Raw genomic sequence first — 55,673 nt, 5'->3', positions numbered from 1 at the left:
GAGCAGCAGCGCCTCGGTCTCCGTGGTGGTGGAGACGATCTCGACCGTCACGGTGGCTGCGATCATGCGCAGGATGCGCGCCGGCAGCGGCGCGTTGGCACGCGCATAGGACGACAGGCGCTTTTTGACGTTCTTGGCCTTGCCGACATAGAGCACGTCGTGCGCCGCGTTGAGCATGCGGTAGACGCCCGGCGAGGTCGGCGCCAGCCGCACCGCGTTCTCGATCGCCGCGTGGCCGATCGCAAGCGGACCTTCGCCGACCGCCTCCAGGCTCTCCTCGGCCAGCTCCGGCAGCCGGCCGTCATCGTCCTCGTCCGCAGCCGATGCGGCGGGATCGAGGTCGGGCGTGTCGATGGTCTCGGGCGGCAGGTCGGCCGCGCCACGCCGGCTCGGGGGCGTCGGCGCCTTGGGTGGATCGGAGCTGTGGGTGGTCATGTCCGCAAACTAAGCGCTGCCGCGCCGTCTCGCCAGCTTGCGATGGCGCCATGCACAGGGCAGGGCGGTAACGCTTCGTTAAGCACGTTAATGGCCGGGTAACCCGGCTTAACAACGGCTTAACCTAAAACTCTCGATAAATGCTCACGAAAGAAGCGAGAGTTCCGTAACCACGCCGGCCCGCGCACCACAGTCGCGCACCACAGTCGCGCGGCGCAGGCTCCGGCGGGTGACGGCGAGTGGCGTGGAGTGAGCGATGAACAGGTTCTTGGTCGGTGCTGCCGCCGCGGCGGGCTTGGGCGCGGCGGCTCTCGGATCGGTCTCGGCGCAGGCGGCGGATCTCGGCTACGGGCGCGGCGCGCCCTATACCGTGAACCAGCCCCTCAACGCCTACAGCTGGGCCGGGCCCTATCTCGGCGGCACGCTGGGCTATGAATGGGGCACCGTGGGCAACAACCCGACCAAGCCGTCCGGTCTCACCGGCGGCCTGACCGCGGGTTACAATTGGCAGAACGGCCCGTGGGTGTTCGGCGCCGAGGGCGACATCAACCTGACCGGCGCCAATGACACCTTCGCCCCGTGGAAGTTCTCGAACCCGTGGTTCGGCACATTGCGCGGCCGCGCCGGCTACGCCTTCAACAACATCCTGTTCTACGGCACCGGCGGCCTCGCCTTTGGCGGCCTGCGCGCCGAGACCTTCGGTCTTTCGGAATCGCACACCACGGTGGGCTGGACGCTCGGTGCCGGCACCGAGTTCGGCCTGGCACAGAACTGGACCGCCAAGATCGAGTATCTCTACGTCGATCTCGACAGCAGCAATTTCGTGATCACGGGGGCGAAGAACGACTATCGGTTTGGAATTGTGCGCGCAGGCATCAACTTCCACTTCTGATGGCAACGAGGAAATAGGAAGAAGAAACGTCCAACGACAACCTCCCGGCCGCTCGCGTGGCCGGGATTTTTTTGTCGGAGCGCTCTGTGCAATCTGGAGACGTGCATCATTGCGCGCGGCCTGCACGTACGAGCCGGCAATGCTGTGCACGCGAGCAGGCGCTGCCGACAGCTTCCAAACCAGCGAAGAGGTGGCGTCGAGGCGCGCCCGGCTGCAATCATGCCGGCGCGTGAACCACCGCCAGGCGGGCTCGCCCTAAGACGACAGCACCAGGTTCACCGCTTTCGGGCCCTTGCCCTTCTTGTCCGGCTCGACCTCGAAGCTGATCCGCTGTCCTTCGGTCAGGTCCTTCAGGCCCGCGCGCTCCACCGCCGTGATGTGCACGAACACGTCGCGTCCACCGTCGTCCGGCTTGATGAAGCCGTAGCCGCGTTCGCCGTTGAAGAACTTGACCGTCCCAGTCATGGCCATCGGGAAACTCCTCCCCCGCAATGCTTCCTCCACTGCGCGCCCTGCGCAGCGTCCGACCGGACATCACTTTGATCGGAAAGCGTTGGCCACCTTAACGCCCAGCGCTCGCCGCGCCGGATCGCCGGATCTTGTTAGGCCTTGATCACCCCGCCGCAACCATTCGCGGAAGCGGAACGTAAAGCCAGTCTTACAATCGGACACAATAATACGGTTCCGCGCCGATTGACTACGGCTTTTCGACCAGTCGCCGTTTCAAGCTTTGGGGAATTCGAGTCGGAAGCGCGCCGCGCCGCCTTGGCCGAGGGGCTTCTGCAGTTCCTGCAGGATGAGCTTCAGCTCGTCATGTAATGTCCAGGGCGGGTTGACGATCAGCAGCCCGGTCGAGGTGAGCGCCTCGCCTTCGATCTGCGGCGCAACACTGAACTCGATCCGCAGCACCTTGCCCGGCGGCTTGGCCGCGGCTGCGAGCGCCGCGACACGATCGCTCAGCTCTTCCGTCGCACGCCGGCTCTTGGCGGGATACCACAGCACGTAGATACCGGTGGTCCACTTCGCGAAGGCCGCGGCGAAGCGATCGGCGAGCCGCTCGAACTCATCCTTCGCCTCGAACGCCGGATCGATCAGCACCACGCCCCGGCGCTCGTTTGGCGGCACGAAGGCGGGCAGGGCGACCCAGCCGTCGAGATCGACGACACGGGCCTGGGTGTCGCGGCGCAACTGATCGATCAACTGCTTGCGGGGGATCGGCGCGAGCTCGCACAGGGTCATGCGGTCCTGCGGCCGCAGCAGCGCGCGCGCGATCAGCGGCGAGCCGGGATAGGCGACCAGTTCGGCCTTGGGATTGAACGATCGGACGATATCCAGATAGGGCTGGACCAGCGCATAGGCCTGATCCGACAGCCGCGCCTGCAGCACGCGGGCGATGCCGGTGAGGTACTCGCCGCTGCGCGTCGCCTCGTCGCCGGTGAGGTCATACAGGCCGGCGCCGGCATGGGTGTCGATCACCCGGAACGCGGCGGGCTTCTCCTGGAGGTAGACCAGGATGCGCGTCAGCACGATGTGCTTGATGACGTCGGCGAAGCCGCCGGCGTGGAAGGCGTGTCGGTAGTTCATGCCATCCGGGTTACGCCGTTCCGCGTCAAAAGGGTACCCCGTCGATGCGCCGGATGCCCTCCGGAGAGCCGCGGATGAGCGCCGCCGCAGGAGGCGCCGCAGGCCGACGCGCTGCGTCGCCCCGATTCGCAGCCGCTAGCCGCCGCGGACCGGCGGCATGTTGACCTCGTCGCGCCGGCAGGCCTGCCGGTCGATCTCGTCGCAGTTGCGAAACTCCAGATCCTTCGACAGACAGATCCGGACCTCGCTCAGCCTGGTGCGATTGCAGGTGACGGCAATGCCCGATGTCGTGAGCTTGGGGTTGGCCTTGATGAAGGCCTCCTCGATCGCCGCCGGCGCCACCGTCTTGGCCTCCGCGAGATCGAGGAATTCCGGGGGGATCTTGATGGCGGCGCGGGCCTTGCGGATGGCTTCGAAATAGGCCTTCGCCGACACGCCGGCGCAGGTGCCGTGCTTGTCCCACTCGTTGTAGATCAGGCCCGGCGCCGGCATCAGGTCGAGCATCGAGGTCATGATGTTGCGGGGCAGGCGCGGCGCCGGCTGCTCGCAATATTCGGGGTAGCCGTTCTCGTATTGCGGCCACAGCCCGTGCACGACGAACGAGTACGGTCGGCCGCTGCATTGCTGGGACCGGCTGCCGCGACCGCCGCGCTCCTCGGCTTCGGCGCAGTACGAGGGCGACCACGACAACGAGAGAACGTAGAAGTCGAACGCGCCCGGCGCATTCTGGCGGCGGTCCTGCGCCTCGGCGGCGCCAGCCGTGAGCACACCGAGCAAGAGGGCAAAGCAGGCGATCGTTCTGGACAACAGGACGGCAGGTCGGCACAGGCAATCGAACATGGCGTACTCCCCGGACAATGCCAGGAGCCTACCAGCGCGCTGGAACATTTCAAGAACAAAAATGGCTGCCCCGAGGCAGCCATTCGTCAGCCGGCCGCCCGCGCGAGCGGCCGATACGCCGGGAAAGGCAAATCAGGGCTTGGCGGCGCGGCAGGCCGGATTGAAGGCCCAGTTGCGATCGAGGCCGACGACGCAGAACTCGACGCCCTGGTCATAGCCGGCGAAGCCGCCATCCTCGATGATCGAGAAGTTGACGGTGCGCGCCTTGCCGTCGCTGATCATCACGCTGCCGGTGCAGAAGCGACGCGGAATGTTGTCGGACTGCCAGGGCCGGAAGGCGATCTCATGGACATTGGCGACGCCGGTGATCGTCAGCGAGGAATTCCAGAAGGTGCTCTCCTTGTCCTGGAATCGCGAGACGATGGTCGGAATGGCCGCCTCGCAAGGCGCGACCCGGCCTTCATATTTCGGACCGGACAGCCAGAAGTTCATCTCAAGCGGGTTGGCGGCCTGAGCCGGGGCGGTGGCGACGATGGCGGCAAGCAGCGCGCCACAGGCGGCGCCGAACATCTTGAAAGGTGAGCTGAAGTCGCGCATGGGCCGTCCGCAAGGCTGATCCGGGAGCGTGGACCGTGCCGCGGCGGCCACAGGAGGTCAAGTGCAACGCGGCAACACTCCACGATTAGTCCTGTTAACGCGAGGCCGGTGTTCTTTTCTTGACCGGACAGGACCTTTAGAATGGCGGGCCAGATCGAGGAGAATGCAATGCGGACGCTGATGGCCGGATTCGTGAAGACTGCAGGCCTCGTGGCCGCTGGGATGGTGCTGGTTGCGGCATCCGCCCAGGCCGACGTGGTGCCGCCCTTCAAGGGCAACGACACCGGCGGCATCATCGCCTTCCAGCTGGCCCAGACCACGGATGCGCGCCAGCTCGCGGTCGATCATTGCGCCTCCTACGGCAAGGTCGCGAAGTTCCGCGCCGTCGATGCGCGCTACGGTGGCTACGTTTCGTTCGCCTGCCGCTGGGTACCCTATGGCTCGGCGCAGCGGCCGCTGCGGACGCTGTACTGACCTTCCATCAACTGCCGTTCTCCCAATTGCCATTTTTCTGCGGCATTCGCTCCGGCATCGATCAACGAGCCGGAACGGGGCATATGACCTGCACACGCATCGCAATTGGGCTGTTGGCCTGCTGCCTCCTGGGCGTGACCGCGAGCCATGAGGCACGGGCCGTCGACCTGCCGGTGCGCAAGGCCGGCCTGTGGGAGCTGAAGATGATCAGATCCGGCGGTCAGCTGCCGGAGGCGACGATGCAGCACTGCACCGACGCGGCCACCGACAAGGAGATGAACAACTTCGCCTCGCCGATGGCGCAGCAGGTCTGCTCCAAGCAGGACATCCAGAAGACCGCGACCGGCTACGTCTCCGATTCGGTCTGCAATTTCGGCGGCATCAATACGACGTCGCATGCCGACATCACCGGCGACTTCAACTCGGCCTATACGGTGAAGACGATGTCGCGCGTCACGGGCGGCGCCGCCGGCACCGGGGTGAAGGACACCGCGATGACGATCGAGGCCAGATGGCTCGGCGCCTGCAAGCCCGACCAGAAGCCCGGCGACATCGTGATGCCCGGCGGCATGAAGATGAACGTCAAGGACATGGCCAAGCTGAAGGCCCTGATCCCGGGCGTGAAGCAGTAGGCGGGCGCTCGTTGCGTGTGGCGGGTGCAGAGACGTGGGTTGGCGTTCATCCGCGGACGCGAAGCACGATCTTTCCGATGTGCCGGCTCGTCTCCATGCGGGCGTGCGCATCGGCTGCGTCGGACAGGCGATAGGTGCTGTCGATGTGCGGCCGAATGGCCGTTCCGAGCAGGGGCGAGATGCGTTGCCGCAGGTCGGCTGCGATCCGCCGCTTGAGATCGAGCGACGTCGACCGCAGGAACGCGCCGGTGATGCTGGCCCGGCGCGCCATCAGGCTGCGCAGCGGTACTCCGAGGTCCTTCCCGCCTCCGGCCGAGAGCAGGGCGATCCGTCCGCCCATCGCGAGCGCCGCAAGGTCCTGCGCGATGTGAGCGCCGGCGGAGGTGTCGAGGATGCAGTCGACGCCGCGCTTCCCCGTCGCCGCGCGGATCTGCTCGGCGAGATCGGGATCGGCATAGTCGAACACGGCGCTGCAGCCGAGCCCGAGTGCCAGGGCGCGCTTCTCTGTGGTGCCGGCGGTGGCCATGACGGGATGACCCAGCGCGCGCAGGAGCTGGATCGCGATCGTGCCGACGCCGCTGCTTCCGCCATGAATCAGGGCGGTCTCGCCGGGCATCATGCGCATCAGCTCGAAGAAATTGAACCAGGTCGTGAACAGCGCTTCGGGCAGGCCGGCGCCTTGGATCCAGTCGAGGCCGCTCGGCAAGTCCAGTGCAAGATGCTGGTCGGTGGCGACGTATTGCGCGTATGAACCGCCGTCGGTCAGTGCGATCACCGCTCTACCCAGCCGTTCCGGGGAAACGTTGGCGCCGCAGGCCACGATGCGCCCCGAGGCTTCCAATCCCGGTATGGGATTGGGCTCCCGCGACGGCCCGGCAGCGCGCTGGTTGCAGTCATGACGGTTGATGCCGGCGGCTGCGACCTCGATCAGCACATCGTCTGGTCCGAGGCGCGGGACCGGCCAGTCCTGTCGCTCCGACAGGACCTCCGGGCCGCCCGCGGCGGTGATGATGACGGCGCGCTGATCGTCCGGAATCATGCTTGGTCGCTCATGTGCTCACTTGCTGACCAGGCTGCACTTGCTGCGGTCGAGCGGGCGAAACGCCTGATCGGGGGCGATCTTCGTCACCAGCTTGACGAAGTCCCAGGGGCGCTTCGATTCGGCGGGGGTCTTGACCTGGACCAGATACAGGTCGTGCACCATGCGCTGGTCGTCGCGGATCTGGCCGTGGTCCGCATAGGCATCCGAGACCGGCGTAGCTTTCATTCGGGCCATCACAGTTGCGCCGTCGTCGCTGTCGGCATCCTTCACCGCCTGCAGATAGTGCCGCACGGCCGAATAGACCCCGGCCTGGATCTGTGACGGCATCGCCTTCCGGCGCGCGTAGAACGCGTCGGAGAAGCGGCGCGCGGCGGGAGAGGCATCCTCGAAGAAGCTGGTGACGATGAGATCGCCCTGCGTCGCCTTGAGGCCGATGGCCTCGATGTCGACGTTCTGGAACGACATCGGCACGATCTTCATGCCCTGGGCCGCAAGCCCGAATTCCTCGGCCTGCTTGATGGCCGTGGCATTGTCGCCGGCGACGTTGAGCGCCAGGATCTTGGCGCCGGAGGCCTGGGCCTGCAGCAGGAACGAGCCGTAATCCGGCGTGCCGAGCTGCGCCTTGACGCTGCCGGCGACCGTGCCGCCGAGCTCGGCGATGCGGGCGCGCGCGGTTGCCTCGACCGAATGGCCGAATGCGTAGTCGCCGGTGATGAAGAACCACGGCTCCTTGCTGGTCTGCATGATGCCCGACACGACGGCTGTCGCGGTCGAATAGGCGTCGTGCGTCCATTGCACCGAGGTCGGGGCGCAGGCCTCGTCGGTGAGCTGATTGGCGCCGGCCCCGGAGATGAGAAAGATCTTGCCGTTGCTGCGCACCAGCTCCTGGACGCCAAGGGCCGCGCCGGAGCTGCCGCCGTCGGCGATCGCCTGCACACCGTCCTGCTCGAACCAGCGCCGGGCGATCGCGACCGCGATATCCGGCTTGTTCTGATGATCGGCCTGAAGGATTTCGATCGGCCTGCCGTTGATCTTGCCACCGAACTCCTCAGCGGCCATCCGGGCCGCTTCCACGGAGCCGGGCCCCATCGCGGTCGCGAAGATGCCGGTCATGTCGGTGAGCACACCGATACGGATGGCACCCGCCTTGATTTCGGCCTGCGCGGATGAGCCTGCAAGCAGCAGCAGGCCAGCGATGCTGGATCTGAGACAGCGCGACATGATGATCCTCCCCGGATTTGAAGATTTGGTTTTTTGTCGTGTTTGATTGGTGCGCCTCGCGGTTCTCCGCGAGGCGGAAACGTCAGGCTTCCAGTTCGGCAGTCACGGGATTGCGCAGCGCGCCGATGCCCGAGATTTCGACCTCGACCGTATCGCCGGGCTTCATGAACAGAGGCGGGGTGCGCTTGAAGCCGACGCCTCCCGGCGTGCCGGTGACGATCACGTCCCCGGGCAGCAAGGTCATGATCGTCGAGCAATAGACGATCAGATCGGGCACGTCGGTGATGAGGAGATCCGTGGTGGTCCGCTGCACGGTCTCGCCATTGAGGCGGGTCTGCAGCGTCAGCTTGGACGGGTCGGGAATTTCGTCGGCGGTGACCAGCCAGGGGCCGAATGCGCCGGACCGGTCGAAGCTCTTGCCCGACAGGAATTGCGACGTGTGGCGTTGCCAGTCGCGGATGCTGCCTTCATTGTAGCAGGAATAGCCGGCGATGTGCGTGAGCGCGTCCTCGCGCCGGACATGCCGGCCGGCTTTCCCGATCACGAGCGCGAGTTCGCCCTCATAGTCGAAATGATCGGAGACACCAGGGCGAATGACCGGTTGCAGATGTCCGACCTGGCTGGTCGGAAAGCGCGCGAACAGCGCGGGCTTCTCGGTGACCGTTCGTCCGGTCTCGGCGACGTGGTCGCGATAGTTCAGGCCGACGCAGATGATCTTGCCGGGATCGGGGATGACGGGCGCGAAGGTGATCGCATCGAGCGGATAGTCGGGCTGTTCGGAGGTGAGCAGCGCGGCGGCGTCGCGAAGCGCATCCGCCTCGAGCAGCGCGCGCAGGCTCTTCGCCGGCAGCCGCCGGCCGAGGTCGACGACACCGTCTCCCTTCACGGCGCCGTATCCGGGACGCCCGTCGATCACAAAGGAAACCAGCTTCATACGTGAACCCTCTCAAAAAGAACGGAAACGCTCAGGCCGCGCTCGGCGGCGGTGCGAGGAAGGCGAGGCCTGACAACAGCGCCGCGGGATCTTCGCCCGTGCGGACAGCACCCAGGATGTAGCGGTCGGGGCGCATCAGCACGGCGTCGAAGCCGTGCTGATCGAGCCAGCCGTCGAGGCCGCCAGCTTCCTCGCCGCAAATGACGGCGACGTCAGCGACCGTCAGGCGGGCATGATGCTGCTCGATCATTGCGGTCCCGAGACCGGACCGGCATAGCAGCGCGAAGCGATAGCCGACGCGGTCGTCGCTGCGGCCGTGATCACGGCTGCGGAATTGCGGCGCCAGCTTTCCCGTCATGCTGCGTTCGCCGCAGGCAAGGCCCGGGCCGAGCACTGGCTTCTGCACGTCGAGCTTGAGCTGGCCGTCGCCCTGTGCCGTGCCGGTCGCAAGCGCCGCCTCGACCGCCTTGGTGTTGATCAGCCCACCCAGCCGGATCGCGAGCTCGATGAATTCGCGCACATGCGGCGCGCGCTCGCTCTGATAGGTGTCGAGAAGATCAGGCGTCGCCTTCCCGGCAATCACAAGCGCCAGCTTCCATGCGAGGTTGGCTGCGTCGCGAATGCCGGCACACATGCCCTGACCGAGGAAAGGCGGGGTCTGATGCGCGGAATCGCCTGCGAGCAGGAACCGTCCGGCACGCCATTGCTGGGCGACCGCGGAGTGGAATGTGTAGACGGCGGCGCGTTCGATCTCGGCCTCTGCGGGCCGGAGCCAGGGCGAGAGCAGCTCCCACACGCGAGCCGGTTGGGTGATCTCGACCCCGTCCTCGTCAGGACGAACCGTGATCTCCCACCGGCGCCGGTTGCCGGTGCCGCGAATATAGGTTGCGGGACGCTGCGGGTTGCAGTGCTGGACGCTGAAATCGCCGAGATCGGGCCGCTCCTCCCTCAGCAGCACGTCGCAGACGAGCCAGCGCTCGTGAAAGCCGAGATCGTCCAGCGCCGAGCCGATGAAGCGGCGCACCAGCGAACGTGCACCGTCGCAGCCGATGACATAGGCGCAGGAGATGTCGACGAGCCGGCCGGTGCCGAGGTCCTCATAGCGAACGCGCGCCCCCTCGCGGTCCTGCTCGAGCGCGAACACATCACAGCGCGTGCGCAGCTCGACATGAGGCCAGCGCTCGAGTCCCTTGTTGAGCACGTTTTCGAGATCGGGCTGGTGGAATCGGTAGCTCAGATTCCAGCCCATCGCGGTCGGCTCGCTGGGGCGCGGCCAGTCGAGCAGCAATCGTCCCCCCGCATCGACGAAGCGCATGCCGGGACTCAATGTAAGGTGGGGCAGGATGGCGTCGGCAAGGCCGATGGTCTGGAACACGCGCATGCATTCGTCGTCGAAATGCACCGCGCGCGGCAAATGATAGGCCTTGGCTTCGCGCTCCAGGATCAGCGTGCGGATGCCGCACAGGCCGAGCAGGTTGGCGAGCGTCGAGCCCACGGGCCCGCGACCGACGATGACGACGTCGAAGCTTCCGGAATGTGCGGCCATGTTGCTCATGGCCGCATCTGTTCCGCAACCGCCTCGCACCTTCAAGGCGCGGTCACGAACTGTCCGCGCAGCGGACGCTCAGGCCTGGACGGGGATCGCGGCCGCGGCGTCGCGCAATGGGGCCGCGTACTGAGCGACAGCCTCCTCGAGGGTCATGGCGGAGCGGATCCAGATGATCGAAATGCAGCCGAACACGACGTCGCCCCGCACGATCGGCACCGCGATCGACGACGTCTTCGGATTGAATTCGCCCTCGTTGCGGATCGCATAGCCGCGCTGAGACGTTTCCGTTATCATGCGCTGCAGCCGCTCGGGCGCCAGGAAGAAGAGGTCCTCGGCATCCTCGATGCGTCGCAGATGGTTGATGATGAGGTCCCGCTCTGCGGGCGGGCAGGCGGCCAGATAGGCCCGGCCGGCCGAGGTGTGCAGCATCGGCAGGCGCTTGCCGATCATGCTGCGGTCGATCGAGAGCGGGCTGCGCGCATGCGTAGTCTCCTGGATGACCATCGCGCCGTTCTCATAAGTCGACAGATCGACCGGCCAGATCAGGCTGCGGCTGAGCTCGGCGAGATAGGGCGCTGCGACCTGGCAGATGAAGATGCCGGGATCATAGCCGTCGCCGAGGCTCAATGCGTGGCGCGTCACCCGGAAGCGGTCGTCGCTGGCGCTGCGCGCGACATAGCCGAGTTCCTCGAGTGTTTCGAGCAACCGATAGACCGTGGGCCGCGGCAGATCGAGCTGGCGCGCCACGTCGCCGGCGCGAATGCCCCCGGACCGATTGACCGCGCGCAGCACGTCGAGCCCCCGCTTGAAGGCGCGGACACCCTCCGCAGGACGGGCTTGCGGAGATCGCGTCCGTTGCTTGGACACTTGGAAAATCCTCCCTGTTCTTCGTTTCCGTCCGCCGATACCGTCTTGAGAACGCGAGCCGGATGCAGGGGCGGCAGTCTACTGCAGGACCGCGCGGAGCTGATACGAAATTCCGCCCGCACCTTTCGGGAGAAAACAAGATGGAAATAACGGCGCTCGGTTACATCGGCATCAAGTCGTCCCAAGCGGAGCAGTGGGGACGCATGGCGACCGAGCTCCTCGGGATGCAGCGCGTGGATCGCGCGGCCAGCGTGCAGGCCTATCGGATGGATGATCGCAAGCAGCGGCTGATCGTCGATGGCAGCGGCGATGGCGGGCTCGCCGTCATGGGCTGGGAGGTCGGCGACGCCGCGGCGCTCGCGCGCCTCGCGAGCCGTCTCGACGACAACGGCGTGAAGGTGGCCCGCGGTTCGCAGGCACTGGTCGACGAGCGTCATGTCACCGAGCTGATCTGCTTTCAGGATCCCGCCGGCAACACGATCGAGGTGTTCTGGGGTGCAGCTGTCGCCTCGGATCCCTTCAGGCCGGGACGTCCGATCTCCGGCTTTCGCACCGGGCCGCTCGGCATGGGACACGTCGTGCTCAACGTCGAGGACGTCGAGCCGCTGCTGCGGTTCTATCGCGACCTGCTCGGCTTCAAGGTGTCCGACTTCGGCCTGACGCCGTACAAGCTCTATTTCTTCCACGTCAACGGCCGCCACCACAGCTTCGCGATGGTCGGCTCCGGTCGCCGCACACTGCATCACTTCATGGTGGAACTCGGCAGTCTCGATGACGTCGGCCAGGGCTACGACCTGGCACAGCTCGATGACGGGCGCGTGGCCTACACGCTCGGCCGTCACACCAACGACCACATGACCTCGTTCTACGTCAACACGCCCTCCGGCTTCTTCATCGAATATGGCTGGGGCGGTCGGGTGATCGATCCCGCGACCTGGCAGCCGCATGAGACCTTTGACGGCCCGTCGCTGTGGGGGCACGAGCGATTGTACCTGCCGGATGAGCAGCGCAAGCGCCTGCGCGATATGCGGCTGTCCGCGGCTGCACGCGGCGTTCGCGTGCCGGATCCTCGCGTTCCGGCACTGAACTGCGCCTGGCTCGACGCCGTGGTCGCGCAGGAATGAACTAAGCAGCGCGCTAAACCGGAATGCGCACGCTCGCCCGCAACCCGCCCATCGGGCTGTCGCCGAGGGTGATGTCGCCGCCATGGGACCGGGCGATGTCGCGGGCGATGGCGAGGCCGAGGCCGGTGCCGCCCTCGTCCTGGTTGCGCGCGTCGTCGAGGCGCAGGAACGGCTTGAACACCTCCTCGCGCATGTCGGCCGGGATGCCCGGGCCGTCATCGTCGACGGTGATGGTGAGGTAGCGGTGGTCGCGATGGCCGGTGATGGCGATCGCATCGGCATGGCGGGCGGCGTTGGAGACGAGATTGCCGAGGCAGCGCTTCAGCGCCTGCGGCTTCACGGTGACCACAGGCAGGCCGTGGAACGAGACCGTGGCGGAATGGCCGTTGCGCTCGGCGTCGCCGCGCAGCTCCTCGAGCGCGTTGGAGATGTCGGTCGGCTGCGCGATCTCGCCATTGTCGCCGCGCGCAAACGCGAGATAGTCCTCCAGCATGTGCGACATCTCGTCGACGTCCTTGCGCATGGCGTCGATCTCGGGACTGTCGCCGAGCAGCGCCAGCTCCAGCTTGAAGCGCGTCAGGATGGTGCGCAGATCGTGGCTGACGCCGGCCAGCATCGCCGTGCGCTGCTCCAGCGTGCGCTCGATGCGCGCCTTCATCTCCAGGAATGCGTGCGCCGCGCGTCGCACCTCGCGCGCACCGCGCGGCCGGAAGTTCGGCACCTCGCGGCCCTTGCCGAAACTCTCGGCGGCATCTGCAAGGCGCAGGATCGGCTTGATCTGGTTGCGCAGGAACAGCACCGAGACGATCAGCAGGATCGAGGAGGTGCCGACCATCCAGAACAGGAAGATATCGGTGTTCGACGCGTAGGCCGCGCCACGCTGCGCGAACACGCGCATCACGGCGTCATCGAGCGCGATGCGAATCTCGACCAGATTGGAGCGGCCGACGGTGTCGATCCAGAACGGACGGCTGATCTGGCGGCCGATCTGGCTCGACAGCGACTGGTCGAGCAGGTTGAAGAACGGTTTTGGCCCCGGCGGCGGCATGTCGCCGGCGGGCAGGAAGTCGACCACCAGGTTGAGCCGCTGTTGCGCGATCCGGCGCAGCATGGTGCGGTCCTTGTCCTGCGGATAGCCCTTGTAGATGTCGATCAGCGCGGCGACGTCCTGCACAACTGCGGCGGAGAGGCGTCGCGTCACCGTGTTCCAGTGCCGCTCCATGAACACGCCCGCGACCACCGTCTGCAGGATCACCATCGGCACGATCATGATCAAGAGCGCGCGGGCATAGAGGCCGGTCGGCATCCAGCCCTTGAACGCGTTGCCGACCAGGCTGTTGGCGCGCGACACCCGCCGCGAGGCGGTGCGGATCAGGGTGAGGCCGGTGTCGAGCGTGCTCATGCTGGGACGCCCTCGCTGCTTCCGTCATTGCGAGGAGCGAAGCGACGAAGCAATCCAGAGTCATCGCGGGCCTCTGGATTGCTTCGTTGCGCTCGCAATGATGTCGAGACCTTCACCTGCACCGCCTCAGCCCGTCACCATCAGCCGATAGCCGATGCCGCGCACGGCCTGCAGGAACAGCGGGTTGGCCGGATCGCTTTCGAGCTTGCGGCGCAGGCGGTTGATCTGGACGTCGACCGCGCGCTCGTTGACGGTGCCGTTGCCGGTCAGCGCGCCGCGCGGCACGGTCTCGCCGCGGGCATTGGCGAGGATGCGCAGCATCTCGCGCTCGCGGTCGGTGAGGTGGACGATCTCCTCGCCCTGCTTCAGCTCGCCGCGCGCCAGATGATAGACGAACGGGCCGAACGCGATCTGCTCGACGACTTCTTCCGCCGGTGGCGGCGCGGCGCGCTTGAGGATGTTGCCGATGCGCAGCGCGAGCTCTCTCGGTTCGAAAGGCTTTGCGACGTAGTCGTCGGCGCCGAGCTGCAGGCCCTCGATGCGGCTGTCGGGCTCAGCGCGCGCGGTCAGCATCACGATCGGCACCGACGATTGCGTGCGGATGAAGCGGGCGAGGTCGAAGCCGCTTTCGCCGGGCATCATCACGTCGAGGATCAGGAGATCGAAATGCAGTCCCGTCAGCTTGGCGCGGGCATCGCTCGCGCTCGCCGCGGTAGTGACGCGATAGCCTTCGCCGCGCAGGAAGCGCGACAGCAGGTCGCGGATGCGGCGGTCGTCGTCGACGAGCAAGAGATGCGGCGCGTCGTCGGCCGGCGTCTGCTGATGATGCGGGGCGATGGCGGCGATCGTCACGGTCACTCCTTGGCAGCGGCGACAGGCGTCTTGAAGATGGCTTCCAGCACCTTGTCCGGATCGTCGCGATCGATCATCGCGCGCAGGAACTGCCGGACCTTCTCGGCGCCGGCCGGTCCGATCTGCTCCAGCGCGCGATCGATGCGCCGCGTCTGCAGCCCGGCCAGCTTGGCGACCAGCGCCTCGCCCTTCGGCGTGGCGAAAAGAAGGCGCTGGCGGCGATCGTTGTTGCCGGTCTTCTGCACGATGTAGCCTTCGTCGAGCAGCTGCTTGAGCACGCGTCCGAGCGACTGTTTGGTGATGCGGAGAACGTCGAGCAGATCGGCGACCTTCAGGCCGGGATAGCGTGTGACGAAATGCATCACGCGGTGATGCGCGCGGCCGAAGCCGAACGCCTCCAGCTCATGGTCGGCATCGCCGACGAAGTCGCGGTAGGCGAAGAACAAAAGCTCGATGATGTCCCAGCGCAGCGGCTCGCCGCCGGCGGCCGCGGAGGGCTCAGCCGCGCGCAGCTCGGGGCTCAACGTCGGAGACGAGAAATTTATGTCAGCCATATTGACGTTTCTGCGGTTCAATGTTACAAAACAATCGTCCGCTACGAAATTTTAGATCGTTTCATCGGCGGGCGATGGGTCTCCAGGCGTGTCTGAACGGGCCGTAGGCAACCCCGACGGGCATCCCTGGGCGACGCATCGAACAACCGTGTGATGTCGAGCGGCATTTCGGCAAACCATACTGGACTTCCGCCGGGCGCAAAAGCATGTCCTGTGGTGGCATGCTTGCACGGTGACCGGCTCAAAAGCCGGTCGCGGCAGGTCCGAAATTCAAGAAGCCGACTGGCCCGATCGGACGGGTCGGCGCCAGAACTCGCGAATGGCGATCAAGCGGGGGAAGCAAGGACATGACTTTGACATTCGACATCAAGCCGACGACGAACCCGACCTCCGACCAGGAGCGCGCGGCCAAGCTCGCCAACCCGGGCTTCGGCCGGGTGTTCACCGATCACATGGCCGTGGTCCAGTACAGCCAGGACAAGGGCTGGCACAGCGCGCGGGTCGAATCCCGCGCCAACTTCCCGCTCGATCCGGCCGCAGCCGTCCTGCATTATGCGCAGGAGATCTTCGAGGGCCTGAAGGCCTACAAGCGCGACGATGGCGGCGTGAACCTGTTCCGCCCCGATGCCAATGCCAAGCGGTTCTGGAATTCGGCCGAGCGCATGGCGATGGCGCAACTGCCCCAGGCGGTCTTCATCGAGGCGGTCGAGCAGCTCGTCCGCATCGACCGCGCCTGGATCCCGGGCGGCGAGGGCAGCCTGTATCTGCGCCCGTTCATGATCGCCAACGAGGTGTTCCTCGGCGTGAAGCCGTCGGCGGAATACATCTTCGCGGTGATCGCCTCGCCGGTCGGCTCCTATTTCAAGGGCGGCCCGGCGCCGGTCTCGATCTGGGTCTCGGAGAACTACACCCGCGCCGCGGTCGGCGGCACCGGCGGCGTCAAATGCGGCGGCAATTATGCCGCGAGCCTCAAGGCGCAGGCCGAGGCGATCGCGCATGGCTGCGACCAGGTCGTGTTCCTGGACGCGATCGAGCGCCGCTATGTCGAGGAGCTCGGCGGCATGAACGTGTTCTTTGTGTTCGACGACGGCTCGCTGTCGACGCCGCCGCTCGGCACCATCCTGCCCGGCATCACCCGCGATTCCATCATCAAGCTGGCGCGTGATGCCGGCCGCGAGGTGCGCGAGGAGGCGTATTCGATCGACCAGTGGCGGACGGACGCCAAGAGCGGCAAGCTGAAGGAAGCGTTCGCCTGCGGCACCGCCGCGGTGATCTCGCCGATCGGCAAGGTGTGCTCGGCGACCGGCGACGTCCTGATCAACGGCGGCGAGGCCGGCCCAGTCGCCATGGGCCTGCGCAAGCAGCTGGTCGACATCCAGTACGGCCGCAGCCCCGATCCGCATCAGTGGATCCGGGATGTGAAGTGAGGGGCCGGGCTCCCTTGCGCTTGCAGGTTCTGGGCACAGTCTAGCCGCGATGACGGTTTGCTCCCTCCCCCGCTTGCGGGGGAGGGCTGGGAGGGGGAAGCCCCGTAAAGACCGCCGTTGGGGCGCCCCCACCCCAACCCTCCCCCGCAAGCGGGGGAGGCGGCGCACTGAATGCGCGGCGCAAGCTTGGCTCTTACTGAAATGCTGGAAACGGTGCCACGCGCCAGCGTGTGATCGGCCTTCGGGTTGCCGCCCCGCGCCCCGGCTGCTACCAACCAAGCAACGCATTCCATCCCGTAGGGTGGGCAAAGGGCCGCGTAGCGGACCGTGCCCACCACTTCGGCGTTTATCAGCCATGGTGGGCCCGCTGCGCTTGGCCCACCCTACGTTCCGGTCCCCATGTCCGACAAACCGAAGAAACCCCAGAAGCTGAAGGCGCGGCTGCCGCGCGGGCTCGAGGATCGCGGCCCCGCGGCAATAGCCGCCACGCGCGAGATGGCCGAGAAGATCCGCGCCGTCTATGAGCGCTACGGCTTCGAGCCGGTGGAGACGCCGGCATTCGAATACACCGATGCGCTCGGCAAGTTCCTGCCCGACCAGGACCGTCCGAACGAAGGCGTGTTCTCGTTCCAGGACGATGACGAGCAGTGGATCAGCCTGCGCTACGACCTGACCGCGCCGCTGGCGCGCTACGTCGGTGAACGCTACGGCACTGATGGCCTCGTACTGCCCTATCGCAGTTATCGCTCGGGCTACGTCTTCCGCAACGAGAAGCCCGGCCCGGGCCGCTTCCGCCAGTTCATGCAGTTCGACGCCGACACGGTCGGCTCCGCGTCGCCGGCGGCGGACGCCGAGATGTGCATGATGGCGGCCGACACGATGGAGGCGCTCGGGATTCCGCGTGGCTCGTATGTGGTGAAGGTGAACAATCGCAAGGTGCTCGACGGTGTGATGGAGGCGATCGGCGTTGGTGGCGAGGAGCACGTAGGGCGTCGGCTCACCGTACTCAGAGCGATCGACAAGGCCGACAAGTTTCCGGTGTCTGAAATAAAGAAGCTGCTCGGCGAGGGCCGCTGGGATGGCGGTGAAGTCGGTAAGGGCGATTTCACTAAGGGCGCGGGTCTGACTGAAAGCCAGATCGACTCCTTGCTGGCCTTCTTTGAGATGAAGGTCGCGGAGCCGCAAATCCAAAGCGAGGAACAGGATTTGCAGTTCAACGCTCAGGTTTTGGAGAGCGTAGCTCAGCAGACGTTGTTCATGTCCTCGCCGGCCTATGCCGAAGGGATCAACGAGCTCACCGAGATCGCCAAGCTGTGCAGCACGGCCGGCTATGGCTATAGCCGCGTTCGGGTTGAACCGTCCGTCGTCCGCGGCCTCGAATACTACACCGGCCCTGTTTACGAAGTTGAGCTCCTGCTCGAGACCAAGGACGAGAAGGGCCGTCCCGTGCGCTTCGGCTCGGTCGGCGGCGGTGGCCGTTATGACGGTCTCGTCTCGCGCTTCCGCGGCGAGCCGGTGCCGGCGACCGGATTCTCGATCGGCGTGTCGCGCCTGCAGGCGGCACTGACGATGCTCGGCAAGCTCGACACGCGGCCAGCGTTCGGGCCGGTGGTCGTCACCGTGTTCGATCGCGACCGCGTTGCCGATTATCAGAAGATGGTATCGACCCTGCGCAATCACGGCATCCGCGCCGAACTCTATCTCGGCAACCCGAAGAACATGGGCAACCAGCTCAAATATGCCGACCGCCGCAACGCGCCCTGCGTCATCATCCAGGGCAGTGACGAGAAGGCGCGCGGCGAGGTGCAGATCAAGGACCTGATCGAGGGCGCCAAGGCGGCGGCCGCAATCGCCTCCAACCAGGAATGGCGCGAGAGCCGCCCGGCGCAGTTCTCCTGCAAGGAGGACGAGCTCGTCGCCGGCGTCCGCGAGGTGCTCGCGCGTCATGACGTGAGCTGGGCGTAGGGGATTCGTCATACGCGGGCTTGACCCGCGTATCCATCCTTCAAACGATGGCCGCAGATTTCAAGAGATGGATTGCCGGGGCAAGCCCGGCAATGACGCGGCTGGGATAACTAACAGGGAGCAACGAATGCCCGAGATCACCGTGAGCATGGCCGCCGGCCGCACCAACGAGCAGAAGGCCAACATGATGCGCGACATCACCAAGGCCCTGGTGACGCATCTCGGCGTCGATCCGGAAGCGGTGGTGATCCAGATCAACGAGGCACCGCTGACGCACAAGATGAAGGGCGGCAAGACCTTCGTCGAACGCCTGGCCGAGCAGAAGAAGTAGTTGGCCGTCGTCCTGGCGAAAGCGAGGCTATGACATCTGTCTCGACGATCACCGCCGTCGTCCCGGCCTAGCGCGCAATTGCGCGCAAGGCGCCGGGACCCATACCCCCAGGGAGCGGTTCGAGGCACGCTGGTCATTGGCCCTTTGCCCATCACGACCGCCACGGCGTATGGATCCCGGATCGGCGCGCGCGTGCCGCGCGCTTGTCCGGGACGACAGCACAGTTCGGAGCAGCCATGGACGCACGTGAGTTCATCAAGCCGGGCATGCGCGCCGAGCGTTTGCTCGTCGTGCCGCCGGAGCGCACCGTCGGGCATTTCGTGCCGCACATGCCGATGGTCTATGCGACGCCGATGATGATCCTGGAGATGGAGATGACGTCGGGCGATGCCATCAACCCGGCACTGCCGCCGGGCTGGGTCACGGTCGGCACCGAGGTCAACGTCCGCCATCTGGCGGCGTCGCCGGTCGGCGCGACCATCCGCACGGTCGCCGAGGTGATCGAGGTCGAGCGCCGCGTCATCCGCTTCTCGGTCGAGGCCTATCATGGCGACGTGAAGATCGGCGACGGCCGCCACGGCCGCGGCCTCATCAATGTCGAGCAGTTCAAGAAGCGCTTCGGCGTGACGTAGCCGCTCAGCGCTAGACCGACTGGCCCGTCTTCAACAGCGAACAGCCGGTGATCCTGAGGCTGCCGTCGGGCTGGGTCCGCAACGTGTACAGAGCCTCCCACGCCTCGCCTTCGGCATCGACGATGTGCACGCGCTGCGCGATGCTGCCTTCCTCGACCTGCGCGGCGCCGAATTCGAAGCTGCGATGGCGATAGACCGGCGGATAGCCGCTTTTGACCATGCTCATGAAGATCTCGACGCTCGGAAACAGCGCCTGGATCTCCGGCGCGGCTTGGGCATAGGCGGTCGCTCCGTCGTCGCGCGCCAAAGCCTGTTCCTGGGCGCGAATGACGCTCTGCGCCGCGCTGGCGTCGGCAGCCTCGGCAGGGTGCATCAGCAGCGCCATCAGCAGGACGAGCGGCACCAGAATGCGCATGTTGTGCTCCATCGGCAGTTCAGATCGATCTATCATGCGCCACGCGCCGCCCGTGACAAGCCTGCCGTGGCGCGTCAATGTCACCGGCCGGCGGCGATCGACCGGCTGGATTGTGTCGCCATCGTCACGTCTTCGCGAGCCATGCGGCCCGCGCGGTGCCGGTGGCGATGGGACCGGCTTGATCTGGCCTGCCCCGGCGCGAATCATGCATTCAGGCCGTGAACGAAGCAGGAGCCGCATGACCGATTTTTCCAGGACCCGATCGCTCTTCACGATACCTGAAGGGGTCATCTATCTCGATGGCAATTCGCTCGGCGCGCTGCCGTCGGCCGTGCCCGCCCGCGTTGGCCGCATGATCGAAGCGGAGTGGGGACAGGAGCTGATCCGCGGCTGGAACACCGCCGGATGGATGGTGCAGCCGCGCCGGGTCGGCGATCGCATCGCCCGGCTGATCGGGGCCGCGCCCGGCACGGTCGTGATGGGCGATACGCTCTCGATCAAGGTGTATCAGGCGCTCGCCGCCGCGCTGTCGCTCAATCCGGGCCGCCGCGTGATCCTGTCCGACAGCGGCAACTTCCCGTCCGATCTCTATATGGCGCAGGGCCTGGTCCGCATGCTCGGCGACCGCGCCACCTTGAAGGTGGTCGAGCCCGAGCAGGTGGAGGCGGCGATCGACGACAGCGTCGCCGTGCTGATGCTGACCGAGGTGGATTACCGCACCGGCCGCATGCACGACATGGCCGCGCTGACGAAGAAGGCGCACGCGGCCGGCGCGCTCACGGTGTGGGACCTCGCGCATTCCGCCGGCGCCGTGCCGGTCGACCTCGCCGGCGCCGAGGCCGACTTCGCGGTCGGCTGCACCTACAAATATCTCAATGGCGGTCCCGGCGCGCCGGCCTTCATCTATGTCGCGCCGCGTTACGCAGACATCGCGCCGCCGGCGTTGTCCGGCTGGATGGGGCACGAGGCGCCGTTCGCCTTCGATCTCGACTACCGCCCCGGCGGCGGCATCGAGCGCATGCGCATCGGAACGCCGCCGATCATTGCGCTCGCCGCGCTCGATGCCGCGCTCGACGCCTGGGACGGCGTGTCGATGCCGGACGTGCGCGCGGCTTCGATCGCGCTGTCGGAATTGTTCATCGCCGAGGTCGAGAAGCGCTGTCCGTCGCTGACCTTGGCGTCACCGCGTGATGCGACGCAGCGCGGTAGCCAGGTGTCGTTCCGCCACCCGGACGGCTATGCGATCATGCGCGCGCTGATCGCGCGCGGCGTGATCGGCGACTTCCGCGCGCCGGACGCGCTGCGCTTCGGCTTCACGCCGCTCTATATCGGCGAGGCCGAGGTGCGCGGCGCCGTGGGCATCCTCGCGGAGGTCCTCGACAACAGTCTGTGGGACAGGCCCGACTATCGCCAGAAGGAGCTCGTGACGTGAGCAGCGCGCCCTACGATCCCGCCACCGAGGGTGCGCGGATGAACTTCAAGGGTCGGATGTCCTATGGCGACTATCTGATGCTGGATCGCCTGCTCGATGCGCAGGCGCCGCTCTCGACCGCGCATGACGAGCTGCTGTTCATCATCCAGCACCAGACCTCCGAATTGTGGATGAAGCTCGCGATCCACGAGATCAAGGCGGCGATGGCCGCGATCGCCAAAGACGACGTGCAGCCGGCGTTCAAGATGCTGACGCGGGTGTCACGCATCTTCGAGCAGCTCAACGGCGCCTGGGACGTGCTGCGCACGATGACGCCGAGCGAGTACACGTTGTTCCGCGACAAGCTCGGCGAGTCCTCCGGCTTCCAATCGTTCCAGTATCGTTCGATCGAATTCCTGCTCGGCAACCGCAATCTCGCGATGCTGCGCCCGCATGCCCATCATCCGGAGCTGACCGCCGAGCTGGAAGCGATCCTGGCGAAGCCCAGTCTGTACGACGAAGCGCTGCGGCTGTTGGCGCGGCGCGGCTTCTTCACCGGCGCCGACGGCCAGCGCACCGACTGGCGCGGCACGCGCGCTGAGAGCGCGGAGGTCGCGGCGGCCTGGACCAGCGTCTACCGCGATCCGCAGCGGCATTGGGAGCTGTATGAGCTCGCCGAGAAGCTGGTCGATTTCGAGGATTATTTCCGCCGCTGGCGCTTCAACCACGTCACCACGGTGGAGCGCATCATCGGCTTCAAGACCGGCACCGGGGGCACCAGCGGCGTCAACTATCTGCGCAAGATGCTGGAGATCGTTTTGTTCCCCGAACTCTGGAAGCTGCGCACCGGGCTGTGAGCCCGCGCGCACATCAATCGATCAGGAGATCCTCATGCTCTATGCCGTCAAGGACTGGGACAACGCTTACGCCAACGGCCCGAACATCGCCGGCGGCGAGCGCTGGCCCGGGCTGTGGGTGGCGCCGGCGGAGAGCTATCGCGCCGACATGGTGGGGCAGGGCCGTGCCAAGCTCGACATCGCCTATGGCGCGCATGACCGGCAGCGCCTCGATCTGTTCCTGCCGGAGGGGGCGCCGAAGGGGCTCGTCGTGTTCGTGCATGGCGGCTATTGGATGCGGCTGGACAAGAGCTTCTGGTCGCATCTTGCGCGGGGGCCTATCGCGCGCGGCCATGCCGTGGCGATGCCGTCGTACCGGCTGTGTCCCGAGGTCGGCATCGCCGATATTTCGACGGATGTGGCGCAGGCCATCGCGCGCGTGATGGACGAGGTCGCAGGTCCCGTGGCTTTGACCGGCCACTCCGCCGGCGGCCATCTCGTCAGCCGCATGATCTGCCGCGGCGCGCCACTGCCGCCCGAGCGACAGGGGCGCATCACCAGCGTGGTCTCGATCTCCGGCCTGCACGATCTGCGCCCGCTGCAGCGGACCGCGATGAACGAGACGCTGCACATCGACGACGCCACGGCTGCGAAGGAGAGCCCCGCGCTGCTGGTGCCGATCGATCACGTCAAGGTCACTGCCTGGGTCGGCGGCGCCGAGCGCAACGAATTCCGCCGCCAGGCGCAATTGCTCGCGAATATCTGGATCGGGCTGGGGGCGACGACCGCGTATGTCGAGGCGCCGGACCGGCACCATTTCGATGTGATCGATGAACTGGCGGATGCGGAGAGTGGGTTGGTGCAGGCGCTGGTGGGGTGATCTCAAGTAGCGTCGATTGCAGCGCTCGCCCCGTGCTCCGTGCATGCGTTCTGCGGTGACGGCGCAGCGACCTCATCTCCCCTCCCCCTTGCGGGGAGGGGGTGGGGGTGGGGGTCCCCGGGCGCTGAACTTGACTACGTGCGCTGTCGATATTTCCCAGGATGCGAGTCCATTTGAAGCGCGGATCAGGATATCCGCTTGCGACGTGCCGGAAGCGCGTCCTGCGTCAACGATGGTGATGGTCTTCGCGGAGCCGCGGAGCTTCAGCGCTCCTCACATCGAGCGTGACTCGTGGACCCCCACCCCCGACCCCTCCCCGCAAGGGGGAGGGGAGTTCACCGTCATCGTGGCGATATCTCGAATCCGGCGCTGATCGCCTCAGCGCTCGGCCACCGCATCGCCCCAGGCGTGCGCGATCTCGGTGGCGCCGCTGTTCACGTCGCCCTGGCGCAGCACGATGCTGGGGCAGGCGAACTTCATCGGCATGGTTTGCACCGGCGCCGGCACGGTCTCGAACTTCGCTGTCAGCACGTCCATCACCTCCGCCGGCAGCCGGGTGTCGGCGCCGACCACGTCACCTTCGCTGGCGTCGATGCGCGGCTGGTGGATCGCCGTATCGAGATCCATGCCAAAGTCCATCACGAAGGACAGCATCTGTGCCACGGCGGGCAGGATGCGGCGGCCGCCGGAGGCGCCGAGGGCGAGGCGACGGCCATCGGCGGCCTGCGCCACCACCGGCGTGTAGTTGGTGAGGCAGCGCTTGCCCGGAGCCAGCGAGTTCGTGGTGCCGGGCGTCGGGTCGAACCACATGATGCCGTTGTTCATCATGATGCCGCTCTGCGGCGCCTGGAATTTCGAGCCGAAGCCCGACAGCAGCGTCTGCGTCACCGCCGCCATGTTGCCGTCGCGGTCCACCACCGAATAGTGCGTGGTGCAGGCCGGCGCGAGATATTCGGCGCCAAGCGCGCGCTTGCCAGGCGCATCGCCCATGTCGTTCAGCCGTTCGCGGTACGCCGACTGCACCGCCTCGGCATAGGCGATGAACGTGCTTGCATCCGGAGCCTTGCCCGATGCCGTCACGCGCGCCTGCATCAGCCGCAGCGCGTGAGCCAGCGTCGGGCCGGCCGTCAGCTCCGGCGTCGCGAACACCGTGCCGCCGCGATAGGGGATGCGCAGGGGATCGCGGACATGCGCCTCGAACGCGGCGAGGTCATCCACCGAGAGCGCGCCGCCGGCGGCCTGGATGTCGCGGGTCAGCGAGCGGGCGATGTCGCCGCGGTAGAAGTCGCGCGCGCCGGCGCTGGCAAGATGTGCCAGCGTCGCCTTCAGCTGCTCCTGCGGCAGCCGCGTCACCGCCTTGGCGCCCCATTGCGGATTCGGCGGCAAGCCATCCTTCAGATAGGCCGCGGCGCTGCCGGGATAGCGGCGCAGGTCGGCGGCGCAGCTCGAGATCATCACGGTGGTCCACCAGTCCACCAGCAAGCCCTCGGCGGCGAGCTTCACGCTCGGCGTGACGAGATCCTGCCACGGCAGCCGCGCGTAGCGGCGATGCGCCGCCTCCATGCCCGCGACGACGCCGGGCACTGCGATCGCGCCGGGGCCGTGCAGATTGCGGTCGTCCTTGACGCGGGGCCAGGGAAAGATGTCTGCCGCGACGCTGCCGTCATTGGCCAGCGGATAGTCCGCGGCATCAAGGCTGTCGGGCGCGCGCATGCCGTAGTCGATCACCTCGACGTGGTTGTCCCTGGCGCGGTACAGCAGCATGGCGCCGCCGCCGCCGAGGCCGCTCATCCACGGCTCGAGCACGCCGAGCGCAAAGCCGGTCGCCACCACGGCATCGACGCAGTCGCCGCCTGCGGCCAGCACCTCGGCCCCGACCTCGGCGGCGCGCCGTGACTGCGCCGCGACAATGCCGCCCTTGCTGGTCACCGCCGGCTTGCGGATCTGCTGACGATTGGAAAACTGATACGGCATGGCACTCCCCGATCCCGCCTGATGGTCCGGCGAATTGACACCGCCGGGCCTCGGCACACAATCGGCAACAGCGGGACGCTCCCCAGCCCGGATCGAATGACGGGGCCTCGCGTTGAGGAGATGTTTACCAATGGGTACTATGGTCTTCGGCAGACCAGATCGATCTCGATCAGCGCGTCATAGGCAAGACCGGTGACGCCGACGCAGGTGCGGGCCGGCAGCCGGTCCGGCGGGAAGAATGAACGATAGGTTTCATTCATCGCCGCGTAATCGCGCTTGAACTCGGTCAGGTAAATCCGAGACATCACAATATGTTCGAGGCCAAGGTTGAGACCTTGGAGGATGTACTTCAAGTTCTGCATCACCGCCTTTGTCTGATCCACGATCCCCTCCGGCAGCACGCCCGGCGCCTCCGGCGAGTCCGGCATCTGGCCGGTGACGAACACGAAGCCGTCGGTTTCGACCGCGTGGCTGAACGGCGCCACCGGCCTGGTCGCACCGGAGATCATGTGGAACTGCATAGGGATGGTCCTTTGTTCGGGGCTTCGCTCGAAACACAACATTAGTCGTCATTGCGAGGAGCGAAGCGACGAAGCAATCCAGGGCCGAGCGTGACGCCCTGGATTGCTTCCGCCTTCGCTCTTCGAGCTTCGGCGGACAAGTCGCTTCGCTCGCAATGACGGAATTCCGGGACGCAGCGATTGGATCGAGAGTCAGCCCGCATCCTCGAACAGCCGCTTGCTCAGGATCGCGTGCACGCCCCAATTGCCGTCGACGACCTGCGTGACGCCGAAGTCCACCGCCGCCGACATCAGCGCGACCGCCTCGTCCTCGCTGAGGCCTTTGATGTGCATCAGGAAGCGGCGCATCTTGCGGAAGGCATCCTTCATCGCGAGGTCGAGCGAGGAGGTCGCGTAGACCTCGCTTTGGCCTTGCGCGCCGAACTCGGCGAGATAGTTCGGGTGGCTGAAGCCGGTCAGCACCCAGTCGGTCGCGGTCTCGATCAGCGGGTAAGAGAGATCGGCGAACGGCTTCCCCGCGAGCTGCGCCTTCTTGTGCAGGATGACCTGGAACGTGCCAGTCATCGAGCATTCGATCGCCGTGCCGCCGAGCTCGCCGTCGCCTTGCGTGGCGTGGGGGTCGCCGACCGACAGCAGCGCACCGGGAACCGCGACGGGGAGATACACGGTCGCGCCCTTGCCCAGCCGCCAATTGTCAAGATTGCCGCCGAAATAGGACGGCGGAATCGAATCGACGAAGTCGACCTCGCGCGGCGCCACCGCGATCACGCCGAAATGCGGCCGCAGCGGAATGCGGATGTTGTCGAGCACGCCGTGGCGGCGCTTGATGCTGCCGGGCGCCACCGGCACACCGGGATAGTCGTAGGTCGCGTGGACGACTCCGGCCGGATCGGTCTGCGGCTCCCAGCGGTAGGAATAGAGCGCGCGCGCATGCGGCTCGGGATCGCCGGCAAAGATCTCGTAGATCGTCACCGCCTCGCGCGGCGCCGGTGCTGCAATCAGTTCGTTGTAGTGATAGCCCCACCACGCCGCGACGCTGGAGCCGAACACACGGCCTTCATGCGTCCTGCTCTTGCTTGGCCGCGGCACGATGTCGAGGATGCGAACTTCGAGCACGTCGCCGGGCTGCGCGTCCTTGATCGCGACCGGGCCGGTGCAGATGTGGACGCCAAAGCCTTCGCCGGCGCCGCGGCCGAACACGCTGGCGTCCATCGGACCGGCGCCGCGGCGGTCGACGTTCTTCTTGGCCTTGGTCCAGCCGAACACGCTGAGCGCAGCGGCATCGCCTGCGATCATCAGCTCGGGATCATCGGAGGCATGCTGGGTCAGCGTCTCCACCGTGATCGTGTCGCCGGATGCGATTTCGATCTGCGGCGGCAGCGAGCGGCTGAAATAGCCCCAATGCACCCGTTCGGCCGACACCGCGAGATGATGGTGATGCCGCCGCGCATCCTGGTCGTTGGCCGGCGCGGGTAGGGCGATGTCGCTCCTGGTTGACGCCGGCCTCTCGCAGACGCGCTGCTGCGCCAGCGCGTCCTGCGGCCAGCCGCGCTGGCCGCGCGGAGTCGCCGACGTGATCGCCTGCTCGGCCTTCTGCTGCCGGAACTCGCGCGGCGACAGGCCGAAGCGGGCGCGGAAGCTGCGGCTGAAATGTGCCGAATCGGCGAAGCCGTAGCGATAGGCGATCTCCGAGATCGAATGGTTGGCTTCGGCCGGATTGGACAGGTCGGTCCAGGCCCGCTGCAGCCGCCGTTCCCTCACGTAGTGACTGAAATTATCACCAGCGCCTTCGAACAATTTCTGCAGATAGCGCTCTGAGATGCCTTCGGCCTGGGCCACCCGCGCCGGCGTCAGCTCGGCATCGTCGAGCCGCCGCTCGATGGTCTGGCAGATCCGGTGAAGGATCGCGGCCTGCGTCGCGCTGCTGCCGGCCTCCGTTGCCGGCACCGCTTGTTGATGGGCGAGCGTCAGCAGCAGATCGACCAGGCTCTGTGCGACCGTGCTCCATTCGGCATCGCTGAGGGTTTCGAGCGCCCGCGCGGTGGCCTCGATGGTGCGGCAGACCACGTCGGCAAGACCGCTCGGCGCGATCACCTGGGGCCTGGCCAATTTCAGCTTGCCGCTGATGCGGCCATGCAGGGCGTCCGCCGTCACCGACAGCACGATCGCGCGCAGGTCGCGCTGGAAGGCGATCCCCCAGTCTCCCGTGCGCGGCAGCAGCATCAGATGCCCCGCGGGCACGATGCGGTGGCTGTCGCCGCTCCGGAGCACGGCGCCGTCCTCGATCGCCAGCAGCACGATCGGCAGGTCTTCGTGGGGCTGCGGAACCGCAGTGACCACCTGCGCGCCGGCCGACAGCCGCGAGAGCGCGATGCCCGGCGCATGGCGATGCGAGGCGGTGGCATGGCCATCATAGAATGGCGTCTTCGCCGCGGGCTGCAGCCCGACCGCATTCAGCACGTCGCGCCACGCCTCCGGACGCTCGCCCTCGGAATAGGATTCGCTGGTGAACGGACGAAAACTCATGGCACGCCCCGGGTCCGGGAACGCGAAGCAACCCCCGTGCCAGATGAGCTTGACCGTTTGTCGTTTTGGCATCGGCGTTTCGGTGCGCGTCAGTCGTCGGCTCCTGGTGTCGTTGTCGCTGGGGCTGTCGCCGCGCGCGCGGTCTGTTCCCCTCCCCTTGCGGGGAGGGGTTAGGGGTGGGGGTCCACAGCGGCGGTGTCGCTTGGGGCGCCCCCACCCCGACCCTCCCCCGCAAGCGGGGGAGGGAGCGCACCTTGCGCTGGGCGAGAGGGTGCCCGACGTCGACCTCACTCACACCGGAACACGTTCTTGCGGATCGTGCCATGCACGCCCCAATTGGCGTCCACCACCTGGGTGACGCCGAAATCGGCGCCGACCGACAACAGCGAGATCGCCTCGTCCTCGCTGAGATGATGCACCGTCATCAGGAAGCGGCGCAGCTTGCGGAAGGCGTCGCGCATGGCGCGGTCGAGGCTGGAATGGTTGGCGATCTCGGTCTGCGCATTGGCGCCGAGTTCGGCGAGATAGTTCGGATAGGTGAAGCCGTAGACCGACCAGGCGTCGTTGGTCTCGAGCAGCGGATGTGTGAGGCCTTCGAGCTGGGTGCCGCCGAGATCGTTCTTCTTGTGCAGGATGAACTCGAAGTCGCCGGTGAGCGAGGTCTCGATCGCGGTGCCGCCGAGCTCGCTGTCACCTTGCGCGGCATGAGGATCGCCGACCGAGAAATAGGCGCCGGGCACGGCGACCGGATAGTACATCCGCGCGCCCTTGCCGATGCGCCAGTCGTCGATGTTGCCGCCGGTGTAGCTCGGCGGGATCGAGGACACGTAGTCGGCTTCCGATGGCGCGAGCCCCATCGTGCCAAAATGCAGCCGCGCCGGCACCTTGATGCCCGGCATGATGTTCTCGCGCTTCCTGATCGTCGCGTGGTCGACCGGCACGCCGGGATAGTCGATGGTCGGATGCACGATGCCGTCGGGGTCGGTCTGCGGCGTCCAGACGTAGTTGTAGACCGCCCTGGCGAACGGCTCCCCCGCGGTGTCCAGCTCGTAGATGGTGATGACCTCGCGCGGCTTCGGCTCCTCGATCAGGTCGTGATAGTGAAAGCCCCAATTGGCGGCGGCGTTGGAGCCGAAGCATCTGCCGGCATGGCAGCCGCACTGGCTCGGCCGCGGCCTGATGTCGAGGATGCGCACCTCCAGCACGTCGCCGGGCTCGGCGCTCTCGATCGCAACCGGGCCGGTGAGCAGATGCACGCCGATGCCCTCGCCGGAGCCGCGGATGAACGGGCCTTCGGTCGGGCCGGAGCCGCGCCGCGCGACGGCCTTGTGCTCCCTCGTCCACTTGAACACGCTCTCGGCGCCGGGATCGTCCTTGATCATGCGCTCGTAGTCGTCGTTGGCGTGATGCGTCAGCGTCTCGATCGTGGCGCGGTCGCCGGAGCGCAAGGTGAGAGCCGGTGTCACCACCTTGGAAAAATATCCCCAATGGATGGTCTTCGGGGACACCGGCAGCAGATGGTGCTTCATACAAGGGCCTCATGAAAGATCGGACGCGAGATTGTTGATGTTGACGTGAAGGATGAACTCATGCGACCGCATCCTTCGGCCGCTCGGCGTCCATCACCGAGAGGAAGCGCGCAGTCAGCGGGTGACGCGGATTGGAGAGCACCTCGTGCGCCGGACCCTGCTCGAGAATGACGCCGCCGTTGAGGAAGGCGACGCGGTCGGCGACCTCGTCGGCGAAGCGGATCTGATGCGTGGAAATGATCATGGTGAGCCCATCGTCGATGGCGAGCCGGCGGATCACCTCCAACACCTCGCCCACGAGCTCGGGATCGAGCGCTGAGGTCGGCTCGTCCAGCAGCAGCACGCTCGGGTTCGGCGCCAGCGCGCGGGCAATCGCCACGCGCTGCTGCTGGCCTCCGGACAGATGGCGCGGCAGCGCATCGGCGCGATGCGACAGGCCGACGCGGTCGAGCAGCTCCGCCGCGCGGCGCTCGGCCTCGAAGCGGCCCAGGCCGTGCACCCAGCGCAAGGGACCTGCGACATTCTCCTTCGCGGTGAGATGGCCGAACAGGTTGAACTGCTGGAACACCATGCCGACGCCGACGTTGGCGCGCTCATTGGCGATCGCGCGCGGCGACAGCTTGCGGCCGGCCTCGTCAAAGCCGAGCTTGCGGCCGCCGACGCGGATCTCACCGGAATCCCAGTTCTCCAGGTGATTGATGCAGCGGAGCAGGGTGCTCTTGCCGGAGCCTGAGGGGCCGAGCAGCGCGATCACCTCGCCGATGCGCACGGTGAGATCGAGCCCGTCGAGCACGGTGTGGCCGTCATAGGCCTTGCGCAGCCCGGTGACCTCGACGGCGACATTGTTGCGGGCGACCGTCGCGGCGCGCCTGGCGCGATCCTCGATCGACAGCGCTAGCGGCGGCGTTTCTTTGAGTTCGGCGGGCTCCGGCGGCGCGGCCTCGATGGCAGGGGCTGTTTTCTCGGCGAGTTCCAGCTTCGTCGCGTGGCCGATGCGGCGCCAGGGTAGCAATAGCGCAAGGTAGTCCGCCAGCTTGCGCTGCTTCGCCGTGCGGTCGAGATCGAGCAGCCATTCCAGCGCGAGCTGGATGACGCTGATCGCGCCGGTCAGCACGAGATAGATGAGACCCGAGGCGAAGAAGATCGAGAAGAAGTCGAAGGTGGACGACGCGAGCTGCGTCGAACGCAAGGTCAATTCCTGCACCGCGATGACGGAGGCGAGCGAGGAGTTCTTCAGCGCGCTCACGGCCTCGTTGCCGAAGGCGGGGATCATGGTGCGGATCGCCTGCGGCGCGATGATGCGGCGCATCAGCACTGATGGCGTCATGCCGAGCGCCTGGCCGGCCAGGAGCTGGCCGCGATCGACGCCGAGCACGCCGGAGCGCAGCATCTCGGCGATGAACGGCGCCTCGTTGCAGGCGAGTGCGAGGCCCGCCGCCAGCACCGCCGGCAGCTTGATGCCGATATGCGGCAGCGCGTCGTAGGCGAACACCATCTGCAGGATCAGGGGTGTGCCGCGGAAGATCACGGTGTAGCCGCGTGCGATCGCCGCCAGCAGCCAGAACCGGCTGAGCTGCATGGCCGCGAGGACGAGGCCGAGGATTAGTCCGCCGATCAGGCCGAGCGCGGTGACCTGCAGGGTCAGCTCGATGCCCTGCAGCAGATACGGCATGCTGAGATAGTGCAGGAAGAGTGACATCGGTTGGCAGGCCTGCTGGCTACGTAGGGTGGCAAAGGCGCGAAGCGCCGTGCCCACCGCGGTGCTTCGGAACAGCGTTGGTGGGCACGCTGCGCTTTGCCCACCCTACGAGTTTGGTCGGGTAGATGGGTCGCGCACGTTTCGCCGAGGAATTGGTGCGCTCCCTCCCCCCTTGTGGGGGAGGGCTGGGGAGGGGGGTACCCAGCAAAGAGTCTTCGTGTGGACCCCCACCCCCGACCCCTCCCCGCCTAGCGAAGCTCCGCTTCGCGTGGGGGGAGGGGAGCGCACTGTCTCTGCGGCGACAGATCCGCCTTCGAACGGAGCGCCTGTTAGTCCGCCGTGAGAATATCCGGCTCCTTGAAGTTCGCCGGATCGAGCTGCCACTTCTTCAGCAGCTCCTGATGGATGCCTTCCTTCTGCACCTCGATCAGCGCGGCCATGACGGCGTCGCGGAACTTCGGCTTGTCCTTGGGAACGGCGATGCCGACCGAATAGGGGATGGTGACCGCGATCGCCTTTTCCAGCTTGTCCGGATAAGCCTTCACCGCCTGGTCGACGGTGTTGACGTCGTTGACATAGGTGTCGGCGCGCCCCGCCAGGATGGCCTGGATGCAGTTGGCGTTGTTGTCGTAGAGCTGGATCGTCGGCTCAGGCTTTCCGGCTTCCTTGCATTTCGGCGCGAGATCCTGGATCAGCGGCACCTCGACATAGCCGGTGTTCTCGGCCGCGGCCGCGCCGCACATCGACAGGTTGATGCCGTTGATGCCCTTCGGGTTGCCCTTGGCGACTAGCACGCCGTCGAACACCTTGGAGTAGGTGATGAAGTCGGCGGCCTTGGCGCGCTCCTTGGTGGCGTAGATGTCGGAAATGACGATGTCGGCCTGGCCGCTCGCCAAGGTCGTCAGCAAAGCGGCGAAGGTCACCGGCTTGTAGGTCAGCTTGAAGCCGAGGCAGTCGCCGATCGCCTCGCCGAGATCGATGTCGAAGCCGACATATTTGCTCGGGTCTTTCGGGTCGATCGACTCATAGCCCGGCGTGTGCGGATTGATCGCGTTGACCAGCGTCTTGCCCTTCCAGTCCGGATATTTCTCCTTCAGCGCCGCGCAGCCCGCGGGCGTCGCCGCCTGCGCGTCGATGGGGGCGAGAAGTCCCGCCGCGATGATGGCGCCGAGCGCGGCAAGCCACGCCCGCCGCGCTCCAGTGAATAGCCTCGTCTGCATGTTGCCAGCTCCTTCGAACGATGATGTCGCGCTGGTCCGGCGGTGCATTGGTGCCGTCGCCCCGGTCCAAGCTCGAAGGCAAGCTTAGGTGCGGGCCTGCGCGGATGGCTTGTCCGTGGGCGCACAAAATATTGGATCGTGCCGGTGCAAGAATTGAGCACGCATTGCTCAAATCCGCGCCGTTGCGACGGACCGTCGCGCAGGCGTCAAGTCCGCCTGCTCGGTCCTCGAAGATTCCGAAAGTCGGAAATCGAGCGCGCCGGCGACGGTTTCACGTGCGCACGGGGCTAGCGCCAAGATGGCGCTGCCGCCGCATCACGCGTCAGGATCGCCGCGTCGCTGCGCCCATGCGAATGTGCATTGCGATAACTCGTGGCACAGGCTTGGCGGCAGCGGAGCTGCCGACTACGATGCCGCTGCACAAGTCGCTGATCTGTTTGTTGAGGTGTCTGCAATGCTGTTCCGTTTTACGGGACAAATATCACTCGGCCATTTCGCAGTGCGGACACTGATCGTCACAGCCTACGCAATCATCTTCGCGCCCGTCGTCATGATCGTCGTGACCAGCTTCTTCGCGCAGGAGATCGTGAGCTTTCCGCCGCCGGGCCTGTCGCTGAAATGGTACGCGAACGCGCTGAGCAAGCCGGAATTTCTGCGTGGCCTCGTGACCAGCTTCCAGGTCGCGCTGCTCGCGACCGCGATCGGCGTGCCCATTGGCACTGCGGCGGCGCTTGCCATCGTGCGGGGCGAGTTCCGTGGCCGCCAGGCGCTGTCGTCGTTCCTGCTGGCGCCGCTGGCCGTGCCCGGCGTCGTCGCCGGCTCCGGCCTCTACATGTTCTATGTGCTCGCCGAGGACCTGCTCGACCGCGACATCAAGGCAACCACGGAAGGCCTCGTCGCCGCGCATACGCTGCTGGCGATTCCGTGGACGGTGCGGCTCGTGGTCGCCAGCCTGCAGGGGCTCGACCGTGCCGCCGAGGAGGCCGCCGCCAATCTCGGCGCCAGCCCGTTCACGGTGTTCCGCCGTATCACCCTGCCGATGATGCGCTCCGGCATCGTCGCGGCGGCGATGTTCTCGTTCATCCAGAGCTTCGAGAATCTCGATCTGTCGATGCTGCTGGTCGGTCCCGGCCGGATCACCTTGCCGGTTGCGATGCTGAACTACCTCGAATTCCGCATCGATCCGACGCTCGCCGCGGTCGCCACTGTGCAGATCGCGCTGGTTGGCATTCTGATGGTGGCGACCGACCGCTTCGTCAAGCTGTCGCGGGTGGTGTGATGGCGCAGCTCACCCTGGAGAAGCTGACCAAGCGCTTCGGCACGTCGATCGGCGTGGAGGGGCTCGATCTCGCCGTCGGCGAGGGCGAGCTGGTCGCGCTGCTCGGACCCTCCGGCTGCGGCAAGACGACCACCTTGCGCATGGTCGCGGGTTTCCTGCCGCCCACGAGCGGCCGCGTGCTGTTCGACCGCGAGGACGTGACGCATCTGCCGGCCTACAAGCGTGCGACCGGCATGGTGTTCCAGTCCTACGCGCTGTTTCCACACATGAGCGCGGCCGACAATGTCGGCTTTGGCCTGGAGATGCGCGGCATCAGTGCGGCCGAGCGCAAGACGAAGATCGAGGAGGCGCTCAGGCTGGTGCGGCTGTCGCATCTCGCCGACCGGCTGCCGCGGCAATTGTCGGGCGGGCAGCAGCAGCGCGTCGCGCTGGCGCGGGCGCTGGTGATCAATCCGCGCATCTTCCTGCTCGACGAGCCCCTGTCCAACCTCGATGCCAAGCTGCGCGCCGAGGTGCGGCTCGAGATCCGCGCGCTGCAGCAGCGGCTCGGCCTGACCACCTTGATGGTGACGCATGACCGCGAGGAGGCGCTGACGATGGCCGACCGCCTCGTGGTCATGGAGGGCGGCCGCGTCCGCCAGATCGGCACACCGCAGGAGCTGTATGATTCGCCCAGGGATGCCTTCGTCGCCGACTTCGTCGGCCGTTGCAACATCCTGGCCGGCCGGCGTGCGGACGCCAATAACTTCCGTACCAGCGCCGGCCTGCTGCTGCCGGTCGATGTCGCCAGCGGCGAGCGCGGTGATGCCGATGCCTTCGCGCTGCGGCCTGAACGCATTGCAGTGGTGGCCGGTGAGTCCGGCGAGGTGCGCGGCCGCGTGCTGGCGATCACCTATATGGGCGCGCAGAGCGAATATGTGGTGGCGATCGGCGACGAGACGCTGGTGGCCGTCAGGCCAACGCCCGACGCGAGCGAGCCGCTGGCAACACTCAAACCGAACGATCCCGTGTCCCTGCAGTGGGACCGCAAGGTCCCGCGTCTCGTGCCGCAGACATCTTCGTAACGCATCCATCCACAGCGAGAGGTTCTCCCATGATTTCGCGACGACATTTTCTCTCCGCCAGCGCCGGCGTCGCCGCGCTGGCCTCCGGCATGCCCACTGCCCGCGCCGAAGGCGGACAGGTCGTGGTCGGCACCTGGGGCGGCGACTACGGCCAGTTGCTCTCCGACATCATCGATAAGCCGATCATGACGCCGAAGGGGTTCGAGATCGTGCAGGACGTCGCCAACGCCGATCCGCGCAAGACCAAGCTGCTGGCCGAGCGACAGAGTCGCCGCGGCTCGATGGACGTGTCGTGCCTGTCCGACAACGATACCTACATCGTGTCGCAGTCGGACGTGTTCGAAAAGGTCGATGCAGCCCAGGTGAAGCGGCTCGACAAGGTGTTCCCGGAGCTCAAGAGCGACATCGCGATCCCGCACATCTATTCGGCGCAGGTCATCCTCTACAACACCAACCAGGTGAAGACGCCGCCGCAATCCTTCGCCGATCTGTGGGATCCGAAATGGCGCGGCCGCATCGGTCTCGCCGACATCCTCTATCCCAACAACACGCTGGCCGCGGCGCTCGCCGGCGGCGGCGGCGTCAGCAATCTCGATCCGGCCGAGAAGAAGCTGATGGAATGGCGTTCGCTCGACGTGAAGATCTATCCGTCGAACGAGGCGCTGGCCGCGGCGCTGAAGTCGGAGGAGGTGTGGCTGACCACGATGTGGCTCGCCCGCGGCTTCATGTGGAAGAAGTCCGGCATTCCGCTCGCCCATGTCGTGCCGAAGGAAGGCACGCCGGCGATCGTGTTCCAGGCCGCGGTGCCGAAGAACGCCAAGAACAAGGCCGGCGGTTTCGCCTATCTCGACGCGATGCTCGACGCCAAGGCTCAGGGCGGCTTCGCCGACAAGATGGGCTATGTCCCGACCGTCACCGATGCGTCGCTGCCGGAGGATCTCGCCAAGCAGGTCAGCCTGACCGAGGCCGAGCGCGCGCGGCTGCTGAAGCCGGACTATGCCTATGCCGCCGGGCGCTCGCAGCGTACGCTCGACTTCTGGAACAAGGAGTTCAAGGCGTAAGTCTTGAATTCATGCTCCTGCGGCGCAGGCCGCAGGAGCATGCGGCTGATGCGCCGCTTATCTGCAATCGGAGCTCGCGCGATGGCGCTGCTGGTCGTTCCTGCCTGTCTGCTGGTCCTGGCGCTGCTGGTCGGGCCGATGATCCTGATGTTCCGGATCTCGCTCAACCAGTTCAGCCCGACCCAGCTGATGGTGCAGGCGCTGTCGCCGGACAACTACGTCAAGGCCGCGACCGATCCGTACTACCAGCAGATCATCCTGGCCACGCTGGGTATCGCGCTGCTGTGTACTTTGCTCACGCTGATTCTCGCCTTTCCGGCGGCCTATTGGCTCGGCCGCATGGAGAGCCGCTGGAAGAGCCTGGTCGTCATCGCGACCCTGTTTCCGCTGCTGGTCGGCAATGTCGTGCGCTCGGCCGGCTGGATGGCGCTGTTCGCGCGCGACGGGCTCGTCAACACGGTTCTGATGAAGCTCGGCCTGATCTCCGCGCCGCTGGAGATCATGTACACGACCAAGGCGGTCATCATCGGCATCATCGCCGTTGTGCTGCCCTACATGATCCTGACGCTGTCCGCGGTCATCGAGAGCATCCCCCGCGACCTGGAATATGCCGCCGCCAATCTCGGCGCCTCAGGCGCGCGCGTGTTCTGGCGGGTGATCCTGCCGCTGTCGGTTCCCGGCGTCGCCGCCGGCTCGATCCTGGTGTTCGTTTTGTGCATGAACACCTATGCAACGGCGGTGCTTCTCGGCGGCCCGCGATTCAAGATGATGGCGCCTGCCGTGTACGACCAGTTCGTGCGCGGCAACAACTGGCCGATGGGCGCCGCACTCGCCTTCATGCTGCTGGCGGTGACCATGGCCTTCACGGTGTTCGGCAGCGTCGCGTTCGCGCGGAAGTATCGGGCAGGATGACGGCAGACGCCGTCATTGCGAGGAGCGCAGCGACGAAGCAATCCAGACCTTTCCTTGGAGCCCTGGATTGCTTCGCTGCGCTCGCAATGACGAGAAGACGGATCGTAGGGTGGGCAAAGGCGCGCAGCGCCGTGCCCACCATGTTGCAAGGAACGGACGCAGGGTGGGCACGCTTCGCTTTGCCCACCCTACGTTATGACAGTGAGGAAACGCGCTCATGACCGACCAAGCCACGCTGCCGGGCGATGAGCTCGCCTTCATCAGGAACAAGGGCGCGGCGCCGATCGTGCCGAAGGCCACCACGAGGGATCGCGGCATCGGGCCATTCAAGCGGCTGGCGCTGCGCAGCGCCGTCGTGATCGACGGCACCGGGGCGCCGCCGATCGGGCCGGTCGATATCATCGTCGAGAACGGTCGCATCGTCAGCATCAAGAAGGTCGTCGGCTATGGCTATGCCGGCAACGCTGGCGAACCGGCCGATCACGAGATCGACTGTCGCGGAAAATGGGTGACGCCGGGCTTCGTCGACTGCCACGCCCATGCCGGCGTCGCCTATCACTCCGCCAACGGCTGGGTGCCGCCGGTCGACTACGTCTACAAGCTCTGGCTCGCGCATGGCGTCACCACCGTGCGCGAGATGGGCTCGATGAATGGCCTGTCCTGGATGCTCGACCAGAAGCAGCGCGCCGCCGACAACAGCATCGCCTCGCCGCGGCTGCTGGCCTATGCGTACTTTCCGGCCGTCAACGACATGGTCAAGACGATCTACACGCCGGAGCAGGGCCGGAGCTGGCTGCGTCAGGTCAAGGAGCGCGGTGCCGACGGCATCAAGTTCTTCGGCGCACCGCCCGCGATCATGGAAGCCGCGCTCGACGAGTGCAAGACGCTCGGCCTGCGCACCGGCTGCCACCACGCCCAGATGGCGGTGTCGCGCATGAACGCGCTGACCACGGCGAAATGGGGTCTGACCAGCGCGGAGCACTATTACGGCCTGCCGGAGGCGCTGTTCGAGGATCGCGTCATCCAGAATTTCCCGCTCGACTACAACTACACCGATGAATATTTCCGCTTCTCGGTATCGGGTCAGATGTTCAGGCAGGGCGCCGAGCCGGGCTCGGCGAAGTGGAACGAGGTGCTGGAGCAGTTCCTGGAGATCGGCTTCACTTTCGTGCCGACGTTCACGATCTACGACGCCAATCGCGACCTGATGCGCGCGCGGCAGGCCTATTGGCACAAGGACTACACCTGGAAGTCGATGTGGGACTACTTCACCCCGCAGCGCGGCGGCCATGGCTCGTACTGGTATCGCTGGTCGACCCAGAACGAGATCGAGTGGAAGGAGAACTACCGGCTCTGGATGGCGTTCATCAACGAGTACAAGAACCGCGGCGGCCGTGTCTGCACCGGATCGGATTCCGGCTTCATCTACCAGATCTTCGGCTTCGGCTATGTCCGCGAGCTCGAGTTGCTGCAGGAGGCCGGCTTCCATCCGCTGGAGGTGATCCGCTCGGCGACCTCGCAGGGCGCGGCGCTGTGCGGGCTGCAGGACGAGATCGGCACCATCGACATCGGCATGCGCGCCGACATGCTGGTGCACGACCACAATCCGCTGACCGACTTCAAGCTGCTCTATGGCACCGGCGCGATGCGCTTCAACGACACGACCAACGCGGTCGAGTGGCACCGCGGCCTCAAATACACGATCAAGGACGGCATCATCTACGACACGGAGGAGCTGCTGGCCGACGTGCGCGAGCTCGTTAAGGCGAGCTGGGAAAGCGACGTGCCGGAGAAATACGCCGCCAAGGATAAAGACAAGGACGCCGCGGCACCATGAGCGTCGGCAGCATCGACTTCTTCGTCCTCACCGGCTTTCTCGGCTCGGGCAAGACGTCGCTGCTGCGCGATGTACTGACCGCGGAAACGGCGTCGGACACCGCTGTCATCGTCAACGAGGCCGGCGAGGTCGGGCTGGACGGCGTCCTGTTGCGCGAGAGCGGCGACGACGTGCCGATGGCGATGCTGTCGAACGGCTGCGTGTGCTGCCAGGTCGGCAGCGACCTCGCCTTCACCATCGACCGCCTGATCATGGCGCCGCGGCCGGATGGGCTGCAGACGTTGCGCCGGATCATCCTGGAGACCTCGGGCCTGTCGATGCCCGGCCCCGTGCTGCGCCAGCTTGCAACGCTCGCCGAGCATCGCATGCGCGTTGCGGTCATCGCAACCTATGACCTCACGCGCGGGCTGGCCGTCGCCGCATTTGAGGAGGCTGCGGCGCAATGGGCCGCAGCGCACCGCATCGTTGCGACCAAGGCCGACCTCGCGCCGGCCGCCTTGGCTGGATCGCCGGTCTCGATTGCGCAGCTCAATCCTGTCGCGGAGCCCATCGCCAACGCCGATCGCGCCGTGATCGTAGCGGCTGCGTTCGCGCCACTCACGGCTTCGCTGCCGCTGCGCGAGGTCGCGCCTGATCTGACCGCCGCGCATCCGCGCCTCGCGCTCTGCCTCGTCCGCCCGCGGGCGGAGATCGCCTATGCCGATCTCGCCGGCTGGCTCGACAATGTCGCAGGCCGGCTCGGCGAGCGCCTGCTGCGGATCAAGGGCCTGGTGAAGATCCACGAGGCGCCGCGGCCGCTGCTGGTCGAAAGCGTCGGCACGGTGTTCTCGCCGCCGCGGCAATTGAAGGTCGAGAAACCGCCGGCGCCCTTCATCGTCGTGATCGCGCGCGACATTGCCCGCGATGAGCTCGAACAGGTCGAGCCGATGGGGTTGTTCACCTTTGCCTGGCGCGAGCCCGAGCGCGAAGTTGGGAAGGGCGGCATCCGCGCGGAGTGGGTGACCTGAGCGCCTAACGTAAGTTGCACGGCGCCGAGCAACTCACCGTCATTCCGGGGCAATCGTGCACACGCGACGGCGTGTGCGCGATTGAACCCGGAATCTCGAGATTGTTGGGAACGAACGCAAGGCAACGTCGGGATTCCGGGTTCAAGGCCTGCGGCCTTGCCCCGGAATGACGGTGGTCGTGATGGAGAAGGACTAATTCCCCCCGATCGTGCTCAAGCTCCGTGATGGATAGCGCAAAGCCACGTCGAACGGGTTGAGCTTGCCGGCCAGCACCTGCGCCTCGCCCTGCAGGATCTTCACGACATGCGGCAGCCGGTCCGCGTTCAGCCGCTCCGCCAGCGTGCCCACGCTGAGCGCCGCCACCGCGTTGCCCCGCGCGTCGAGCACGGGCACGCCGACGCCGGCCATGCCGGGAATGAGGCCGGTGCTGGTATTGACCCAGCCTTGCGCGCGCGCCTGCGCCAGCGCATTGCGCAGCGAGGCCTCGTCGAGGAAGCCGCGATCGAGCAGGCGCGGGATGTTGAAGCGGATCACGGCCTCCTGCTCGTCCTCGGGCAGGTTGGCGAGAATCGTGAGGCTGCCCTGGCCAAGCCCGAGCGGCACCTTGCCGCCGATGTCGCCGGTGAAGGAGCGGATTGGAAACGGTCCTTCGACGCGGTCGAGACAGACCGCATCGAAGCCGTTGCGCACCAAAAGGAAGATCGTGTCGCTCAAGGTCGCCGACAGCCGCAGCAGCGCCGGCCGCGCCGCCTCGCGCAGGCCGCTGGCTTGGCCCGCGCGTGCGGCGAGCACGTAGAAGTCGAGCGCCAGGCGATAGCGCTTGCCGGCGGCCTGTTCGGCGAAACCCTCGGCGGCGAGGTCCTGCAGCATGCGATGCGCGGTCGGCTGGCTGCAGCCCGCGGTCTCCGCGATGTCCTTCAGCCGCAGCCCGTCGGGGTCGCCCTCGGCGAGGATGCGCAGCAGCTTCAGGGCCCGGCGAAGGCTGGAGGACGAATCGGTGTCGGCTGTCGTCATCTGATCTGGTGAATGATGGAGTCAAATTCGTCGCATAGATTTCATATATCAGAATTTTAGACAGAAAAATTCAGGATATCGGAATATATGATTGACCATCTGCGTGGCCCGCCGGCATGAAAGAGCCCCAGGGCGGCAATCCCTGCTGATGGCGAAGGGAGCCTCCCGCGCGAGGACGCATGGGTTTCCTGACGCTGGACGGTCTGACGAAGCTCTACGGCGATGTCGCTGCGGTCAGCGACGTCAATCTCAGCGTCGCCAAGGGCGAGTTCATCTCGCTGCTCGGCCCCTCCGGCTGCGGCAAGACCACGACGCTGCAGATGATCGCCGGCCTGGTCGAGCCGACGTCGGGGCGCATCACGCTCGACGGTCGCGACATCACCCACGAGAAGCCCGATCGCCGCGGCCTCGGCATCGTCTTCCAGAGCTACGCGCTGTTTCCGCACATGACGGTGGCGCAGAACGTCGCCTTCGGACTCGAAATGCGCAAGGTGATCAGGGCCGAGCGCGAGGCGCGCGTCAAACAGGCGCTGGCGCTGGTGCAACTCGCCGCGCTAGCCGACCGCTATCCACGCCAGCTCTCCGGCGGGCAGCGTCAGCGCGTCGCGGTGGCGCGCGCGCTCGTCATCGATCCGCCGGTGCTGCTGCTCGACGAGCCCTTGTCCAATCTCGACGCCAAGCTGCGCGAGGAGATGCAGTTCGAACTGCGCGGCATCCAGCAGCGCGTCGGCACCACCACGATCATGGTGACGCACGACCAGAGCGAGGCGCTGTCGATGAGCGATCGCGTGGTGGTGATGGAGCAGGGCCGCATCATGCAGATCGACGCGCCCTATCGGCTCTACGAAAATCCGGTGACGCCGTTCATCTCCTCCTTCGTCGGCAAGATGAACCGGCTGTCCGGCGTGCGGCGCAACGGCGGCGTCGAGATCGGCGGGCGCCTGCTGCCGTGCGAGGGGGCTGACCTCACCGACGGCACGGCCGCCGTGCTCGCGATCCGGCCGGAGAAGATCGGCCTGACAACTCCCGGCGCCGGCGTGCTCGATGGCCGCATCAGAGCGCGCTTCTTCCTCGGCAGCACCTGGTTCTTCACCGTGGAGACGCCCGCCGGATTGATCGGCGTCGCCCTGCCCAATGCGGGCGAGGAGCCGGCGTGCGAGGGCGATCAGGTCGGTCTCGCCTGGAGCAGCGCCAGCGCACGCGCGTCGAAGCCCGACGGAGCGCAGTCGGCATGAGCGGCACGCGCGCGACGACACCATGGCTGCTGGCGGCGCCGGGCGCGCTGCTGTTCACCGCATTGGTGGTCGTGCCGCTCGGGCTCACCCTGGCGCTGTCGTTCCACGTCTATGACGCCGCGACCGGCGTCAAGGACGAGACCACGCTGGCGCACTACATCGGCATCCTCTCCGACAGCTACTTTCTCAATATCTTCTGGCGCACGCTGCGGCTCGCCGCGCTGACCACGCTGATCTGCGCCGTGATCGGCGCGCCCGAGGCCTACATCCTGGCGCGCATGCGCGAGCCCTGGCGCTCGGCGTTCCTGCTCGCGATCATCGGCCCGCTGCTGGTTTCGGTCGTGGTGCGCGCCTTTGGCTGGAGCATGCTGCTCGGCCCCACGGGCCTCGTCAACGAGGCCTTCCGTGCGCTCGGGCTCGGCACGGTCAGGATGCTCTATACTGAGACGGCCATCGTCATCGCGCTCGTCCATGTGATGCTGCCGTTCATGGTCATCCCGGTCTGGACCTCGCTGCAGAAGCTCGATCCGATGGTCGAGGCCGCCGCCTGGACGCTCGGCGCCTCGCGCTTCACGGCGCTGCGCCGCGTAGTGCTGCCGCAGGTGACGATGGGGCTGCTGTCGGGCAGCCTGGTGGTGTTCGGACTTTCGGCCTCGGCCTTCGCGATCCCCGCGCTGCTCGGCGGCCGGCGGCTGAAGATGGCGGCGACGCTGGTCTATGACGAATACATGCACGAGCTGAACTGGCCGCTGGGGGCCGCCATCGCGATCCTGGTGTTGGTCACGAACCTCGTGCTCATGCTCGCCTATCAGCGCGTCGTCGAGGCGCGCGCCAGGCGGATGTTGGGGTGAGCGGCATGCGCCACAACGGCCCGATCGCCCTGGTCTTTCATGCGCTCGTCACTGGCTTCGTGCTGGCGCCGCTCATCGTGATCTGCCTCGTCGCGTTCACGCCGGCCAACACGTTGACATTGCCGACCACGCAGGTCTCGCTGCGCTGGTTCACGGCCGTGTTCGCGCATCCGGATTTCGTCGCCTCCTTCCTCAACAGCCTGTGGGTCGCGGCGACAGCCGCGACGATCGCGGTCGTGCTCGCGGTCGCCGCCGGCCTCGCGCTCGACCGCTACGACTTCCGCGGCCGCGCGGCGCTGAACGCGCTGTTCCTGTCGCCCTTGATGATCCCGCATCTCGTGCTCGGCGTTGCGCTGCTGCGGCTGTTCGCGCTGCTCGGCGCCACCGGCAGCCTGCTCTGGCTGACCGCAGGTCACATTGTCGTCGTCACGCCTTATGTGCTCCGCTTGGTTCTGGCCGCCCTGTCCGGCCTCGACCGCAGCGCCGAGCAGGCGGCGGTGACCCTGGGCGCTTCCAGCTGGATCGTGTTCCGCCGCATCACCGTGCCGATGATCCTGCCCGGCATCACCGGCGGCTGGCTGCTCGCCTTCATCAACTCCTTCGACGAGCTCACGATGTCGATCTTCATCACTTCGCCCGCCACGATCACCCTGCCGGTGCGCATGTACATGTACGCGACCGAATCGATCGATCCGATGATGGCTGCCGTATCGGCGCTGATGATCGCGGTGACGGCGGCGGCGATGCTGCTGCTCGACCGCATCTTCGGCCTCGACAAGATCCTCGTGGGGCAGGGCTGACACCATGCCGCTGTTGCATCGTCTCGTCCGCAACGACAGCGCCGTCATCTCCTTCGCGATCGATGGCGTGCCCTGCGACGGCCGCGCCGGCGACACCGTGCTGACGGCCATGCTCTGCCAGGTCGACCGGCTTCGCTACAGCGAGTTTTCCGCCGCGCCGCGCGCCGGCTTCTGCCAGATGGGCGCCTGCCAGGACTGCTGGGTGCAGCTCGCGAGCGGCGAGCGGCTGCGCGCCTGCACGACGCCGCTTACCGAAGGCATGGACATCATCACACGACGAGGGCGCGGCCATGGCTGAGCGCGCATCTCCCCTGATCGTCGGCGCCGGCCCGGCCGGCATCCGCGCCGCGATGACATTGGTCGCGGCCGGCCTGCGGCCGATCGTGGTCGATGAAGGCCACGCCTGCGGCGGCCAGATCTATCGCCAGCCGCTGAGTCCCGACGGCCGCGATGCCACGGCGCGCTACGGCTCGGAGGCTTCGAAGGCCGCGCGGCTGCATCACGACTTTGCGGCGCTCGGCACCGCAATCGACTATCAGTCGAACACGCTGCTGTGGAATCTGCGCGACGGCGCGGCCGACATCTTGCGTGGGGGTATCAGCCGGCGGGTCAGCTATGACGGGCTCATCCTCGCGACCGGGGCGACCGATCGCGTGCTGCCGATCCCCGGCTGGACCCTGCCGGGCGTGTTCACGCTCGGCGGCGCGCAGATCGCGCTGAAGGCGCAGGGCTGTGTGATCGGCCGGCGCGTGGTGTTCGCCGGCTCCGGCCCGCTGCTCTATCTGGTCGCCTGGCAATACATGAAGGCCGGCGTCGACGTTGCCGCCGTGCTCGACGCGGCGCCCTTGTCTGCGAAGCTCAATCTGCTGCGCGCGTTGCCGCTCGCGCCGGGCATCGTGCTGCGTGGATTGCGCATGGCGCTGGAGTTGACGCTGCGCGGAACGCGCGTGCGGTCTGGCGTGTCCCAGCTTCGGATCGAGGGCGAGAGCAGGGTGGCGCGCATCGTCTATCGGGCCGGCGGGCGCGAACACGCGATCACCTGCGACGGCGTCGGCTACGGCCTCGGTCTGCGCTCGGAGACTCAGGCTGCTGATCTCGCCGGCTGCGCCTTTCGCTTCGATGCGCGCGACGGCGCGCATCGTCCGGTTCGCGACGCCGGTGGCCGCAGCAGCATCGCGGGCGTGTACCTCGCCGGCGACGGCGCCCGCATCGCCGGCGCCGATGCCGCGGAAGCCGCCGGCGAGCGGGCCGCGCTGGCATTGTTGGAGGATCGCGGCCTGCCGCACGATGCCGCGCGGGCTGCCGCGCTTGAGCGTACGCTTGCGACGATCGATCGCCTGCGCGATGGGCTCGAAGCCGCCTTTCCCTATCCATCGCATTGGGCGGGCGACATCGCCGATGACACGCTGCTGTGCCGCTGCGAGGAGATCGATGCCGGCGAGGCGCGGCGCGCGATCAGGGATTTCTCGCTCACCGAGATCAATCGCCTGAAGGCGGTGACGCGCATCGGCATGGGCCGCTGCCAGGGCCGCATGTGCGGCGCGGCCGCCGCGGAGCTCTTGGCTGCGCAGACACGCCGCGACATAGGCGCCGTCGGCCGGCTGCGCGCGCAGGCGCCGATCAAGCCGATCCCGGTGGCTACCAGCCTTTCCATCGACGAGAGGCGGCATGACCCGGCGCATTGACTGCGATGTCGCGATCGTCGGCGGCGGGCTGGTCGGCAGCTCCGCCGCGCTGGCGCTGCGCGGCATGGGCTTCTCCGTCACGCTGCTCGACAAGGGCTTCTGCGGCGCTCAGGCGAGCGGCGTGAACTATGGCGGCGTGCGCCGCCAGGGCCGTCCGCCCGAGCAACTGCCGCTGTCGCAGCGGGCGCATGCGATCTGGCCGCGGCTCGCGCAGCTCATCGGCATCGACGGCGAGTTCCTGCGCTCCGGCCATCTCAAGCTCGCGCGCAACGCCGAGGACATGGCGAGCCTGGAGCGCTACGCCGCCGAGGTCGCGCCGTTCGGGCTCGCTCTCGAGCTGATCGGCCACAATCAACTGCACGAGCGCTTCGGCATCGCGGGCGGCGTCGTGGGCGGCTCATTCTGTCCTGGCGACGGCCACGCCAATCCACGGCTGGTCGCCACCGCCTTCGCCGCAGCGGCGCGTCGCGCCGGCGCCGAGGTGCTGGAGAACACGGAGGTTACGGGCGCCACCAGGACGTTCGAGGGTTTTGCGCTGGAAGCCGGTGACGTCGCCATCAGGACGCGTACCGTGATCAACAGCGCCGGCGCCTGGGCCGACGGCTTGGCGCGCGCGTTCGACGAGCCCGTGCCGCTGGAGCGCACCTATCCGTCGATGATCGTGACCGAGCCGCTCGATCCGTTCCTGACCGTCAACATCGGCATCGAGGGCGGCGGCATCTATGCGCGGCAGGTTACGCGCGGCAACGTCGTGGTCGGCGGCGAGCGCGCCGCGCCGCTCGCCGATCCCGACTATTCGCGCCCCCGCAGCGACGGCGTGCTTGCCATCATGCAGCGCGCCAGCGAGCTGTTCGGCCCGCTGCGCCATGCCCAGGCGATTCGGTTCTGGAGCGGCACCGAGGCGACGATGCCCGACCGCAATCCGGTGATCGGGCCGAGCGCGACGACGCCGGGACTGATTCACGCCTTCGGCTTCTCCGGCGCCGGCTTCCAGATCGCGCCGGGGGTCGGCGAGGTGCTGGCCGAGCTGGTGCGCGACGGCGAAACCTCGACGCCGATCGTCCCTTTCGCCATCACCCGTTTCTCACCTGCATCGCAGCCGGGCGATGCCTCTCAAGCAGCAATGACGACAGGATCGAAGGAGACCTCGCCATGATCGATGCTCGCGCCGCGCTCGGCTCAGCCTTTGCACTCATCCTCGCTGTATCGGCCGCGCATGCGGAAACCAAGACGCTTTATGTGGGCATGAACGGCGGCAATTTCGAGCGCACCTATACGCAGGCGGTGTTTCCGGACTTCGAGAAGGCCAACGACGTCAAGATCGTCGTCGTGCCCGGCACCTCGTCGGAGATCCTCGCCAAGGCGATCGCGGCCAAAGACAAGCCGCAGATGCACGTGATGTTTCTCGACGACGGCGTGATGATCCGCGCCGCCGGCCTTGGTCTGTGCGAGAAGCTGAAGCCGAGCGAGGCGCTCGGCCAGCTCGAGCCGTTCGCGCGACTCAAGGACGACATCGCCGCCGGCATCGACATCGGCATGACCGGCCTTGCCTACAACAAAAAGCTGTTCGACGAGAAAGGCTGGGCGGCGCCGACCTCCTGGCTCGATCTCGCCGATCCCAAGTTCAAGGACAAGGTCGTTTTCCAGTCGGCCTCGGTCTCGACCTTCGGCCTGCACGCCTTCCTGATGGTCAACCGCATCAACGGCGGCAGCGAGGCCAATGTCGAGCCGGGCTTCAAGGCGTTTCCCGACACGATCGGCAAGAACGTGCTCGAATACATTCCGAACTCGGCCAAGATCTCCGAGATGGTGCAGACCGGTGAGGCCGCGATCTTCCCGCTGACGCCGACCGCCGTGTCGACCTTGAAGGAGAAGGGTATCGCTGTCGAATACGCGCAGCCGAAGGAAGGCTCGGTCGTGCTGATGGTCGCCGAATGCGTCATCGCCAACAACTCCGAATCCGAGCTGGCGCAGAAGCTCGCCGCCTATCTGCTGTCGCCGGAAGCGCAGGCCAAGGCGCTGGCCGCCGGCAACATCGTGCCGTCCAACACCACCGCGAAAGCCACGACGCCGGCGGCCGAGCAGAAGCTCGCGACCTTCCACGGCTACATGAAGAGCGCGATCACGCTCGACTGGGACGTCATCAACGCCAGGCGCCCGGAATGGAATACGCGCTGGAACAGGATGATCGAGCGGTAGGCAGGCTTCGTTCCGTCGTCATTGCGAGCGAAGCGATTCAGACCTTTCATGCGGCCCTGGATCGCTTCGCTGGCGCTCGCGATGACGGCCGGGGAGCCAGCGCGTTTGCAGTTCCATCGTCATACCCCGCCAAAGCGGGATATCCAGTCCGCCGCTGCTCTCGATGCCATCACAGCCGTCTCGGCGTACCGGATCGCCCGGTCGAGCCGGGCGATGACGGAAAGTGGCGCTACGCCTGCTCCGATTGTCATTGCGAGGAGCGTAGCGACGAGGCGATCCAGGGTTGCGCAAGGCACTCTGGATCGCTTGGTAGTTACGCGCATTACCCCGCCGGATAGCTCGTCGCGTACGCCTCCGTGAGCGTCTCATCGAGCCGCCGTCCGGCGCTGAAGCCTGACAGCGTCGCGGGACGGGTGACGCCCGGCAGCAATCGGCCATCGGGCTCCGGCGGCCCGATCAGGGTGTGCACAGGAATGCGCTCGGCATAGATCGGCAGCGCGTAGTCCTCCTCATCGTCGATGACGCCCGCGGCGCGGATCTTCGCCGATGCCTTTTCGATCTCCATGGTCACGACCGACGTGGCCTTGAGCTCCTGCTCCGTGGTCGGGCGCAGGCTCGCCGTGCGGCCGGGAAACAGCCGATCGACCATCATCACCAGCGCTCGCTCCTTCTCCGCCGGATCCTCGATCAGCCGGGCATGGCCAAACGCCATCACCGAGCGATAGTCGGCCGAGTGATGGAAGGCGCTGCGCGCCAGCACCAGGCCGTCGAGATGGGTCACGGTGAGACAGGCCGGCTGTCCCTCGGACAGGCTGCGCAACATGCGGCTGGCGCTCGACCCATGCCAATACAGCGTCGTTTCCTCGCGCCAATACAGCGTCGGCGTGCAATAGGGCTGGCCGTCGATGACATAGGAGACGTGGCACAGCGTTGCGGAGTCGAGCAGGGCATGGACGGTCGCATGATCGTAGTGGGCGCGCTGATGCCGCCGCTTGACCCGGTTGGTGTCGTCGACGGGATAGCTCGGCATCTGTTGTTCGGACATCGTCAGTCTCCTGTTTCCGTCGACGTCATGCCATGGCAAAGTGGTTGCCGGGAGTTCCACTTCGATGCGAAAGCAGACAACCACTTCGCGGCGCCGAGACGACGTGCTGGCGCTGCCGATCCACCTCGACCGCACCATCCGCAGCCAGTCGCAGCAGGTGCACGGCGCGCTGCGCACCGGCATCGTCGATGGCCTGCTCGCGCCCGGCCTTCGTCTGCCTTCGACGCGCGGGCTCGCCGAGCAGCTCGGTGTTCGCCGCAACGCGATCGTCGCAGCCTATGAGGCGCTGCTGTCGGATGGCCTGGTCGAGGCGCGCCACGGCGCCGGCACCTATGTCGCCGCACAGCTGCCCGCACCGCAGGTCGCCGCACCAGTTGCTGAGCTGGATATCCGGATTCCGCCGCGCCGGCCGTTCGCGCTCGGCTGCACGCTGGTCGATCCCGTGCTCTTGCGGCGGCTCGCCGCGGCCAGCCGTCGCCGCATCGCCCGCGCCGCGCCCGACGAACTCGGCTATGGCGATCCGCGCGGCAGCCTGCATCTGCGCAGCCAGGTCGCGCACTACCTTGCCGCCAGTCGCGGCGTACGCTGCGACCCAAGCTGCATTCTCATCGTGAGCGGCACCCAGCATGGCCTGCGGCTGTGCATCGACGCGTTGCTTGCGCCGGGCGATCCCGTCTGGTTCGAGGATCCGGGCTATGTCGCCTCGCGCCATACGTTGAGCACGACCGGCGCGAAGCTGGTCCCGGTGCCCGTCGATGATGAAGGAATCATAGTGAGCTCGGGCGAGGCGGCGTACATGGCGGCCAAGGCCGCCTACGTGACGCCATCGCATCAGTTTCCGACCGGCGTTGCGATGAGCATGGCGCGGCGCATTGCGCTGCTCGACTGGGCGCGCAGGGCGGACGCCTACATCTTCGAGGACGACTACGACAGCGAGTACCGCTTTGCCGGCCCGCCGCTGACGGCGCTGGCCGGCATCGGCGGCGAGCGCGTCATCTATCTCGGCACCTTCGGCAAGACGCTGTTCGCGGGACTGCGGCTCGGCTACCTCGTGGTGCCGCCGGCGCTGGTCGCGCGGGTGGTCGCGGCGCGCGCGGCGCAGGACCGGTTTCCGCCGGCCTTCATGCAGGACGCGCTGGCCGACCTGATGGCCGACGGCGTGCTCGCAGCCCACATGCGGCGGCTGCGCCCGCGCTATCGCCAGGCGCGCGATGTCGTCGCCGAGGCGCTCGCCAAGCACGGCAAAGGCAGCCTGCAACTGGCCGCGCCGTCGCAAGGACTGCATCTGCTGGCGACCTTGCCGCCGGCAGCGCCGAAGGGCACGGCGAAACTGATCCGCGACCGGGCCGGCATCGAATGCCGGCTGTTGTCGGATGCGCGGATCGTGCAGCGCGGGCCCGACGGTTTCATCCTGGGCTATTCGGGCTTTGCAGCGAAGGATCTCGCCGATGCCGCCAGGCGGCTCGGGCGCGCCACCCAGGACATCCTGGGCGCGGCGGCGCGCCGCCGCTGAGCATCATCGATGCCGCGAGTGTGGCCGAGCCGGCACGTCGGGCAAATCAGCAGGGCTATGAGCTTCCGGGAATCTACACAGAGGCTCCGCTTGCGTGTCGCGCGCAACGCGCCGGTCTGGATTTTGTTCAGTTCGTTCAACGCGCTCTTGACGACCGATCGCGCGCCTGCATTCTTCTCTTTCGTTTTTTCGAAAATCGTGCTTTGGTAGCGCATCCCGCCTCACCGCAGAGGGGCGTAGCGCGCGATCGTCACGACACGCGAGGTGGGGCTGCGATGGCCGCGCTGTTGCCGCAGCATGCTTGTCCAGCGTGCGGACGAACGGCAATACGCGGACGTGAAGTCGCAGCGTCCTGATACCCCGATGCTGGTATCACGCGCAGTGCGCGCAAGCGCATTGTCGCAATGGTGGCCAACAAGCCCGGCGCACCAGGGAGACTGCGTATAAGCGTGAAGACCATCGCGCAGGGAATGCCGGGTTGAACCGGCTTTGCCTGTGGTACCTGCCGCCTGCATTTTTTTCGCAGGCGGGCCATGGGTGGGGCCTTCACCCGGCATTCCCTGCGCCCTTTGCACTCCCGAGGGCGAGACGGATCGTAAGCCTCGGGCATCATCTGCCGCGAGAACGCGCCCTCATGTTCATGGCTGTTCGAGATGCGGATTGGAGCAGATGCGCGTCAGGCGACGCGGATGCGCGCGGTCGCCGCAATCGCGACGCGCTCATTCATAGGGATTGTGCTCGGCGTTCGTCATCGTCTGGCGCACCCGGCGCAAGGTGATGGGCGTGCCGTCGGAGACGAACTGCAGCTCATAGGCGCGGCCGCTGTCGTCCTTGGCGGAGCAGGTCACGCTCGTGACCTTGAGCATCGCGAAGTTGCCGACCTGACGGCACATGCCGGCCGAGCTCTTCGTCACCGGCACCGGAATGCCATCGACCTTCGGGCGATGCTTGGAATTCAGCAGCATCCTGTCGATCGGCAGTTCGTAGACGTTCTGGATCGACCTGCGGCCATTGATGCCGGAGAACGCGATGATGTGGCTCTCGTCAGCGGGATCGTCGAGCGCGACGGTGAAATGGGCGCGCCCCTTCTCGCTGTGAAAGAACGCCACCGTCTTGCAGGAAAATTCGCGGCCGTCGACCTTTGCGGTCCGGCAGGTGCCGGACATCAGCGCGTAGAGATCGATGTCGGGCCGCTCCTCCGGCGAGCTCGTCACCGGCATCGGCTGCTGAGCCAGGCAGGGCGCACTCAGGCAGAGACCGAGCGCAACGGCAGCAAGACGAGGAAAATGCAGGGGCATCCGCGGGAGTGAGCCTGGAGGAATCATGACGGCGCGACAGGTTAAGCGATATGTGTCAGCTTTGCGGCAAAAAGAGGTCGGACACCAGTGCAGCAGTGCACATCGCGCCAGCGCAAGCCCGGCGCTGTACGGCACGGTCGGCCGATACCGTAAAAGGAATGGAAAGTTCCGTGCGCACGCCGCGCACTCGCCCGCGCTCCATGTCGAGACGGAAGGCGTGGTGCAGCGGGCTCGGCGCGTCACAGGATTCCGGGGCGGCGCTGCCCCGGAATGATCTTCAATCTCCGGGACTATTTCGCCGACTGCGCCTTCTGCTTCCACAGCGCCCAGGCGCGGTCCATGATCACCATGTTGACCGCGTCGGCCTTGGCGGCCTCCTCGGCGCTGAGATAGGTGACGTCTCTGCCGAGCCCGATCGCCTGCGCCTGCAGCTTCGCATTGACGTCGGTGTAATAGGCGCGGAACACGGCGGCCTTGACCGACGGTCCAACCGCGACGTCGCCGTGGCCGCGCATCAGCACCACCGATTTGTCGCCAAGCGTGGCCGCCAGCGATTTGCCGATCACATTGTTGCTGACCAGCATGTTGGTGGCGCCGAACTCCTTGCCGATGTCCCACACCGGCGCGCCGGTGCCGAGGAAGGCGGCGTTGTGATACAGCGGCTTCAAGGGTGTATGGCTGACGCTGAACGGCACGACGCCCGGCGAATGCGTATGCACCACCGCGCTGACGTCCGGACGCGCCTTGTAGATCTCGGCATGGATGAAGCGCTCGAGGAAGACGGCGCGGTTCCTCGCATCGACCGGTTCGCCGTTCTCATCGAACTCCATGATGTCATTGGCCGTCACCTGCGCCGGCGCGATCGAGCGTGCCATCAGGAAGTGGTGCGGATTGGTGGGATGCCGCGCGCTGACATGGCCGAAGGCGTCGACGACGCCGAGATCGGCGAGGATGCGGCTGCCGGTCGCGATGTCCTCGAGCAGCTCGCGGGGGACACCAGGGATGGCGTCTTGGGAGCGGGAAGGGCCGGCGGAGAGGAGGAAGGCTGCTACGGCAATCGCGGCGAAGCGGCTGAAGCTGGACATCTGGCTCTTCCTCCCGGCATTCGTTGTCTAGGCTCGTTGCTTCAACATACGCGTCATTGCGAGCGAAGCGAAGCAATCCAGGATGGTGGGCGGGACCCTGGATTGCTTCGCTTCGCTCGCAATGACGGGGAGAGGTTTGAGCGAGACAATTGGCATGGCAGGGTGAGCCCTCCCTCAGGTCACCGGCGCCGGATTGAACAAGGTCAGATCGTTGTGGATGCCCCAGCGGTCCGACCATGGCTTGGTGCGGCCGGAGGCGACGTCGAGGATCAGCTTGAACAACTCCCAGCCGGTTTCCTCGATCGTCATCTCGCCGGTGGCGATGCGGCCGGCGTCGAAGTCGATCAGATCCTTCCAGCGCCGCGCCAGCTCGCTGCGGGTCGCGACCTTGATGACGGGCGCCGCAGCAAGGCCGTAGGGCGTGCCGCGGCCCGTGGTGAACACCTGCAAGGTCATGCCGGATGCGAGCTGCAGGGTGCCACAGATGAAGTCGGAGGCTGGCGTCGCCGCGAACAGCATGCCCTTTTGCTTGGCCTTCTCGCCCGGCGCCAGCACGCCGTGGATCGGACCGGAGCCCGACTTCACGATCGAGCCCAGCGACTTCTCGACGATGTTGGCGAGGCCGCCCTTCTTGTTGCCGGGCGTCGTGTTGGCGCTGCGATCGGCGCCGCCGCGCGCGAGATAGGAATCGTACCAGTCCATCTCACGGATCAGCGCGCGGCCGACGTCCTCGTTGATGGCGCGCCGGGTCAGCAATTGGATCGCGTCGCGAACCTCGGTCACCTCCGAGAACATCACGGTGGCGCCGGCACGGACCAGCAGGTCCGCCGCGAAGCCCACTGCGGGATTGGCGGTCACACCGGAGAACGCATCGCTGCCGCCGCATTGCAGGCCGATCACGAGATCGGACGCCGGGCAGGTCTCGCGGGTGCGCTTGTTGAGTTCGGCAAGGCGGCGATCGGCCTGCGTCATGATGGCGTCGACGATGGCGCCGAAGCCGTCGAAGGCCTCGTCCTGCATGCGGACGATCGAGTCTTCAGTGCCTTCCGGCAGCAGCCGCTCCGGCGCGAGCTTCTCGCAGCCGAGGCCGACGACGAGGATCTCGCCGCCGAAATTCGGGTTCAGTGCGAGGTTCTGCAGGGTTCGGATCGGCACCACGGCATCTGGCGCCGTGATCGCGACACCGCAGCCATAGGCGTGGGTAAGCGCGACGACGTCATCGACATTCGGGTACTTCGGCAGCAGCTCGCTCTTGATGCGCTTGATCGCGAATTCGAGCGTGCCCTTGACGCATTGGACCGAGGTCGAGATGCCCAGCACGTTGCGGGTGCCGACCGAGCCGTCGCGATTGCGATAGCCTTCGAAGGTGTAGCCTTCGAGCGGCGGCAGCGGCGCCGGCACCGCGGTGGAGATTTCGAGCTGATCGAGGGCAGGAGCCTCAGGCATGTCGATGCGAGCCTCGTCCACCCATTCGCCGGATGCGATCGGCGACTTCGCATAGCCGATGATCTCGCCGTAGCGGACGATCGGCGCGCCCTCGGCGATGTCGACCAGTGCGGTCTTGTGGCCCTGCGGGACGAAGCTCCTCAGCGTCAGGCCATCGGGAAATTTGGTGCCGGCAGGCAGGCCGAAATCGTTCACCACGATCGCGACGTTGTCGCGCGCGTTGAGCTTGATGATGCGGGGCTCCTCGTTGGCGACGACCTGCTGGTTCATGCTGGCTCCGTTCCGCTCCGGTGGGTGGGCAAAGGCGCGGAGCGCCGTGCCTGCCTACTTGCTTCTTTCATCCCCTCTCCCCGTAAGAACGGGGAGAGGGAGTGGACCGTCGATGCGGCCCGTCTGGTAGCTCACGGCGGACGAGGCTCACACCGGGAAGGTGTAGGCCGTCTTCACCGTCGTGTAGAATTCCCGCGCGTAGGAGCCCTGCTCGCGGGCGCCGTAGCTCGAGCCTTTGCGGCCGCCGAACGGGACGTGATAGTCGACGCCGGCGGTCGGCAAATTGACCATCACCATGCCGGCCTCGCTGTTGCGCTTGAAGTGCGAGGCGTATTTCAGGCTGGTGGTGCAGACGCCGGCCGCGAGGCCGAACTCGGTGTCGTTGGCGATCGCCAGCGCCTCGTCGTAGTTCTTGGCGCGGATGACGCAGGCGACCGGTCCGAAGATCTCCTCGCGGGCAATGCGCATCGCGTTGGTGGCCTCGGTGAACAGCGCTGGCTGCATGTAGAAGCCGGGCGTCTCGCGGTTGAGCAGCTCGCCGCCCCAGGTGAGCTTGGCGCCTTCGTCCTGGCCGATCTTGAGATAGCGCTGATCCTGCTCGAGCTGGTTGGCGTCGACCACCGGGCCGATATGGGTGCCCTGCTTGACGGCGTCATCGACCACGAGGCCCTTGAGCCGCTCGGTCATCGCCGCGACGAACTTGTCGTGGATGCCCTCGGTGACGATCAGGCGCGAGGACGCCGTGCAGCGTTGGCCGGTCGAGAAATAGGAGCCGTTGACACAGGCTTCGACCGCGACCTTGACGTCGGCATCGTCGAGCACGACCATCGGATTCTTGCCGCCCATCTCCAGCTGGAACTTCTTCATCGGGTTCGACAGCACGCAGGCCTGCGCGATCTTGCGCCCCGTGCCGACCGAGCCGGTGAAGGAGATCGCGTGAACGTCCGGATGCTCGAGCAGGGTCTGGCCGACCACCGAGCCGGAGCCGACGACGAGGTTGAAGACGCCGGCGGGAAGGCCGGAGCGCGCGATGATCTCGGACAGCGCATGCGCCGAGCCGGGCACCAGCTCCGCCGGCTTGAACACGACCGTGTTGCCGTAGCAGAGCGCGGGCGCGATCTTCCAGGCGGGGATCGCGATCGGGAAATTCCAGGGCGTGATCATGCCGACGACGCCGACGGCCTCGCGGGTGATCTCGACGTCGAGGCCCGGACGGACCGAGGCGCCCTTCTCGCCGGTGAGGCGCAGCGCCTCGCCGGCAAAGAACGCAAAGATCTGGCCGGCACGGGCGACCTCGCCGATGCCCTCCGGCAGCGTCTTGCCCTCCTCGCGCGCCAGCAGGCGGCCGAGCTCTTCCTTGCGCGACAGGATCTCCGCCGAGATCTTGTTGAGCGCGTCATAGCGCTCCTGCGGCGTCGAGCGCGACCAGGCCGGGAAGGCGGCCTTGGCGGCGGCGATCGCCTTCTCGGTCTGCGCCTTGTCGGCCTTGGCGTATTCGCCGACGACGTCGTTGGTGTTGGACGGGTTGATGTTGCGGGTCACCCCGCTGCCGTCGACCCACTCGCCGGCGATGAAATTCTTGAGGATCGCGTTCATGTTGTTCTCCAGACTTTGCGCGATTGCTCGGACAATCTAACCGATCGCCCCCGTCATCGCACGAGACAGGGGCGCTTGTCGTCGAAGGTCCAGCCGGGGATCAGATACTGC

General features: G+C 66.6%; 52 protein-coding genes (2 of these 52 cut by a window edge). 25 read left to right on the top strand and 27 right to left on the bottom strand.

Going from position 1 to position 55,673, the window contains the following annotated elements:
* Positions 1 to 435, bottom strand: the beginning of a protein-coding gene (uvrC, locus tag QW887_RS29205) for an excinuclease ABC subunit UvrC (protein WP_316195631.1). It extends 1,629 nt beyond the left edge of the window; the window shows 435 of its 2,064 coding nt (coding positions 1-435); it begins with the start codon at positions 433 to 435; its stop codon lies off the left edge, out of view.
* Positions 436 to 691: 256 nt separating this feature from the next.
* On the opposite strand from uvrC, the gene QW887_RS29200 reads away from it, so the two are divergent.
* Positions 692 to 1,327 carry a porin family protein gene (locus QW887_RS29200; protein ID WP_315713602.1) on the top strand — a complete coding sequence of 212 codons (636 nt, stop codon included), beginning with the start codon at positions 692 to 694 and terminating at the stop codon, positions 1,325 to 1,327.
* 255 nt (positions 1,328 to 1,582) lie between these two features.
* On the opposite strand, the gene QW887_RS29195 is transcribed toward QW887_RS29200, so the two are convergent.
* From QW887_RS29195 to QW887_RS29180, 4 genes are all read right to left on the bottom strand, one after another.
* A complete protein-coding gene (locus QW887_RS29195; RefSeq protein WP_006612991.1) occupies positions 1,583 to 1,798 on the bottom strand; it encodes a cold-shock protein in 216 nt (71 codons plus the stop codon).
* A gap of 252 nt (positions 1,799 to 2,050) precedes the next feature.
* Positions 2,051 to 2,911: a 23S rRNA (adenine(2030)-N(6))-methyltransferase RlmJ gene (locus QW887_RS29190; protein WP_315713601.1), complete on the bottom strand. Its 861-nt coding sequence runs from the start codon at positions 2,909 to 2,911 to the stop codon at positions 2,051 to 2,053.
* 135 nt (positions 2,912 to 3,046) lie between these two features.
* The gene (locus QW887_RS29185; RefSeq protein ID WP_315754447.1) at positions 3,047 to 3,751 is read right to left on the bottom strand and encodes a ribonuclease T2; all 705 of its coding nucleotides are present in this window, start codon (positions 3,749 to 3,751) and stop codon (positions 3,047 to 3,049) included.
* A 132-nt stretch (positions 3,752 to 3,883) separates the two neighbouring features.
* Positions 3,884 to 4,348, bottom strand: coding sequence for a hypothetical protein (locus tag QW887_RS29180; RefSeq protein WP_315713599.1), 465 nt, complete (start codon positions 4,346 to 4,348; stop codon positions 3,884 to 3,886).
* A 168-nt stretch (positions 4,349 to 4,516) separates the two neighbouring features.
* Here QW887_RS29180 and QW887_RS29175 point away from each other — a divergent pair, with 168 nt between their 5' ends.
* Both QW887_RS29175 and QW887_RS29170 read left to right on the top strand, forming a co-directional pair.
* Positions 4,517 to 4,822 carry a hypothetical protein gene (locus tag QW887_RS29175; protein ID WP_315713661.1) on the top strand — a complete coding sequence of 102 codons (306 nt, stop codon included), beginning with the start codon at positions 4,517 to 4,519 and terminating at the stop codon, positions 4,820 to 4,822.
* Between the two features lie 83 nt (positions 4,823 to 4,905).
* On the top strand, positions 4,906 to 5,454 hold the full coding sequence (locus tag QW887_RS29170; RefSeq protein WP_315754445.1) for a DUF3617 domain-containing protein: 549 nt from the start codon (positions 4,906 to 4,908) through the stop codon (positions 5,452 to 5,454).
* Positions 5,455 to 5,500: 46 nt separating this feature from the next.
* On the opposite strand, the gene QW887_RS29165 is transcribed toward QW887_RS29170, so the two are convergent.
* From QW887_RS29165 to QW887_RS29145, 5 genes are all read right to left on the bottom strand, one after another.
* Positions 5,501 to 6,493, bottom strand: coding sequence for an NAD(P)H-quinone oxidoreductase (locus QW887_RS29165; RefSeq protein WP_316174351.1), 993 nt, complete (start codon positions 6,491 to 6,493; stop codon positions 5,501 to 5,503).
* 18 nt (positions 6,494 to 6,511) lie between these two features.
* On the bottom strand, positions 6,512 to 7,717 hold the full coding sequence (locus QW887_RS29160; RefSeq protein WP_316174348.1) for an ABC transporter substrate-binding protein: 1,206 nt from the start codon (positions 7,715 to 7,717) through the stop codon (positions 6,512 to 6,514).
* 82 nt (positions 7,718 to 7,799) lie between these two features.
* Positions 7,800 to 8,651, bottom strand: a complete 852-nt coding sequence (locus QW887_RS29155) for a fumarylacetoacetate hydrolase family protein (protein WP_316193637.1) — start codon at positions 8,649 to 8,651, stop codon at positions 7,800 to 7,802.
* A gap of 31 nt (positions 8,652 to 8,682) precedes the next feature.
* Positions 8,683 to 10,206: a bifunctional 3-(3-hydroxy-phenyl)propionate/3-hydroxycinnamic acid hydroxylase gene (locus QW887_RS29150; RefSeq protein ID WP_316195627.1), complete on the bottom strand. Its 1,524-nt coding sequence runs from the start codon at positions 10,204 to 10,206 to the stop codon at positions 8,683 to 8,685.
* Positions 10,207 to 10,275: 69 nt separating this feature from the next.
* On the bottom strand, positions 10,276 to 11,067 hold the full coding sequence (locus QW887_RS29145) for a DNA-binding transcriptional regulator (protein WP_315754435.1): 792 nt from the start codon (positions 11,065 to 11,067) through the stop codon (positions 10,276 to 10,278).
* Positions 11,068 to 11,207: 140 nt separating this feature from the next.
* Here QW887_RS29145 and QW887_RS29140 point away from each other — a divergent pair, with 140 nt between their 5' ends.
* Complete coding sequence (locus QW887_RS29140; protein WP_316195625.1) at positions 11,208 to 12,191, top strand: VOC family protein; 984 nt, start codon at positions 11,208 to 11,210, stop codon at positions 12,189 to 12,191.
* Between the two features lie 13 nt (positions 12,192 to 12,204).
* On the opposite strand, the gene QW887_RS29135 is transcribed toward QW887_RS29140, so the two are convergent.
* The 3 genes from QW887_RS29135 to QW887_RS29125 all read right to left on the bottom strand — a co-directional run bounded on the left by QW887_RS29135 (position 12,205) and on the right by QW887_RS29125 (position 14,999).
* Positions 12,205 to 13,593, bottom strand: coding sequence for an ATP-binding protein (locus tag QW887_RS29135; protein ID WP_315754775.1), 1,389 nt, complete (start codon positions 13,591 to 13,593; stop codon positions 12,205 to 12,207).
* Between the two features lie 126 nt (positions 13,594 to 13,719).
* Complete coding sequence (locus QW887_RS29130; protein ID WP_316195622.1) at positions 13,720 to 14,451, bottom strand: response regulator transcription factor; 732 nt, start codon at positions 14,449 to 14,451, stop codon at positions 13,720 to 13,722.
* The gene (locus QW887_RS29125; RefSeq protein WP_315778001.1) at positions 14,448 to 14,999 is read right to left on the bottom strand and encodes a MarR family winged helix-turn-helix transcriptional regulator; all 552 of its coding nucleotides are present in this window, start codon (positions 14,997 to 14,999) and stop codon (positions 14,448 to 14,450) included. Before QW887_RS29125 ends, QW887_RS29130 begins: the two co-directional genes overlap by 4 nt.
* Before the next feature lie 347 nt (positions 15,000 to 15,346).
* Here QW887_RS29125 and QW887_RS29120 point away from each other — a divergent pair, with 347 nt between their 5' ends.
* The 4 genes from QW887_RS29120 to QW887_RS29105 all read left to right on the top strand — a co-directional run bounded on the left by QW887_RS29120 (position 15,347) and on the right by QW887_RS29105 (position 19,354).
* The gene (locus QW887_RS29120; protein ID WP_316195620.1) at positions 15,347 to 16,426 is read left to right on the top strand and encodes a branched-chain amino acid aminotransferase; all 1,080 of its coding nucleotides are present in this window, start codon (positions 15,347 to 15,349) and stop codon (positions 16,424 to 16,426) included.
* A gap of 399 nt (positions 16,427 to 16,825) precedes the next feature.
* Complete coding sequence (hisS, locus tag QW887_RS29115) at positions 16,826 to 18,391, top strand: histidine--tRNA ligase (protein ID WP_316195617.1); 1,566 nt, start codon at positions 16,826 to 16,828, stop codon at positions 18,389 to 18,391.
* Positions 18,392 to 18,458: 67 nt separating this feature from the next.
* Complete coding sequence (locus QW887_RS29110; protein WP_316195615.1) at positions 18,459 to 18,722, top strand: tautomerase family protein; 264 nt, start codon at positions 18,459 to 18,461, stop codon at positions 18,720 to 18,722.
* 236 nt (positions 18,723 to 18,958) lie between these two features.
* Positions 18,959 to 19,354: a thioesterase family protein gene (locus QW887_RS29105; RefSeq protein ID WP_316195612.1), complete on the top strand. Its 396-nt coding sequence runs from the start codon at positions 18,959 to 18,961 to the stop codon at positions 19,352 to 19,354.
* A gap of 10 nt (positions 19,355 to 19,364) precedes the next feature.
* Here the strand turns inward: QW887_RS29105 and QW887_RS29100 are convergent, their stop codons facing one another.
* Positions 19,365 to 19,769 (bottom strand): DUF4864 domain-containing protein, encoded by a 405-nt coding sequence (locus QW887_RS29100; protein WP_316195610.1) that lies wholly within the window; start codon positions 19,767 to 19,769, stop codon positions 19,365 to 19,367.
* A 238-nt stretch (positions 19,770 to 20,007) separates the two neighbouring features.
* Between QW887_RS29100 and kynU the strand changes: the two genes are divergently transcribed.
* From kynU to QW887_RS29085, 3 genes are read left to right on the top strand one after another with little or no spacing between them, the layout of a single operon-like run.
* Positions 20,008 to 21,201 (top strand): kynureninase, encoded by a 1,194-nt coding sequence (kynU, locus tag QW887_RS29095; protein ID WP_315754425.1) that lies wholly within the window; start codon positions 20,008 to 20,010, stop codon positions 21,199 to 21,201.
* Positions 21,198 to 22,037: a tryptophan 2,3-dioxygenase gene (gene kynA, locus QW887_RS29090; protein WP_315754423.1), complete on the top strand. Its 840-nt coding sequence runs from the start codon at positions 21,198 to 21,200 to the stop codon at positions 22,035 to 22,037. The genes kynU and kynA overlap by 4 nt, the downstream gene beginning before the upstream one ends.
* Before the next feature lie 34 nt (positions 22,038 to 22,071).
* On the top strand, positions 22,072 to 22,896 hold the full coding sequence (locus tag QW887_RS29085) for an alpha/beta hydrolase (RefSeq protein WP_316195608.1): 825 nt from the start codon (positions 22,072 to 22,074) through the stop codon (positions 22,894 to 22,896).
* Positions 22,897 to 23,274: 378 nt separating this feature from the next.
* Here the strand turns inward: QW887_RS29085 and QW887_RS29080 are convergent, their stop codons facing one another.
* From QW887_RS29080 to QW887_RS29055, 6 genes are all read right to left on the bottom strand, one after another.
* Positions 23,275 to 24,870, bottom strand: a complete 1,596-nt coding sequence (locus tag QW887_RS29080; protein ID WP_315713580.1) for a gamma-glutamyltransferase — start codon at positions 24,868 to 24,870, stop codon at positions 23,275 to 23,277.
* A gap of 137 nt (positions 24,871 to 25,007) precedes the next feature.
* On the bottom strand, positions 25,008 to 25,391 hold the full coding sequence (locus QW887_RS29075; RefSeq protein WP_315801983.1) for a RidA family protein: 384 nt from the start codon (positions 25,389 to 25,391) through the stop codon (positions 25,008 to 25,010).
* A 192-nt stretch (positions 25,392 to 25,583) separates the two neighbouring features.
* Complete coding sequence (locus QW887_RS29070) at positions 25,584 to 27,917, bottom strand: acetamidase/formamidase family protein (RefSeq protein ID WP_316184122.1); 2,334 nt, start codon at positions 27,915 to 27,917, stop codon at positions 25,584 to 25,586.
* Between the two features lie 287 nt (positions 27,918 to 28,204).
* Positions 28,205 to 29,446, bottom strand: a complete 1,242-nt coding sequence (locus QW887_RS29065) for an acetamidase/formamidase family protein (protein ID WP_315713577.1) — start codon at positions 29,444 to 29,446, stop codon at positions 28,205 to 28,207.
* A gap of 58 nt (positions 29,447 to 29,504) precedes the next feature.
* On the bottom strand, positions 29,505 to 31,145 hold the full coding sequence (locus tag QW887_RS29060) for an amino acid ABC transporter permease/ATP-binding protein (RefSeq protein WP_315713576.1): 1,641 nt from the start codon (positions 31,143 to 31,145) through the stop codon (positions 29,505 to 29,507).
* Between the two features lie 329 nt (positions 31,146 to 31,474).
* A complete protein-coding gene (locus QW887_RS29055; protein WP_315713575.1) occupies positions 31,475 to 32,365 on the bottom strand; it encodes an ABC transporter substrate-binding protein in 891 nt (296 codons plus the stop codon).
* Positions 32,366 to 32,819: 454 nt separating this feature from the next.
* Between QW887_RS29055 and QW887_RS29050 the strand changes: the two genes are divergently transcribed.
* The 6 genes from QW887_RS29050 (at position 32,820) to QW887_RS29025 (ending at position 39,525) form a co-directional block, all read left to right on the top strand.
* Positions 32,820 to 33,644, top strand: a complete 825-nt coding sequence (locus tag QW887_RS29050) for an ABC transporter permease (protein WP_315713574.1) — start codon at positions 32,820 to 32,822, stop codon at positions 33,642 to 33,644.
* Positions 33,644 to 34,708, top strand: coding sequence for an ABC transporter ATP-binding protein (locus QW887_RS29045; RefSeq protein WP_315713573.1), 1,065 nt, complete (start codon positions 33,644 to 33,646; stop codon positions 34,706 to 34,708). The genes QW887_RS29050 and QW887_RS29045 overlap by 1 nt, the downstream gene beginning before the upstream one ends.
* Before the next feature lie 29 nt (positions 34,709 to 34,737).
* Positions 34,738 to 35,769, top strand: coding sequence for a PotD/PotF family extracellular solute-binding protein (locus QW887_RS29040; RefSeq protein WP_315713572.1), 1,032 nt, complete (start codon positions 34,738 to 34,740; stop codon positions 35,767 to 35,769).
* Positions 35,770 to 35,850: 81 nt separating this feature from the next.
* Complete coding sequence (locus QW887_RS29035) at positions 35,851 to 36,681, top strand: ABC transporter permease (protein ID WP_315713571.1); 831 nt, start codon at positions 35,851 to 35,853, stop codon at positions 36,679 to 36,681.
* Positions 36,682 to 36,898: 217 nt separating this feature from the next.
* A complete protein-coding gene (locus QW887_RS29030; RefSeq protein ID WP_315713570.1) occupies positions 36,899 to 38,518 on the top strand; it encodes an amidohydrolase family protein in 1,620 nt (539 codons plus the stop codon).
* Entirely contained in the window at positions 38,515 to 39,525 is a 1,011-nt protein-coding gene (locus QW887_RS29025; RefSeq protein ID WP_315713569.1) for a CobW family GTP-binding protein, read from the top strand. The genes QW887_RS29030 and QW887_RS29025 overlap by 4 nt, the downstream gene beginning before the upstream one ends.
* A 192-nt stretch (positions 39,526 to 39,717) precedes the next feature.
* Here QW887_RS29025 and QW887_RS29020 read toward each other — a convergent pair whose 3' ends face one another.
* The gene (locus QW887_RS29020; RefSeq protein WP_315713568.1) at positions 39,718 to 40,539 is read right to left on the bottom strand and encodes an IclR family transcriptional regulator; all 822 of its coding nucleotides are present in this window, start codon (positions 40,537 to 40,539) and stop codon (positions 39,718 to 39,720) included.
* A gap of 179 nt (positions 40,540 to 40,718) precedes the next feature.
* Between QW887_RS29020 and QW887_RS29015 the strand changes: the two genes are divergently transcribed.
* The 7 genes from QW887_RS29015 to QW887_RS28985 are packed head-to-tail and all read left to right on the top strand — an operon-like array spanning position 40,719 to position 47,309.
* Positions 40,719 to 41,774, top strand: a complete 1,056-nt coding sequence (locus tag QW887_RS29015; protein ID WP_315713567.1) for an ABC transporter ATP-binding protein — start codon at positions 40,719 to 40,721, stop codon at positions 41,772 to 41,774.
* Complete coding sequence (locus QW887_RS29010) at positions 41,771 to 42,625, top strand: ABC transporter permease (RefSeq protein WP_315713566.1); 855 nt, start codon at positions 41,771 to 41,773, stop codon at positions 42,623 to 42,625. Before QW887_RS29015 ends, QW887_RS29010 begins: the two co-directional genes overlap by 4 nt.
* A gap of 5 nt (positions 42,626 to 42,630) precedes the next feature.
* A complete protein-coding gene (locus QW887_RS29005) occupies positions 42,631 to 43,425 on the top strand; it encodes an ABC transporter permease (protein ID WP_316195657.1) in 795 nt (264 codons plus the stop codon).
* A gap of 4 nt (positions 43,426 to 43,429) precedes the next feature.
* Positions 43,430 to 43,723, top strand: coding sequence for a (2Fe-2S)-binding protein (locus QW887_RS29000; protein ID WP_316195605.1), 294 nt, complete (start codon positions 43,430 to 43,432; stop codon positions 43,721 to 43,723).
* A complete protein-coding gene (locus QW887_RS28995; protein ID WP_316195603.1) occupies positions 43,716 to 45,110 on the top strand; it encodes an FAD/NAD(P)-binding oxidoreductase in 1,395 nt (464 codons plus the stop codon). Before QW887_RS29000 ends, QW887_RS28995 begins: the two co-directional genes overlap by 8 nt.
* Positions 45,094 to 46,266, top strand: a complete 1,173-nt coding sequence (locus tag QW887_RS28990; protein WP_316195601.1) for an FAD-dependent oxidoreductase — start codon at positions 45,094 to 45,096, stop codon at positions 46,264 to 46,266. The genes QW887_RS28995 and QW887_RS28990 overlap by 17 nt, the downstream gene beginning before the upstream one ends.
* A complete protein-coding gene (locus QW887_RS28985) occupies positions 46,263 to 47,309 on the top strand; it encodes an ABC transporter substrate-binding protein (protein WP_316171625.1) in 1,047 nt (348 codons plus the stop codon). Before QW887_RS28990 ends, QW887_RS28985 begins: the two co-directional genes overlap by 4 nt.
* Before the next feature lie 322 nt (positions 47,310 to 47,631).
* Here the strand turns inward: QW887_RS28985 and QW887_RS28980 are convergent, their stop codons facing one another.
* The gene (locus QW887_RS28980; protein ID WP_316195599.1) at positions 47,632 to 48,354 is read right to left on the bottom strand and encodes a pyridoxamine 5'-phosphate oxidase family protein; all 723 of its coding nucleotides are present in this window, start codon (positions 48,352 to 48,354) and stop codon (positions 47,632 to 47,634) included.
* Positions 48,355 to 48,418: 64 nt separating this feature from the next.
* Between QW887_RS28980 and QW887_RS28975 the strand changes: the two genes are divergently transcribed.
* Complete coding sequence (locus QW887_RS28975; protein ID WP_316184104.1) at positions 48,419 to 49,867, top strand: PLP-dependent aminotransferase family protein; 1,449 nt, start codon at positions 48,419 to 48,421, stop codon at positions 49,865 to 49,867.
* A gap of 719 nt (positions 49,868 to 50,586) precedes the next feature.
* Here QW887_RS28975 and QW887_RS28970 read toward each other — a convergent pair.
* The 5 genes from QW887_RS28970 to gudD form a co-directional block, all read right to left on the bottom strand.
* A complete protein-coding gene (locus QW887_RS28970) occupies positions 50,587 to 51,165 on the bottom strand; it encodes a hypothetical protein (protein WP_316184102.1) in 579 nt (192 codons plus the stop codon).
* Positions 51,166 to 51,455: 290 nt separating this feature from the next.
* Positions 51,456 to 52,250: a class II aldolase/adducin family protein gene (locus QW887_RS28965; protein WP_316184101.1), complete on the bottom strand. Its 795-nt coding sequence runs from the start codon at positions 52,248 to 52,250 to the stop codon at positions 51,456 to 51,458.
* 174 nt (positions 52,251 to 52,424) lie between these two features.
* A complete protein-coding gene (gene garD / locus QW887_RS28960; protein ID WP_316184099.1) occupies positions 52,425 to 53,966 on the bottom strand; it encodes a galactarate dehydratase in 1,542 nt (513 codons plus the stop codon).
* A gap of 147 nt (positions 53,967 to 54,113) precedes the next feature.
* Positions 54,114 to 55,562, bottom strand: coding sequence for an aldehyde dehydrogenase family protein (locus QW887_RS28955; RefSeq protein WP_315713556.1), 1,449 nt, complete (start codon positions 55,560 to 55,562; stop codon positions 54,114 to 54,116).
* Between the two features lie 53 nt (positions 55,563 to 55,615).
* Positions 55,616 to 55,673 carry the 3' end of a glucarate dehydratase gene (gene gudD / locus QW887_RS28950; RefSeq protein ID WP_316184096.1) on the bottom strand. 1,298 nt of this gene lie beyond the right edge of the window, so the window shows 58 of its 1,356 coding nt (coding positions 1,299-1,356); its start codon lies beyond the right edge, outside the window; its stop codon occupies positions 55,616 to 55,618.

Source organism: Bradyrhizobium sp. SZCCHNRI3052 (assembly GCF_032484895.1).
Lineage (GTDB): Bacteria > Pseudomonadota > Alphaproteobacteria > Rhizobiales > Xanthobacteraceae > Bradyrhizobium.
Note: the sequence above shows the minus strand (reverse complement) of the source record. Positions and strands in the feature narration are given on the sequence as shown.

Excerpts from the sequence above, each read along its gene's own strand:
- QW887_RS28985 (WP_316171625.1), top strand. The coding sequence starts at position 46,263 with ATGATCGATGCTCGCGCCGCGCTCGGCTCAGCCTTTGCACTCATCCTC.
- QW887_RS28990 (WP_316195601.1), top strand. The coding sequence starts at position 45,094 with ATGACCCGGCGCATTGACTGCGATGTCGCGATCGTCGGCGGCGGGCTG.
- QW887_RS29000 (WP_316195605.1), top strand. The coding sequence starts at position 43,430 with ATGCCGCTGTTGCATCGTCTCGTCCGCAACGACAGCGCCGTCATCTCC.
- QW887_RS29165 (WP_316174351.1), bottom strand. The coding sequence starts at position 6,493 with ATGATTCCGGACGATCAGCGCGCCGTCATCATCACCGCCGCGGGCGGC.
- QW887_RS29200 (WP_315713602.1), top strand. The coding sequence starts at position 692 with ATGAACAGGTTCTTGGTCGGTGCTGCCGCCGCGGCGGGCTTGGGCGCG.
- QW887_RS29185 (WP_315754447.1), bottom strand. The coding sequence starts at position 3,751 with ATGTTCGATTGCCTGTGCCGACCTGCCGTCCTGTTGTCCAGAACGATC.
- QW887_RS29050 (WP_315713574.1), top strand. The coding sequence starts at position 32,820 with ATGCTGTTCCGTTTTACGGGACAAATATCACTCGGCCATTTCGCAGTG.
- QW887_RS28965 (WP_316184101.1), bottom strand. The coding sequence starts at position 52,250 with ATGTCCAGCTTCAGCCGCTTCGCCGCGATTGCCGTAGCAGCCTTCCTC.
- QW887_RS29005 (WP_316195657.1), top strand. The coding sequence starts at position 42,631 with ATGCGCCACAACGGCCCGATCGCCCTGGTCTTTCATGCGCTCGTCACT.
- QW887_RS29075 (WP_315801983.1), bottom strand. The coding sequence starts at position 25,391 with ATGCAGTTCCACATGATCTCCGGTGCGACCAGGCCGGTGGCGCCGTTC.
- QW887_RS29100 (WP_316195610.1), bottom strand. The coding sequence starts at position 19,769 with ATGCGCATTCTGGTGCCGCTCGTCCTGCTGATGGCGCTGCTGATGCAC.
- QW887_RS28955 (WP_315713556.1), bottom strand. The coding sequence starts at position 55,562 with ATGAACGCGATCCTCAAGAATTTCATCGCCGGCGAGTGGGTCGACGGC.
- QW887_RS28980 (WP_316195599.1), bottom strand. The coding sequence starts at position 48,354 with ATGTCCGAACAACAGATGCCGAGCTATCCCGTCGACGACACCAACCGG.
- hisS (WP_316195617.1), top strand. The coding sequence starts at position 16,826 with ATGTCCGACAAACCGAAGAAACCCCAGAAGCTGAAGGCGCGGCTGCCG.
- QW887_RS28995 (WP_316195603.1), top strand. The coding sequence starts at position 43,716 with ATGGCTGAGCGCGCATCTCCCCTGATCGTCGGCGCCGGCCCGGCCGGC.
- QW887_RS29160 (WP_316174348.1), bottom strand. The coding sequence starts at position 7,717 with ATGTCGCGCTGTCTCAGATCCAGCATCGCTGGCCTGCTGCTGCTTGCA.
- QW887_RS29110 (WP_316195615.1), top strand. The coding sequence starts at position 18,459 with ATGGATTGCCGGGGCAAGCCCGGCAATGACGCGGCTGGGATAACTAAC.
- QW887_RS29060 (WP_315713576.1), bottom strand. The coding sequence starts at position 31,145 with ATGTCACTCTTCCTGCACTATCTCAGCATGCCGTATCTGCTGCAGGGC.
- QW887_RS29155 (WP_316193637.1), bottom strand. The coding sequence starts at position 8,651 with ATGAAGCTGGTTTCCTTTGTGATCGACGGGCGTCCCGGATACGGCGCC.
- QW887_RS29150 (WP_316195627.1), bottom strand. The coding sequence starts at position 10,206 with ATGAGCAACATGGCCGCACATTCCGGAAGCTTCGACGTCGTCATCGTC.
- QW887_RS29010 (WP_315713566.1), top strand. The coding sequence starts at position 41,771 with ATGAGCGGCACGCGCGCGACGACACCATGGCTGCTGGCGGCGCCGGGC.
- QW887_RS29045 (WP_315713573.1), top strand. The coding sequence starts at position 33,644 with ATGGCGCAGCTCACCCTGGAGAAGCTGACCAAGCGCTTCGGCACGTCG.
- QW887_RS29135 (WP_315754775.1), bottom strand. The coding sequence starts at position 13,593 with ATGAGCACGCTCGACACCGGCCTCACCCTGATCCGCACCGCCTCGCGG.
- QW887_RS29085 (WP_316195608.1), top strand. The coding sequence starts at position 22,072 with ATGCTCTATGCCGTCAAGGACTGGGACAACGCTTACGCCAACGGCCCG.
- QW887_RS29030 (WP_315713570.1), top strand. The coding sequence starts at position 36,899 with ATGACCGACCAAGCCACGCTGCCGGGCGATGAGCTCGCCTTCATCAGG.
- kynU (WP_315754425.1), top strand. The coding sequence starts at position 20,008 with ATGACCGATTTTTCCAGGACCCGATCGCTCTTCACGATACCTGAAGGG.
- QW887_RS29195 (WP_006612991.1), bottom strand. The coding sequence starts at position 1,798 with ATGGCCATGACTGGGACGGTCAAGTTCTTCAACGGCGAACGCGGCTAC.
- QW887_RS29125 (WP_315778001.1), bottom strand. The coding sequence starts at position 14,999 with ATGGCTGACATAAATTTCTCGTCTCCGACGTTGAGCCCCGAGCTGCGC.
- QW887_RS29175 (WP_315713661.1), top strand. The coding sequence starts at position 4,517 with ATGCGGACGCTGATGGCCGGATTCGTGAAGACTGCAGGCCTCGTGGCC.
- QW887_RS29065 (WP_315713577.1), bottom strand. The coding sequence starts at position 29,446 with ATGAAGCACCATCTGCTGCCGGTGTCCCCGAAGACCATCCATTGGGGA.
- QW887_RS29180 (WP_315713599.1), bottom strand. The coding sequence starts at position 4,348 with ATGCGCGACTTCAGCTCACCTTTCAAGATGTTCGGCGCCGCCTGTGGC.
- QW887_RS28970 (WP_316184102.1), bottom strand. The coding sequence starts at position 51,165 with ATGCCCCTGCATTTTCCTCGTCTTGCTGCCGTTGCGCTCGGTCTCTGC.
- QW887_RS29080 (WP_315713580.1), bottom strand. The coding sequence starts at position 24,870 with ATGCCGTATCAGTTTTCCAATCGTCAGCAGATCCGCAAGCCGGCGGTG.
- QW887_RS29040 (WP_315713572.1), top strand. The coding sequence starts at position 34,738 with ATGATTTCGCGACGACATTTTCTCTCCGCCAGCGCCGGCGTCGCCGCG.
- QW887_RS28975 (WP_316184104.1), top strand. The coding sequence starts at position 48,419 with ATGCGAAAGCAGACAACCACTTCGCGGCGCCGAGACGACGTGCTGGCG.
- QW887_RS29020 (WP_315713568.1), bottom strand. The coding sequence starts at position 40,539 with ATGACGACAGCCGACACCGATTCGTCCTCCAGCCTTCGCCGGGCCCTG.
- QW887_RS29070 (WP_316184122.1), bottom strand. The coding sequence starts at position 27,917 with ATGAGTTTTCGTCCGTTCACCAGCGAATCCTATTCCGAGGGCGAGCGT.
- QW887_RS29190 (WP_315713601.1), bottom strand. The coding sequence starts at position 2,911 with ATGAACTACCGACACGCCTTCCACGCCGGCGGCTTCGCCGACGTCATC.
- QW887_RS29120 (WP_316195620.1), top strand. The coding sequence starts at position 15,347 with ATGACTTTGACATTCGACATCAAGCCGACGACGAACCCGACCTCCGAC.
- QW887_RS29035 (WP_315713571.1), top strand. The coding sequence starts at position 35,851 with ATGGCGCTGCTGGTCGTTCCTGCCTGTCTGCTGGTCCTGGCGCTGCTG.
- garD (WP_316184099.1), bottom strand. The coding sequence starts at position 53,966 with ATGAACCAGCAGGTCGTCGCCAACGAGGAGCCCCGCATCATCAAGCTC.
- QW887_RS29105 (WP_316195612.1), top strand. The coding sequence starts at position 18,959 with ATGGACGCACGTGAGTTCATCAAGCCGGGCATGCGCGCCGAGCGTTTG.
- QW887_RS29055 (WP_315713575.1), bottom strand. The coding sequence starts at position 32,365 with ATGCAGACGAGGCTATTCACTGGAGCGCGGCGGGCGTGGCTTGCCGCG.
- QW887_RS29015 (WP_315713567.1), top strand. The coding sequence starts at position 40,719 with ATGGGTTTCCTGACGCTGGACGGTCTGACGAAGCTCTACGGCGATGTC.
- QW887_RS29170 (WP_315754445.1), top strand. The coding sequence starts at position 4,906 with ATGACCTGCACACGCATCGCAATTGGGCTGTTGGCCTGCTGCCTCCTG.
- QW887_RS29025 (WP_315713569.1), top strand. The coding sequence starts at position 38,515 with ATGAGCGTCGGCAGCATCGACTTCTTCGTCCTCACCGGCTTTCTCGGC.
- QW887_RS29140 (WP_316195625.1), top strand. The coding sequence starts at position 11,208 with ATGGAAATAACGGCGCTCGGTTACATCGGCATCAAGTCGTCCCAAGCG.